The sequence below is a fragment of the Phreatobacter sp. genome (genome assembly GCF_022843985.1).
Taxonomy (GTDB): domain Bacteria; phylum Pseudomonadota; class Alphaproteobacteria; order Rhizobiales; family Phreatobacteraceae; genus Phreatobacter.
On sequence record NZ_JALHMP010000014.1, the window covers coordinates 1 to 55,293 of the forward strand.

Below are 55,293 nucleotides of genomic sequence, written 5' to 3' on the forward strand. Positions count from 1 at the left end.
CCGCGGTCGCCCCGACTGCGCAATCCCGACCAGCTGCGTCGGGGCGTCCGCTGCCGGACTGCAAGGGGGTCAACTTTGGACGCCGAAAAGGGGTCAACTTTGGACGCCGATTGACAGAAGTGACCGCAGACCTCTATGCCTTCCTCACGACCGAGCCCAATACCGAGGTCGGAGCGATCCACCCCAAAGCCATGCCGGTGATCCTCACAACGGCCGAGGAGTGCGAGGTATGGATGAGCGCGCCATGGCCCGAGGCGAGAACTCTGCAGCGTCCACTTGCGAATGGCGCCCTTCATGTTATTGCGCGCGGAGCACGGCAAGATCCGGTGCAGGAATGAGCGATCACTATCGTCGGTTTTTGGGCCCATAACGGACGTTGACTACGTCCGCTTCCGGTCATGCCAATCAGTTCCGCCGGTTGCTCTGCGATCAGCGCGCCGCCGTCATCGACGTTGACGCGGGCCCCGCCGGGCCGTTGGCCCGCTCGGCAGATGGACGCAGCGCCACGACGGTGAAGAGGATCAGCCCGAGAGAGGCCGCGACGAGACTGCCGTCGACCAGCCGGATGAGGATTCTGCGAGTTGTCATGGCGCTGGGTCCGGACTGTGAACGCCCGCCTCGTCCTGTGAAAGAAGGTCTGGTCACCGTCGCTAGCTCCGCACGAGGCCGGCCTGTTGCACGATCTCGGCAAAGGCCCGCACGTCGCGGCGGATGAGCCCCGCAAAATGGTCGGGGCCTTCCGCCAGGATGTCGAAGCCGAGGGCCTCGAGCGGTGCCGCGACGGAGGGGTCGCGAAGGGCCGAGGCAATGGCCGCGTGGAGGCCCTGTACCAGGGGCTTCGGCGTCCCGGCCGGCACGAGGAAGCCCTGCCAGCTCACGACATCCAGGCCGGGTGCGATCGTCTCGGCCAGCGTCGGCACGTCCGGCAGGGCCTTCGAGCGGCGCGCCGACGACACGGCGAGCCCCTTGAGGCCGCCTTCCCGCACCTGCGACGTCACCGCCGGCAGCGTGATGTAGAGCGCGTCGAGGTGCCCGCCTAAGAGATCGCGGCTGGCCGGCGCACCGCCGTTGTAGGGAATGTGGTTGACCGAAAGGCCACCCAGACGGCGATTGACGATCTCGCTCGCCAGATGGCCGATGACGCCGTGACCGGGCAATCCGACCTTGACGGCTCCCGGGCGAGCCCGCGCCGCCGCCACATAGTCCTCGACGCGAAGGATGCCTGAACCCGGGTGCGTCAGCAGCAGCTGCGGTGCAGTGATGGCCAGCGTGACGGGCTCGAAGCTGCTCACAGGATCGAAACCTAGGCGCGGGAACAAGCTCTTGTTGATGGCGAGGCTGTCGCTCGCGACGAGCACGGTCAGGCCGTCGGGTGCCGACCGCGCCACCCGCTCGGAGCCGAGATTGGTCGAGCCGCCGGCGACGTTTTCGACCACGGTGGTCTGGTTGAGGGAGATGCCAACGGCCTTGGCGACGGCGCGGCCGAGAACGTCGACACTGCCGCCGGGGGCGAATGGAACGACGAACCGGATCGTGCCCTTCGGCGTGTCGGCGCGGGCGCCGCGGATCAGGGCGGGAGCGGCGACGGCGGCGATTAGCGCCGCCAGTGCAGCTCTCCGGTCGACGGGAGCGATCTCGGCGGTGACGGGGTCGAAGCGCTCGAGCATAGGCTGCTCCTCAAAGGTCCGCGGCATGGTGACGATTGGTGGTCATTGTCGGCCCGAGGAGCCCTTTAAGACAATGAAATCGCTCGCTGAATTTCGATCCCTGAAGAGTGGCCCGTTCTTCTGCGGGCGCCGCTTTCAGGAGAATTCTCCCAGGGTCGTCGCCAGGACCGTTCGCGCATCCGGTGCCAGCGGCTCCTGCGGGGGAATGGGATCGCCGACATCGTAGCCCCGCAGCGCCAGCCCGGCCTTGATCACCGCCGCGAGGTTGAAGCGGGCGAAGATCTCGTTCAGGCGCCAGAGCCGCCGCTGGAGGTCCATCGCCTCCGGCCAGCGGTTCGCCCGGCAGAGATCGTAGAGACGGACGCTGTCGCGCGGCACGAGACAGGCCGGGCCGGCCATCCACCCAACGCCGCCGATGAGCATGACGGCCGCGGGGATATGGGCTGACGCCGAATGGACGGCGAGCCGGCCCACGCAGCGGTTGAGGATCGAGAGCAGTCGTCCGGTATTGTTTGAAGCGTCCTTGATGCCGACGATGCGCGGGTGGTCGGCGAGGCGGTCGATGACGTCGAGCGACAGGTCCGCGCGCTGGAAGTTCGGATTGGTGTAGAGGACCACCGGCAGGTCGACGGAATCGGCGATCGCCCGGAAATAGGCCTCCACGGCGCGGTCGCCGAGGGGGAAGTAGGCCTCGCAGATGGCGAGGATTCCCTGGACGCCCATCCGTTCGTAGGATTTCGCTTGCGCGACGGCGTCGGCAATGGTCGTCGCGGCAACCCCTGGAACGACGGGGACACGGCCCGCGGCCGCGTCCAGCACCGTCCGGACGATGGTCGCCCGCTGATTGCGATGGAGATAGGCGAACTCTCCCGTCGAGCCGAGCGGCGTCAGGCCATGGACGCCTGCCGCGACCAGATCGTCACAGAGCCGCGCCAGGGCGTCGACCATCACCACGCCGTCTGCGGAAACCGGCGAGACGAGATAGGGAAAGACGCCCGGGAAGATCGGTGAAGGGGTCATCGGCGTCTCGTCTCGGAAGGGGTCGCAGAACGGGACGGTCGTGCCGTCAAAGCCGTTGCCCGCCGCTGGCATCGATCGTCTGGCCGGTGATCCACCCGCCGTCCGGCGAGGCGATGGCGGCGACGACGGCCGCGACGTCCTGGGGCTGACCGACCCGCCCGAGGGCGGTGGCGGCGGCGATGGCGCGCGCGGCCACGGGATCGCGCGCGCGAGGGTTCATGTCCGTCACCGTCGCCCCCGGCGCGACCGCGTTGACGGTGATGGAGCGCCCCCCGACCTCGTTGGCGAGGAGGCGGGTCAACACTTCGAGCCCGGCCTTCGCGGGAGCATAGGCGGCCATGTGCGGCTGCGGCGCGCGTGTCCCCATGGAGGAGATGTTGATGATGCGGCCGCCGTCGCGCAGATGGGGCAATAGGCGCTGGATGAGGAAGAACGGCGCACGGAGATTGACCGTCACCACCCGGTCAAATTCATCGGTCGTCGTCTCGGCGAGGCGGGCGCCCCTGCCGATGCCGGCATTGTTGACGAGGATGTCGAAATGCGGCCCGGAGAAATCCCGCCGCAAGGCGGCAAGCAACCGGTCGGCCAGCACGTGCGCCCCGTCGGGCGCGGAGAGATCGCACTGGATCGCGGCGCCCTGCCCTCCCCGGTCCCGGATGGCGCCGAGGGTCGCCTCTGCCTCAGCCTGCCCATGGTTGAAATGGACGAACACGAAGGCACCGTCAGTGGCCAGTCGCTGCGCGATGGCCTTTCCGATACCGCGGCTCGCTCCGGTCACGAGTGCGATCTTGTCGACGAGAGGACCCATCGTCAGGCAGCCCAACTGCCGCTCGACTCGAGCTCGCGGGCCCGCTCCAGCAGGGCCCGGCGATCAATCTTGTTCGTGCCGGCCCAGGGCAGTTCCGGCAGAAAGGCCACGCGGCGCGGGTGCTGATAGGCCGGTCCGTTGGCGATGGCGAAACGCTTGATCTCGTCGACCCCGACTCCCGCCTGTCCGTCGGCCGGTTCCCGCGCCACAACGAAGGCGACAGGCACCTGGCCGCGCTCCTCGTCGGCGAGCGGCACGACGGCGGCCTGCTGGATCTGAGGATGGCGCTCGAGCAGCTTCTCCACCTCGCCGGGATAGATGTTCTCGCCCGAGCACACGAACATGTCGTCGGCCCGTCCGATGAAGAAATAGAAGCCGTCGGCATCGCGGCGGAACACGTCTCCCGACCGGTACCAGCCATCGTCCAGGACCTCCGCACTCTTGGCGGGAAGGTTGAGATAGCCGGGCGTGACCGCCGGATTCCGCATCAGCAGAACGCCCTCGTTCTCGTCGGGACCGTCGACCAGCTTCACCTCGCCGCCCGGCAGGGGATAGCCGACCGCCAGGGGCGGCTGAGGTCTGCCGTCGGGATGGGGGCCGAAGATGGCCGGTCCAGCTTCGGTGGTTCCGAAGCCATTGGTCACGGGAATGCCGGGGAACACCGCCTTGATGCGGTCGATCAGCCCCTGGGTCAGCGGCGCGGAGCCCATGCGGATGCGGCGCAGGCGCGAGAAGTCGCGTCCCTCGAGCGCCGCCGTCTCCTTCACTACCCGGGCCAGCATGGTCGGGACGGCCATTACGTTGGTGACGTGGTGGCGCTCCAGCGCGTCGATGTAGCCGCGGGCCTCGAAGCCCGGCAGGTACACGACGGAATTGTTGGTTGCGAAGACGCTCTTGCTCTGGAAAAGGCCGTTCATGTGGAACAGGGGCTGGGCAATGATCGATCGCTCCGCTTCAGGCTCGGTGGCGGCGGTGAGGGCCTCCAGCGCCCAGAGCTGGCCTGAATGGGTGAGCGGGACGCCCTTCGGCCGGCCGGTGGAGCCCGACGTGTAGAGGATCTGGCCGATCTCGTCGGCGGCGACACGCACGGTCGCGAAGCGCCCCGGCCGCACCCGCGATGCGAAGCCGCCCGGACCGTCGTCGTCGAAGTCGACGAGTGGGATGGCGGCCGGCACCTGCCCACGCCGAGGCGCATCGGTGAAGGCGAAGGCGATCCGTGAATCGTCGAAGATGTAGTCGATCGTGTCCTGCGCCAGTTTGGTGTTGACGGGGACCGCGACGAAGCCAGCCCTCATGATGCCGAAATAGGTGGCGATGTACTCCGCACGGTTGGTCGAGAGGATCGCGACGGCAGCGCCGCGCGCGAGGCCTGCGTCGGTCAGCAGGCGGGCCACGCCATTCGCGATGGCATCCACTTCGGCATGGGCCAGGATCAGCGGCGCCTCCGGCCGTCGCAGATCGATCACGGCCGTGCGGTCGAGGTCGCGGCTGCGGTCGATGAGATCGCCGAGATTGTTCCAGCGGGACATGGTGGACTCCAGAGATCGTCAGGTCTTCAGGCGGGGGTTGAGGGCGTCGTTCAGCCCGTCGCCGACGAGGTTGAGCGCCAGAACGGTCAGCATGATCGCTACGCCGGGAACGGCGCAGATGTACCAGGAGGTGCGGATCAGGGTCCGGCCGTCCCCGATCAGCCCGCCCCAGCTCGCGACATTCGGGTCGCCGAGCCCGAGGAAGGACACGGCGGATTCGAACAGGATCGCGCTGGCGACGACCAGCGATGACAGGATCACCACCGGCGGCAGGGCGTTCGGCAGAATCTCCCGCACGATGATCTTGAGGTCGGTCGTTCCGATCGCCCGGCAGGCCTGAACGAATTCGCGCTCCCGCAGTGACAGGAACTCTGCCCGTGTCAGCCGGGCGATGGGTGTCCAGGTGACGATACCGACCGCGATGGTGATGTTGAGAATGGTCTGACCGAGGATGGAGACGATGGTCAGAATGAAGATGATGTTCGGAATGGTCTGGAACAGCTCCGCGATCCTCATCAGGACCTCGTCCACCCAGCCGCCAACATAGGCCGCCAGCGCTCCGACGGTCACCCCGATCAGGGTGGCGGTCAGACTGGCGAGAAGGCCGATCATGAAGGTGGTCCTGGCGCCATGGGCGATGATCGCGGCGATGTCACGCCCCAGAGAGTCGGTGCCCAGCGGGTGGCGCCAGGTCAGGAACGGCCAGATTTCGGGGCGGCCGACGATGCGGAGGGGATTGCGTGGGAAGAGGAATGGCGCGGCGATGGCCGCCGCGATCACGATGAGGATCAGCAGCAGGCCGACGAGGGCCGCACGGTTGCGGGCGAAGCGGCGGAGGAACGAAAAGACCATGGTGATCAGCGCGCGCGGATGCGCGGGTCCAGCTTGAAGTAGGCGAGATCGACGGCAACGTTGGAGACGGCGACGACGAGTGAGGAGAGAACCAAGACGCCGAGCACCATCGGGTAGTTGCGGCTCATGACGCTGTCGAGCATGAGGCTGCCGATGCCGGGCCAGGAGAACACGGCCTCCACCACGACGCTGCCCCCGACCACGGTGCCGAGTTGCAGCCCGAGCAGGGTAACGACGGGAAGAAGGGCGTTGCGGAGCACGTGACGCACCACGATCGTGCTCCCCGAGAGCCCTTTCGATCGGGCCGTCCGCACGAAGTCGAGGCTGAACACCTCCAGCATGGAAGCGCGCATGATGCGGGCGTACATGGCGGCGTAAAAAAGCCCGAGCGACAGAGCGGGAAGGACGAGGTGGCGGGCTACGTCGAGCACGTCGCCGACGAGGCTCGGCTCGGTTCCGACCGTGCGCATGCCGCCCACCGGAAGCCAGCCCAGCTTTACCGAAAAGAGGATGGTCAGCATGATGCCGAGCCAGAAGGTTGGCGCGGCAAAGAAGAACACCGCGCCGAGCGAGATCAGGTTGTCCCAGATCGTGTTGACCTTGACGGAGGCGACGACGCCGGCGGTCACGCCGACGACGAGCGCTACGGAAATGCTCGCCACCATCAAGAGGATGGTGGCCGGCAGGTGCGTCATGATCACGTCGAGGACGGGCGCATTCTGACGGTAGGAAAAGCCGAAATCGAGGGTCAGAACCGACCAGATATACTTGCCGAGCTGAACGATCGCCGGCTGGTCCATGCCGTAGAGAACGCGCATCCGCTCGATGAGAACGGGATCGCTAACCTGCTGGTCCGCCGACATGATGTCGAGCAACGTTCCGGGCGCGAACTGGATCAGCGTGAAGTTGAGCACGATAACGCCGAGCAGCAGCGGCAGTACCTGGGCCAGGCGGCGAATGACGATCCGTCCCATCACTGCGGCCTTCAGCGATCCAGCCAGACGCCGGCCCAGCTGTCGCCGAGGAAATCCGCCGTCAGCGAGTGGCCACGAACATCCGCCCGGGCGATCGTCGTGGACTGGATCTCCACGAGGGCGGTCCAGGGCAGCGAGGTGGCGAGGTTAGCCTGGAACTCCCGGGCCAACGCGACGCGCTTGTCCGGGGAAACCTCGGCGGACAGCCGGGCGACGATATCGTCCAGCTTCGGGTCCGAATGCCCGGTCGCGTTACGGAAGGCGCCGCCCTTGATGATGTTGTCGGTGGTGACGAAGCGCGTCCATTCCGGGACGAGCTCGACCGTGCCGGAATTGTTCGACAGGGCGATGTCGTATTCATAATCCGTGTAGATGCGCTTGAATGAGGTCGCCCGGTCGGGAATGGCGAGGTCCACCTCGATGTCGAGATCTTCCAGTGCCTGGCGCACATACTGGCCGAGCTTGACGTTCTCCTCGAACCATCCGGCGGCGACGAGGTTCACCTTGAACCGGCCGCCGCGCTTCTTCGGGAAGCCCGCGGCGTCGAGGAGTTTTCCCGCCTGCGCCAGATCGAAGGGATAAGGCTTCAGCGCCGGGTCGAAGAACACCCGGTTGGTGCTCGGGATCGGTCCCGCAGCGGGCTTTGCCCGACCGAAGAAGATGGTGTCGGCAATGAACTGGCGGTCGATGGCGAGGTTGATCGCCTTGCGCACGTCCGGGCGCTTGACGATGTCACGCCGGCTGTTGAACTCGATCGTCGAGACCCAGGACGAATTGTCGTAGCCGAGAGTCGTCGCGGTGAAGCGCCCCGTGTCTGTGAGGCGCTTGATGTCGGGTGCCGGCGTCGGGTTGAACACGCCGAGGTCGAGCTGGCCCGCCTCGAAGGCTGCCGAGCGAGAGGCCGGGTCGCGCCACCAGCGGATGACCAGGCGGTCGAGATAGGGGCGCGGCGCGTCCCAGTAGTCCTCGTTCCGCAGCAGTTCCACATGGCTGCCGCGGACCCACTCCTTGAACTTGAAAGGTCCGGTTCCGATGGGGGCGTTGTTCGCCGGATTGGTGAGGATGTCGCGGCCCTCGTAGACGTGCTTCGGAATGACGAGGCCCGCCTTGCCGGCGAGCACCGATTTCAGGAAGAATTCGGGGAGCGGCGCATTGAATTTCAGCAGTGCGGTGGTTGCGTCGACCGCCTCCGCCCCGACCAGCGCCTTCAGCGCGATGCCAGCCGAAAGCGGCTTCCAGTACTGCAGGGCATTGAACACGATGTCGTCGGCCGTTAGCGGCTTGCCGTCGTGCCATTTGACGTTCGGCCGCAGCTTCACCCGGTAGCTGCGGAAATCCTCGGACGGGGTCACCTCGAGCGCCAGGACCGGCACGAAGTTGAGATCGTTGTCGAGGGTCAGGAGGCGCTCGTGGATCTTTGTCGAGGTGAAATAGGGGCTCGAGCCGCCGCCGGGCGGAACGAAGAGCGCCTGCGGCTCGAAACCGCCCCAGGTGCCCGTCAGCGTGCCGCCACGCTTGGGTTGGGGAGCGGCGCCCTGGCCGAAGGCGGGCAACCCGACGGCAGCCGCCGTCGCGATTCCGGCGGTGCCGGCGAGAAGTCGTCTGCGGGTGATCGATGACATGAGGGCCCCCTAGGGTGAGGCGCCGGCTGACGGTCCGGCTCAGGTTGAGGACAGGGTGGCGTAGGTGGCGCGCCCGATGGCGAGGAGGGTGCCGCGCTCGTCGAACACGTCGATGTCGGTGACGCCGACGCTGCGGCCGTTGCGACGGACCTTGGCCTTGACGATCAGCGCCGTGTTCACGGCAGGGCGCAGATAGTCGACGCGGAAGTTGATCGTCGGCAGGCCGCGCCCGACGAGCTGGACGAGGGCGAAGTCGCCGACCGTGTCGATAACCGATGCGATGGGTCCGCCGTGCCACTGGCCCGTGCCACCGCCCCGTTCGAGTTCTGCCCGGAACGGGGCCCGGACCGTGATCTCCTCGTTCTTCGCATCCGCCTCCAGCACCTGAAGGCCGAGGAAGGCGATAAAGGGCGAGGCGTCGAACTTGGCCTGAAGGTCGGCGACCGACAGGGGCAGGTTGGGTGCTCCGCTCATGGCGTCACCACGACCTTGCCGAAGACCTCGCGGTCCTCGATGACGCGTAGCGCTTCGCGCGCTTCGGTGAGCGGATAGGTCCGGTCGACGAGAGCCTTGAGCTGACCCGACCCGACGAGATCGAAGAGCGTTCGGATGTCGTCCGGCTCCCAGCCGTTGGAGCCGAGGATCTGCAGCTCGAAGGTCCAGATAAAGCGGATGTCTTCGGTGGGGGCGTAGCCAGCGGTCGCGCCGCAGGTCAGGAGGCGCCCGCCGAGGCGCAGGGCGCGGAGCGACTTCACCCAGGTGTCGCCACCCGTGTAGTTGACGACGACGTCGACGCCGCCGGCCGCGCCACCACGCCGCCTGTGCGGCTTGCCATGGCGCTCCTGGATGACTTTCAGAAAGTCCTCCTGGGTGTAGAGGATGATCTCGTCGGCCCCCAGCTCCTTCAGCCGGCGGCCCTTCTCCTCGCTTCCCGCGGCTGCGATGACATAGGCCCCGGCAAGCTTGGCAAGCTGGACCGCGCAGACGCCGACGCCGCCGCTCGCGCCGAGGATCAGCACTTTCTCCCCGGCGCTGACCTTGCCGATGGTGCGGATCATGCGGAGCGCCGTTCCATAGGCGACCGGCAGTGCCGCGGCCTGCTCGAACGAGATCGCGTCGGGAATGCGGATCAGCTGGTGGGCCTTGGCCCGGCAGTACTCGGCCAGACCGCCGTTGACGGTCTCGCCCATGAGCCCACCCTCGATCCGGTTGATGGGATCGACGAGGACACGGTCGCCCACCGACCACCCGGTGACCTCTTCGCCGATCTCGGCAATCTCGCCCACGACGTCGAGTCCGATGACGACGGGCAGCGGGATCTTGATCCCCGGCATTCCCCGGCGGGTGAAGACGTCGTGATAGTTCAGCGAACTGGCACGGACCCTGAGCACGACGTCGCCCGGACCGGCCGAGGGCGTCGGAAAATCCGTTTCGTAGACGAGCTGGTCGAGTCCACCGTGTTCGCGCAGGACGACAGCATGCATGGGGAAAGAACTCCGTTGGCGCCCCGTTTCCGCGAGGCGCGGCACTTGGCATCGATGACGATGGCGCGCCCCGGACTCCGTATGGGCCAAGGCGCGATGACGGGGCCGAGTGTGTGGACGCGCCCCGTCAGGGTCAACCGAATGTTCGTTTAAAAGAACGATACTCCGGAGACTCACGCTCTCGGATCGGTCGAACATAGAGAAGATTTCGCCATCCGTCCCGCAGATCGGCATGTGGGAGGGTGCAAGGCCACGACCAGGTGGTGATTGAAACGTCAAACAGGACTTTTAAAAGAACGTTCTTCTGCTGCCGCGAGACGTGCGTCACCGGCCCGTGGCAGCCGTCGGGGCGCCGACACGGTGCTCAGATCGATGGTGGTGGGACGATGGGTTGCTAAGCGTCGGCCCGGGTCATCGACGGCGCCGTCGCCGCGGATGCCTCCGTCGGGGCCGGGCCCCCTGGTCCGGCCGCGGCGCCGATGATCAGGATCACCGGTGCCCCCTCGGGAAGACCGTCCATCAGGCCCGCGATGGTGTCGGCCGTTCCGGCGACGTGGATTTCGTCGCCGCGCGTCGCGGAGGCCACGGCGACGGCCGGTGTTCTCCCGGAGAGTCCATGGGCCAAGGCCGCATCGGTGAAGTCGCGCGCCGTGCGGCGCGGCATGTAGACGACGGTCGTCACGGCAGGATCGGCGACCGCGCACCAGCTGATACTGGCCGGCAGCCGCCCGTCACGGCCATGGCCGGTGATGAACTGGAGCCGCTGGGCATGGGCCCGGTCCGTCAGCGACAGGCCGAGCGAGGCTGCGGCGCCTTGAGCGGACGTGATGCCGGGCACGATGGTGACGGGGATACCGGCCTCGCGGCAGGCAGCGAGTTCCTCGCCGGCGCGGCCGAATATGCCGGGATCGCCACTCTTCAGGCGCACCACCATCTTGCCCTCGCGGGCCAGCCCGACGAGCAAGTCGTTGATGTCCTCCTGCAGCACGGACGGCCCATGGCCCACCTTGCCGACGGCGACGCGGCGCGCCTCGCGGCGGGCCAGTTCGAGAATCTCCGGGGCGACGAGGTTATCGTAGAGGATGACGTCGGCCGATTGCAGCGCCCGCAGCGCCTTGAGCGTCAGGAGTTCGGGATCGCCCGGCCCGGCGCCGACCAGCAGCACACGACCAGCGGGCGGTGCGGCTTCCAGCCGGTCGAGGCCGCAGAGGAGCGCGTCGCGGTCGGCATCGGTCGGGGCACGGGCGGGATCGGCCATCGCCCGGTCGGTGAAGAGCTGCCAGAAGGTGCGGCGCACCGCAAAACTCGCCTCGCGGGCCTGGACGGCGGGACGCCAGTCGCGCGCGGCTGCCGCCCAGGCCTTCAGGCCGCTGGGCAGCAGCGACTCGATGCGGGCGCGGATCTCCTGGCCGAAGACGGGCGCGGCGCCGTCGGTAGAGATCGCGACGATCAGCGGCGAGCGGTTCACCAGCGCGCCGAACTGGGCATCGCAATAGGCGGGCCGGTCTATGACGTTGACGACGGCGCCCGCGGCACGGCCGGCGGCGACGAAAGCCTCGGCTTCCTCGTCGCTCTCGGCCTCGGCGACGGCAAGGGCTGCGCCACTGAGGTCACCGAGCGTCCAGGCGCGCTCGTGCAGCGTGATCGCAAGGTCGTCGCGCGCCGCAAGGGCCCGGAAACGGCCGGCGGCGTGGGGCGCGTAGACGTGGAGGTCGGCGCCCGTGGAGGCGAGAAGTTCGGCCTTCCATACGGCTCCCTCGCCGTCGCCCGCGAGCACGACCCGCCGGCCCGCGAGCTTGTGGAAGAGCGGCAGCGTGGCGAGCGCGCCGATGCGCGGCGGTTCGACGGGGCGCGGAACAGCGGGTGTGCTCATGACCGCGTCGCGACGTCGACCTGCGCCGCCTCGGCGCGGGGCGGTGCCGGTTCGCGCCGTACGGGGACGAGGAGCCAGAGCGCAGCGAGTGCCACCAGCAAGACCTTGAAGATCGTGTCGGCGTGGCGCACGGCCCAGGGGCTCCGCTCATCGCTCATATGCCGCCTCCGTTCTCGACCGACGGGTCGCGCCGGCGGCTCCAGCGGCCCCAGAGGCTGCGATGGAGGTGCCGGAGGAGAGGACGGGCCAGAGCATCGGCCGCGGCGGCCGCCGCGGCATAGCCCGGATGGCCGGTCAGCACGCCGACGACGACGCCGAGCAGAAGGGCGCTGCCGAGCCGCCAGGTGGTGGCCGGAACGAGTGTGCGGCGCCAGTCGCCGCCATAGGTGCGGACCATCGCCTGTTCCAGGCTGCGGCCGACCACGTGCAGCCGCGGCCGGCTCGAATCCGTCGTCTCGGCAATGACCGTGCCCATCGCCGCGGTCTCGTGGGTGACCTTGTCGACGAGGATGAAGCCGCCGAGCGCCGGCAGGGTGGCATAAGGGGCCACCGCCAGCGGGCGGTCGAGGCGCAGTCGGAGCACGGCGAGTTCGTTGGTCGCGACGCTGGCACGGTCGCGCTGCGCATAGGTGGCGATGTCGATGCCGTGGACGACCGTCTCGACGGTCGCGTTCGCCGAGGCTGTGCCGAGACGCAGGAGATAGGTCGCTCCGGGGACGAGCGCCGCCTGGCCGGTGACGAGCATCTTGGCCTCGATGCTGGTGCGCACGAGCGGCGAGCCTTCCGCCTTGCCCGGGGCGACGATCACGTCGCCGCGCGACACGTCGATCTCGCGATCGAGCACGAGGCTCACCGCGGTTCCCGCACCGGCGCGCGGCAGGTCGCCGTCGAAGGTCACGATGCGGGTGACGCGGGCCGACCGGCGCGAGGGGAGGATCTCCACCGCGTCACCGGGCGCGACGGTGCCGGCGGCGATGGTGCCGGAGAAACCGCGGAAGGTGGCATCGGGCCGGTTTACCCATTGCACGGGCATGACGAGGCCGCGCGTGGGGCTGACCGTGTCCGCTCCGACGACCTCCAGCCAGCCGAGAAGCGTCGGCCCGTCGTACCAGGGCGTGCGGGCCGAAAGGCTCGCGACATTGTCGCCGTCGCGGGCGGAGAGCGGGATCACCGTGATGCTGTCGAAGGCGAGGCCTGCGATGGCGGTCCGGAATGCGGCCTCGAGAGAGCGGATGCGCAACTCGTCGCAACCGACGAGGTCGATCTTGTTGATGGCGACGACGAGATGACGGACGCCGACGAAGGCGGCGATCAGGGCGTGGCGGCGCGTCTGGGGCAGCACGCCCTTGCCGGCATCGATGAGGATGATGGCGAGGTCGGCCGTCGAGGCACCCGTCGCCATGTTGCGGGTGTACTGCTCGTGGCCGGGCGTGTCCGCGACGATGAAGGCGCGGCGCTGCGTGGCGAAATAGCGATAGGCGACGTCGATGGTGATGCCCTGCTCGCGCTCGGACTGCAGCCCGTCCAGGAGGAGCGAATAGTCGATGCCGCGGTCGGCGCGGCCGATGCGGGCGCTGTCGGCTTCCAGGCTCGCAATGACGTCGTCGGGAATGGCGCCGGCCTCATAGAGCAGGCGGCCGAGCAGCGTCGACTTGCCGTCGTCGACCGAGCCGCAGGTGATGAAGCGCAGCAGCGACCGGCCGGCCAGGGCGGCATCGTTGGCGGCAGCCGGCAGCGGCGCGGCGGTTTCGGCAGCGAGGGCGCCCATCAGAAGTATCCCTCCTGCTTCTTCAGTTCCATCGAGCCGGCGCTGTCGAAGTCGATCAGGCGGCCTTGGCGCTCGGAGCTGCGCGAGGCCCGCATCTCCGCGATGATCTCGGGAACGGTGGTGGCGGTGCTCTCGACGGCGCCGGTTAGCGGGTAGCAGCCGAGGGTGCGGAAGCGCACCATGCGGTGCTGGACGACCTCGCCGGGGAGCAGCGGCATGCGTTCGTCGTCACGCATGATCCAGGTGCCGTCGCGCCAGAGCACCGGACGCTCGGCGGCGAAATAGAGCGGCACGACGGGGATCTGCTCGCGCTCGATATAGGCCCAGACGTCGAGCTCGGTCCAGTTGGAGAGCGGAAAGACGCGGAAGCTCTCACCGGGCTTCTTCAGGGTGTTGAAGAGCTGCCAAGGTTCGGGCCGCTGGCTCTTCGGGTCCCAGCGGTGATCGCGGGTGCGAACGGAGAAGACGCGCTCCTTGGCGCGGCTCTTCTCCTCGTCGCGCCGTGCGCCGCCGAAGGCCGCGTCGTAGCGGCCGGCGTCCAGCGCCTGCTTCAGCGCCACGGTCTTCATCACGTCGGTGTGGATGCGCGAGCCGGACTCGATGGGGTTCACGCCGGCGGCGACGCCCTCCCGGTTGACGTGGACGATGAGGTCGAGGCCGAGCTTATGGGAGAGATCGTCCCGGAAGCGCCCCATCTCCTGGAACTCCCAGAGCGTGTCGACATGGAGAAGCGGGAACGGCAGCCGGCCCGGATGCACCGCCTTGCGGGCGAGATGCAGGAGAACGGAGGAATCCTTGCCGATGGAATAGAGGAGGACCGGACGTTCGCAGGTGGCGAGCGTCTCGCGGATGATGCCGATGGCCTCGGCCTCCAGCCGGTCGAGATGGGAGGGGCTGGTCATGCCGGGACCTCCTCGGCCGCCGGCGCCCTGGACCTGACGAGGCGGCCGTCTGGGCCGACGTGCAGCCCGCATTCGCCGCCGGCCTCCGTCTCCCACCACCAGCGGCCGGCGCGCTCCGGCTCGCCCGGTGCGACGGCGCGGGTGCAGGGCGCGCAGCCGATGGAGAGGAAGCCCTGCGCGTGAAGGGCGTTGCGCGGCACGTCGTGGCGATCGGCGAAAGCCACCGCTTCGGCGCGGCTCCAGCCGGCGAGCGGGCTGACCTTGAGGATGTTGCGGGCCTCGTCCCTCGACCATGGTGAGACGACGGCGCGCGTGCCGGACTGGTCGGCGCGCAGGCCCGTCACCCAGGCGGAGGTCCCTGCGAGCATATGACCGAGGGGTACGACCTTCCGCGTCTCGCAGCAGGCCTTGCGCGCGGCGACGCTCGCATAGAAGCCGTTCACCCCCTGGGCGTCGAGAAGCGTGGCGAGCCCATCGGCATCGGGATGGACCGAGCGGATGCGCAGGCCATAGCGCTCCTCGGTGCGCGCCCAGACCTCGTAGGTCTCGGCAAAGAGGCGGCCGGTATCGATCGTGGCGATGTCGATGGCGAAGCCGGCGGAGGCGATCAGGTGGGTGATCACCTGGTCCTCGAGGCCGAAGCTCGTGGTGAAGACGATGCGGCCGTCGATGGCGACGCGCGCCGCCGCAAGGATGGCAGCAGGGTCCCGCGGATCGACCTCGGGAAAGCGGTCGAGAAGTGCGGCGCTCATGATGCCGCCCCCTGGCCCGCCCGCAAGGCCCGGCGGCGCTCGAGGATGCTGGCACCGGCGCCGTAGCCGGTCTGGTAGGTGGCGCCATAGGAGGCGAGCGCGGAGCGCCACTGTGCCTCCGGCTGGCGGGCGGCGATGGCGTCCGGCACCTCGACCTCATCGAAACCGCAGGCGACGAGATGGGTGAACTGGTCGGCGATGACCGGCCCGACCGCCCTCACCGCCCCCTTGAAGCCGGCCTCGCGCAGCTGGCGGGCGAGGCTGAAGGCACGACCGTCCGCGAAGGCGGGGAAGGCGATGGCCACGAGGTCGATCTGGCCGAGGAAGGGGCTGAGCTCGGGTAGGCGCACGGTGTTCGCCACCTCGACGCCAACGCGCTGGGCGTTGGAGCGGCCGGCGATCACGGCGGGAAGCTCGGCGAGCCCGACGAGCACCGCCTCGCCCGTCGCGGGCTCGCCGGCGGCGACGCGGTGCCAAGGGTCGGCGCGGAAGCCGGCGGCGTCAAGCAGCGGCATTGGCGCTCTCCGCCGGCGTGGCGAGGAAGCCCGCCTTGAAGGGTTCGATGCCGAGGCGGCGCACCGCCTCTGCGAAGGTCTCGCCTTCCCGGCGGTGAGCGAGATAGACGGCGACGAGCCGCTCGATGGCGTCGGGCACTTCCGTCGCGGCGATGCCGGGGCCGAGGAGCTGGCCGATGGCGGCGTTCTCGGTGGCGTCGCCGCCGAGCGTCACCTGGTAGCTCTCCTGGCCGGACTTCTCGAGGCCGAGTATGCCGATATGGCCGACATGATGATGGCCGCAGGCATTGATGCAGCCGGAGATCTTGATGCCGAGCTCGCCGATCTCGCGCTGGCGCTCCGCCGAGGCGAAGCGGCGGGAGATGGCCTGGGCGATGGGGATGGAGCGCGCGGTGGCGAGAGCGCAATAGTCGAGGCCCGGGCAGGCGATGATGTCGGTGATGAGCCCGGCATTGGCCTCGGCGAGGCCTGCGGCGACGAGGCCGGTCCACAGCCCATGGAGCGCATCCTGTCGCACGTGCGGCAGAATGAGGTTCTGGTGGTGGGAGACGCGGATCTCGCCGAAGGAGTGCGCGTCGGCGAGGTCGGCGACAGCCCGCATCTGGTCGCTCGTGGCATCGCCCGGCACGCCGCCGACCGGCTTCAGCGACACGGTGACCGCGGCATAGCCGGGCTCGCGGTGGGGGAAGGTGTTGGTCTCCACCCAGCGGTCGAAGGCCGGGTCGCGGGCGCGGTCCGCGACGAGGCGCTGGCTGGTCTCCGGCAGCGTCACGAAGGCCGGGGGCGCGAAGTAGGCTTCGATCCGCGCGACCTCTTCAGGATCGGCAGCGATGGCCGCCGGGTCGAGCGCGGCGAACTCCGCCTCGACACGGCCCCGGAACTCCTCGATCCCGATCTCATGGACGAGGATCTTGACCCTCGCCTTGTACTTGTTGTCGCGCCGCCCCTCGAGATTGTAGACGCGCATCAGCGACTGCAGATAGGCGAGCAGGTGCGCCTTGGGCAGGAAGTCTCGGACGAGCTTGCCGATCATCGGGGTGCGGCCGAGGCCGCCGCCGACGAAGAGGCGATAGCCAACCTCGCCGCTCACGGGATGGCGGACCACCTGGATGCCGATGTCATGGGCCCGAATGGCGGCACGGTCACGGGGCGCACCGGTCACGGCGATCTTGAACTTGCGCGGCAGGTAGTCGAACTCGGGGTGCATGGTCGACCACTGCCGAATGAGCTCGGCGGTGGGACGGGGATCCTCCACCTCGTCCGCCGCGGCGCCGGCGAAATGGTCGGCGGTGGTGTTGCGGATGCAATTGCCGGAGGTCTGGATGCAATGCATCCCGACATCGGCCAGGAGGTCGAGGATGTCGGGGATGTCGCGCAGCTTCGGCCAGTTGAACTGCAGGTTCTGCCGCGTCGTGAAATGGCCGTAGCCGCGGTCGTAGCGCTCACCGATCAGGGCGAGCTGGCGCAGCTGGACCGAGGACAGCGTTCCGTAGGGAATGGCGATGCGCAGCATGTAGGCATGGAGCTGCAGGTAGACGCCGTTCTTCAGACGCAGCGGCTTGAACTCGTCCTCGGTCAGCGAGCCGTCGATGCGGCGGGCCACCTGGCCGCGGAACTGCGCGACGCGCTCGCGGACGAAGGCCTCGTCGAACTGATCGTAGCGATACATCAGGCCCTCCCGCGCAGATGGGCGAAGGCGGCCTGCTTGCCGAGGTCCTGACGGATGGAGGGACCTGCGATCTTGAAGCGCTCGCGGAAATGGTTGGGGACCGGGAGGCCGTCCTCGCGTAGCGCCACGTCGACGAGATAGGCGTCGACCACGGCGCCGCGTGCGAGGGCCGCCGCGGCGACCTCCTGGAGACGCACCGCCGCCGTCTCGTCGCGCGCCACAAGGGCCTCGGCGGGATCGATGGACCAGCCCCGCTCCGTCCAGAACACCACGTCGCCGTCGAGCAGATCGTTGGCGAGGAGAATGGCTGGCAGGAGAATTTTTTGCTTCGTGGTGGCCATGGGCGGGTCTGCGACGCGTGAGGGACCTCGAACTACGTCAAAATATCGAGGCGAGACAACGGCTTAAAAGACATGCGCGCAAAATAAGAAGGAGCTTCGGCAGAAGGCCTGCCGTGGAGACTCATCTTCCCTTTCGGCACCCGTCGGGAGACGGCCTTCCTCCGCCCTTGCCGGCCCCGCTCGCTCAGTTCCCCGACGGACGGGGCCCGAAAGAGAGAAATTCTCCTCGGTCCGTGGATCGCCGGCCTGGACAGAGGCCGCGCGAGGGGCCCCCCGCACGCCGACGTCGCCATGGGGCGGAGAGGGGTATGCCCCACAACCCTGCCTGGAAGGAATTTTCCTCCGCTGGCAGGATAAAAGCGGAAATGCGGATCTTTTTTCTCTTTTCCGCCCAGATCCAGGTTGATCATCAGAGCGCTTTGTCATGCTCTTGAAGGCAGAAACGTCATTCGGAGGTCCCATGACACGCCACGTCCCCGCCCTTTCGCGACGCTCTCTCCTGGCCTACGGAGCCGGCGCCGCCGGCACGGCCGCCCTCATCGCCGGAGCCCGCCCGGTCCGGGCGCAGGCGCCCGTCACGCTCGTCAACGTCTCCTATGATCCGACGCGCGAGCTGTACCGCGTCATCAATGACGCCTTCGCCCGGCACTGGCGGGAAAAGACCGGCCAGCAAGTGACGATCCGCACCTCCCATGGCGGGTCGGGCCGCCAGGCGCGCTCGGTGATCGACGGTCTGGACGCCGACGTGGTGACACTCGCCCTCGCCGGGGATATCGACGCCATCTCGCAGCATTCGCGGCGGCTGCCGGCCGACTGGCAGTCGCGCCTGCCGAACAACTCCTCGCCCTATACATCGACCATCGTCTTCATCGCCCGCAAGGGCAACCCGAAGGGCGTCAAGGACTGGTCGGACCTCGCGAGGCCGGGCATCGGCGTGGTCACGCCCAACCCGAAGACGTCGGGGGGAGCGCGCTGGAACTACCTCGCGGCCTGGGCCTACGAGCTCGACCGCACCCAGAACAACGAGGAGGCAGCCAAGCGCTTCGTCGAGGCCATCTACCGGAACGTCTCGGTGCTCGACACCGGCGCTCGCGGCTCGCTCACCACCTTCGCCCAGCGGAATGTCGGCGACGTCTTCATCTCCTGGGAGAACGAGGCGCACCTGGCGCTGAAGGAGTTCGGCGAAGACAAGTTCGAGATCGTCTTCCCGTCCCTCTCGATCCTCGCTGAGCCGCCGGTGGCCATCGTCGACCAGGTGGTCGACAGGCGCGGCACCCGGGCCGTCGCCCAGGCCTATCTCGACTTCCTCTACACGCCTGAAGCGCAGAAGATCATCGCGCAGAATTTCTACCGCCCGAACCGGCCAGAACATGCGGACAAGGCCGATCTCGCGCGATTCCCGCAGATCCGGCTGGTGACGATCGACGGCGTGTTCGGCGGCTGGACCAAAGCCCAGACCGTTCATTTCTCCGACGGCGGCGTGTTCGACCAGATCCATCGTCCGGGCGCGGCCAGCCGATGACCGCACTCGCTCTCCCCACGCGGGAGTGGCTGAGACCGAAGCCGAGCGCCCTGCCCGGTTTCGGCCTGACGCTCGGTTTCGCCCTCTCCTATCTCGCCCTCATCGTGCTCATCCCGCTGGCGGTCCTTGTCTGGCGGGCCTCGGGGCTCGGCCTGTCGGGCCTGTGGACCGTGGCGACGACGCCGCGCGTGCGGGCAGCCCTCGAGACCAGCTTCTACCTGTCCTTCGCCGCGGCGCTGGTGAACGCCTTCTTCGGCCTGGTGATCGCCTGGATCCTCACCCGCTATCGCTTTCCCGGGCGGACCGTCCTGGATGCCATGGTGGATCTGCCCTTCGCGCTGCCGACCGCCGTCGCCGGCATCGCGCTGGCGGCGATCTATGCGAGCAACGGCTGGGTGGGCTCCATCGTCGAGGCCGTCACCGGTCTGAAGATCGCCTTCACCCCGCGCGGCATCTTCGTCGCCCTGGTCTTCATCGGCCTGCCCTTCGTCGTCCGGACGGTCCAGCCGGTCCTCATGGACCTCGACCGGGAGGTTGAGGAGGCCTCGGCGACCCTCGGCGCCAGCCGGCTGCAGACGGTGCTGCGCGTCATCCTCCCGGCGCTGGTCCCGGCGGTTCTCACGGGCTTTGCCCTCGCCTTCGCCCGGGCTGTCGGCGAGTACGGGTCCGTCATCTTCATCGCCGGCAACATGCCGTTCATCTCGGAGATCGCTCCGCTGCTCATCATCGTGCAACTGGAGGAGTTCAACTACACCGGCGCCACCGCCATCGCGACGGTGATGCTGTCGATCTCCTTCCTGTCCCTGCTCGCCATCAATCTCATCCAGAGCTGGAGCCGGCGGAGGTTCGGGGATGTCTGAAGTCCGCAACCCGACCGCCGCCTCGGCACTTTCAGAGCCCCGCTGGGTCCGCTTGTCGCTGATCCTGATAGGCCTCGCCTACCTTTCCCTCGTCGTGCTGCTGCCTCTCGCCGCGATCTTCACCGAGGCTCTCCGCAAGGGCGTCGGCGCGCTCCACGAGGTCTTCGCGGACGAGGCCACCTATTCCGCCATCATGCTGACGCTGACGGTGGCCGCCATCACGGTTCCGCTGAACCTGGTCTTCGGCGTGGCCGCGGCCTGGGCCATCGCCAAGTTCGAATTCCCCGGCAAGAGCCTGCTGATCACCTTCATCGACCTGCCCTTCTCGGTCTCGCCGGTGGTCTCCGGGCTGATCTTCGTCCTGCTGTTCGGCGCCCAAGGCCTGTTCGGGCCCTGGCTCGCGGCCAACGACATCAAGATCATCTTCGCTCTGCCGGGGATCGTGCTGGCGACGACCTTCGTGACGCTGCCCTTCATCGCCCGCGAGCTCATTCCGCTGATGCAGGAACAGGGCACGGCCGAGGAAGAGGCGGCCATGACGCTCGGCGCCTCCGGCCTCAGGGCCTTTCTGACCGTGACCCTGCCGAACATCCGCTGGGCGCTGCTCTACGGGGTCCTCCTCTGCAACGCTCGCGCCATGGGCGAATTCGGTGCCGTCGCCGTCGTGTCCGGCCATATCCGTGGTCAGACGAACACCATGCCGCTCCACGTGGAGATCCTCTACAATGAGTACAATTTCGTTGGCGCCTTCGCGGTTGCCGCCCTCCTCGCCCTCCTCGCCCTGGTCACACTCGGTGCCAAATCCCTCCTCGAATGGCGATACGGCGACGCGCTCGCCGGCAAGAGCCGACACTGAGGCCGCCGGGGTGACGGGCATCGCCGTCCGCGGCGTCGCCAAGGATTTCGCCGGGACGCGCGCGCTCGACGGCATCGATCTCGACATCAGGCCGGGCGAGCTTCTCGCGCTGCTGGGGCCATCGGGCTCCGGCAAGACGACGCTGCTGCGCTCCATCGCCGGCCTCGAACCGCTCACGGCGGGCACCATCCATTTCGGCGGCGAGGACGCGACGGGCCTGCGGGTGCAGGATCGCAAGGCCGGCTTCGTCTTCCAGCACTACGCCCTGTTCCGCCACATGACGGTGGCGGAGAACATCGCCTATGGCCTGACGGTACGGCCGCGCGCCGAGCGCCCGGCGCGGCACGAGATTCTCCGCCGTGTCGAGGACCTGCTCGACCTCGTGCAGTTGCCGGGAATCGGCAAACGCTTTCCTGGCCAGCTTTCCGGAGGCCAGCGCCAGCGCGTAGCCCTGGCTCGCGCCCTTGCCGTCGAACCGCGCGTGCTGCTCCTCGACGAGCCGTTCGGCGCGCTCGACGCACAGGTCCGTAAGGATCTCCGGCGCTGGCTGCGCGACATTCACCAGCGCACCGGCCATACGACGGTCTTCGTCACCCACGACCAGGAAGAGGCGGTGGAACTCGCTGATCGCGTCGCCATCCTCAACCGCGGGCGAGTGGAGCAGGTCGGCTCGCCGGACGAGGTCCTCGACCATCCGGCCAATGCCTTCGTCGCCGGCTTCGTCGGCCAGGCCGTGCGGCTCGACGTGACGGTTGCCGAAGGCCGGGTCCGGGCCGACGCGATCGAGCTCGGTGCAGCGCCCGCCGGCATTCCCGACGGCGCGGCATCGCTGTTTCTCCGGACGGGCGATATCGCGGTGGTGCGCAGCGGGGGGACGACCTCCGGAGTGGTGACGGCGATCACCCGCTCGGCGGCGAGCCGCCGGCTGGAGATCCGGCTGTCGGACGATCTGCCCGCCGTGGAGGCGGAGGTCAGCCTCGACCAACAGGTGGCGCGCGGCGAGCGGGTGGCGCTGACGATCCGCGCCGACAGGCTGTTCCCGGCGACGCGCTGAGGCGCAGGGAACGCCCTCCCATACGGGCCATGCGACAGAGACGAACGTCACTCTCGCGGCCTATTTTTTGTTGTTTCATTCCATTTACGTAGATCGTCGCCCGGTGGAAGATAAAAATATTCTCCTCACGATCGCCGGGCCTTTTCACCTCATGGACGCCATCGACCGCAAGATCCTGACCATCCTTCAGGAGGACGTCAGCATCTCCATCGCCGAACTTGCCTCGCGGGTGCACCTGTCGCAGACGCCCTGCTGGAAGCGCATCCAGAAGCTTGAGACCAGCGGCGTCATCCAGAAGCGGGTTGCCCTCGTCGCGCCGGAGAAGATCGGCCTCGGCCTCACCGTCTTCGTTTCGATCGAGACCGCCGACCATTCCCGCGACTGGCTCGCGCAGTTCGCCGATACCGTGTCGGCGATGCCGGAGGTCATGGAATTCTACCGGATGGCCGGCGACGTCGACTACATGCTGCGCGTCGTCGTCGCCGACATGGCCGCCTACGACACCTTCTACAAGCGACTGATCGACAAAGTGCCGCTGAAGAACGTGACCTCTCGCTTCGCCATGGAACGCATCAAAGCGACGACGGCCTATGCCGTGCCCCCCGCGCCGCGACGGGACGGGTTGGCAGCCGGGGCCTGACACGTCCTGAAGGGCCAATCACCCGTGAAGAGCGGCCCGCAAACCCTCGAACGAGACTTCTCCGAGGCGAAGCCACAAGGAGTGGATCCTTCTCCACAGCGGATCGCCGACAGGGTCGATTTTTCTTTCTTTTCCAGCCTCTTGCCAATGTACGCCACCGCCTTTCCTAAGGGAGCGCCATGTGGCGGTTCTCGCCCCATCGCATCCCTCTACCGGCGTGCATGCCGCTCGCTCGCCGCGCTGCCTGACCACTGTCCCTGCGGTGGCCACCACCTCTGTTCGGCCCTGATGGAGTCCCGTCCCCATGACCGTCCCCGTCCCCTTCCTGCTCGGCGCCGCCGCCCTGACGCTCTCGACGGCAATGCAATCTCCGGCCCGCGCGCAATCGGCTCCCGCACCGCAGATCGCCCTGTCCTGCGCCGGTTGCCACGGGGTGGGCGGTGCCGGTGAGGGATCCGTGCCGCGGATCGCCGGCTATGACCGTCAGGCCTTCGTCGACAACTGGTCCGCCTTCCGCGCGAATGCGCGACCAGCGACGATCATGAACCGCATTGCGCGGGGCTACACGGACGCCGAGGTGGCACAGCTCGCCACCTATTTCGCATCCCTGCGCTGAGGAGAACGCGTGATGACCCGACTAACTCGCCGCGCCTTCGGCCTCTCGGCCGCCTCCGCCGGCCTCGCCTTTGCCGCACCCGCAACACTCTCGGCGCAGACGCAAGCGCGGCTGGTGATCATCGGCGGCGGTTTCGGTGGCGCATCGGCCGCACGCTACGCCCGCATCGCATTTCCGAACGTCGCGGTGACGCTCATCGAACCCAAGACCAGCTTCGTTACCTGCCCCTATGGCAACCTGCTGCTGGCCGGCGAGCGCACGCTGCCGCAGATCACGCATTCCTATGACGGTCTGAAGGCGCGCGGCGTCAACGTGGTCCACGACTGGGCGGATGGCATCGACGCGACCGCCAAGACGGTCCGGCTGCGCGGCCGGGCGACGGTCGCCTACGACAAGCTCATCCTGTCGCCGGGCATCGCCATCCGCTGGAACGCGATCGAAGGTTATACCGAGGCCGCCGCCGAGGCTCTCCCCCATGCTTGGATTCCCGGCGCTGGCGAGCAAACGACCCTGCTGCGCCGTCAGCTCGAGGCCCTGCCCGACGGCGGCGTCGTGGGCTTCGCCATTCCGCCGAACCCGTTCCGTTGCCCGCCCGGGCCCTATGAGCGGATCAGCCTGGTGGCGAGCTATCTCAAGCGGCATAAACCGCGCGCGAAGATCCTGGCGCTCGACGCCAAGGACGCCTTCTCCAAACAGGGCCTCTTCCAGGACGCCTGGAACGAGCTCTATCCCGGCCTGATCGAATGGGTACCGCTCAACAAGGACGGCAAGGTCACCCGGGTAGACGCCCAGGCGAAGATTTTCGAGACCGAACTCGGCACGCGCCACCGCGTCGATGTCGGCAACGTCATCCCGCCGCAGTCGGCGGCGAAGATCGCCATCGACGCGGGACTGACGAACGAGACCGGCTGGGTGCCGGTCAACCCGCGGACCTTCGAGGCGACCCGGGCCCGCGACATCCACGTCATCGGCGACGCCAATGTCGGCCAGGTCATGCCCAAGTCGGGCTATATCGCCAATTCGACGTCCAAGGTGGCGGTGGCGGCGGCCGTCGCGGCTCTGGAAGGACGGCCCGCGCCAGAGCCGACCGTCTATTTCAACACCTGCTACAGCCACGTCGGACCGGAATACGGCATCTCTGTCGTTGGTGTGTTCCGCCCGAGCGAGAACGGCTTCGTCGAGACGCCGAACTCGGGAGGCGTCTCGCCGCGTGGTCCTCTCGCCGAGCAGCGCGAGCAGCGCCGGCTCGAGGCGCTCCATGCCGACGCCTGGTACGGCGCCATCACCCGGGACGCCTTCTCGTGACACCGGCGCTCCTCGACCGGCGGAGCCTCTTCGGCGCCGCATTGACGCTGGTCACACTTCCGGCAGGGGCGGCCGAGAGCCTGAAGCCCGAGGTGGACGCCGCCATCCGCGAGCAGATCGGCGGCGTTGCCGCGACGGAGGGCGGCATCGCCCTGCGTGCGCCCGAGACGGCCGAGAACGGCGCCTTCGTACCGGTCACGGTCTCGGTCCATACCGCCATGACCGGCGGCGACCGGTGCCGGGCGATCCACCTCTTCGCGACGAACAATCCGACGCCGGGCATCGCCAGCTACAGCTTCGGTGCTGGCATCGCGCGCGCCGAGGTGAGCGCCCGGGTGAGGCTCGCCGAGGGCCAGACGCTCCTCGCCTATGCAGTGATGGCGGACGGCTCGGTCCGCCGCGCCGCCGCGCGCATCGCCGTCACCACCGGCGGATGCCTGACGTGAGAGATTTGCCATGACCACCCCGCGCATCCGCGTGCCGTCCAGCGTCAAGGCCGGCGAGGCTTTCGAGGTCCGCACCCTCATCGACCACCCGATGGAGACGGGCCTTCGCCAGCAGACCGGGCAGACGGGGCCGCGCCGCATGATCACGCGCTTCGAGGCCCATGCGGACGGCGAGCCCCTCTTCGCGGCCGACTTCCGCAACGGGACCTCGGCAAATCCCTACGTCGCGTTCATCGCCCGCTTCACGAAGACCACGACCGTCACCTTCTTGTGGCAGGAGGAGGACGGCCGCGAGCACCGGGCGAGCCAGAGCATCACTGTCGCCTGAGCCGGAGCCGCGGCGCTCACATCACCCGCCCCGCGACGCGGTGCACAGCGTTGTTGCAATAGCCCCGCGGATTCCAGGGAGCGTGGTCGATGGGCTGGGCGTTGCCCGCCACATCCCGCGCCTGTGCCATCAGCGCCACCGGGCCGGGTGGCAGGCGGAGTGTCGCGGAGAACCGGCGCCAGGCGAAGGCCTCCCCGGCTTCGGCGACCCGGGCCGGCGCCCAGGTGGCGCCGCCGTCGGCTGAGACCCGTACATCAGAGACCGGCGTCGCGCCGCTCCAGGCCCAGCCCTCGACTGTCAGCGCCTCATCCGGTGACGCGCGGAACCCCGAGGCGGGACGGGTAATCACCGATTTCACCGGCATGTCGGTGATCACCGCGAAGGACGCAAGGTCGAACGGTTCCCCCGGGCTCGCCGGCACCACCGGCAGCCTATAGTCGGTGCCGGTCATCTTCTCGCCGTCGTGCTCCCGGTCGCGGATGTCGAGGCGGTCGAGCCATTTCTGCCAGGCCGATCCCGGATAGCCCGGGACGACGACCCTGAGCGGTCCGCCGTGCAGCCGCGGGAGCGGCGCATCGTTCATCTTGAAGGCAACCAGCGTCTCGGGGGCTAACGCCTTGGCGATGGGGATGCCGCGCGACAGCGCCGGACGGTCCGGGATCGTGAGGCTGCGGTCGGGGCTGTGATGACCCGTGTAGACGGCGGAGGGCTTCACGCCGGCGCGCTCCAGCAGGTCCCGCATCCTGACGCCGGTCCAGCGGGCGCATCCCACCGCCCCGTCGCGCCATTGCGCGCCCGAGACGGGCGGCTCGAGAAAGGCGCGGCCGTTGCCGGCGCATTCCAGCACGGCGGTGATCGTCACGACGGGGAAGGACTGCATGAGTTCCGCCACGCTGAGCGACAGCGGCCGCTCGACTTCCCCCGTGACGTCGAGGCGCCACCCCTTGGGGTCGGCTGCGGCAGGCATGTCGCCGTTGTTGCGGACGAAGAAGGCCTCGGCCGGGGTCAGCATCGGATCGAGCGCGTCGGCCGGGGGCTCGCCGTTGACCGCGTCGTCGTCGAGCCAGCGAAGGCGCGTCTTGGCGGCCAGGGCGGTGTCGGTCGACGAATGCGGCATGCAGGAGGGGCCTCGGTCGCGGGATTCGGACCGACCCTAGCGGGCGAGGCGCGGCGCGACCAGCGCGGCGGGGCGACCGGAGGAGTGTCTTTTGTCGCAACCGCCTCTCCGGAGAGGAAGTTTCTCCGTTCCGGCCCTCTCCAGGAACGCCACGACCACGGAGGTACGTTCGCTATGACGAACGAAAGTCGATGGAAGGCCCAAGGAGTTTGTTGCCAAAAGGCTCATATTCTTCATACCGACCAAGCAGACGATCTCATCGCCTCCACCGACCGTTCTTTTTAGAGGATGCTTTCATTGACGCCCGACGCCTGGCAGGGGCATAGTGAGGACATGGTTGGTCGATCCCTCGACCCGTCATCGCGGCATTTGATGGAGCAGCTTGCACCGCGTCACCAAGGGCTAAAGCGCCACGAAGGACATTCGTGGGCTCCCTCTCAAGGAGTTGGTCCGATGAATTCCATCGCTGCTGGAGCCTCCCCTCCGGTGTTTTCCTCCCAAACTGGACACTGCCGCCGGGTGGATGAGCGGGAGAGCTGTTGTCGTCGGTTCTGACGCGACCGCCTCTCGCCCTCGCCATCCCCTCCCAAGGAGACGCTGGCCCGTCCGGCGGCAGATTTTCCATGTCCAGATCATCCTCCTATCCCCCTCTCCGCTCCGACGTCACGCTGATCGAACTCGGAGACGATGCCGTCGGGCTCGCCGTCCGTGAGCGCTCGGGATACCGCTTCTTCGCCGCTGTCCAGACACTCTCCGCCATCGACAGCCGGCTCTTTGCCTCGTTGAAGGCGCTGCGCCAGGCGGCGGCCGAGCGGCACGACGCCAGTCGGCGCGGCCGTCCCGGCGCCCCCCGAAGCCGCGCTCTCGCCGCCTGAGGCCCTTCCCACGACAGATGCGGCCCGCGCCGCTCCAACCTCCAGGATTCTCCATGTCCACCGCATTCCAGTCGACGGCGGTCGCCACCGCCGCAGCGCCGGCGAGGCCGTCGCCATGAACGCCGTCACCCCCTTCGCCGACGCCCTCCCCCTCGCGGGGAATGCGCCGCCTCCGCCGCCGCGTTCAGGCGCCGCGATCCGCTTCGAGGCTCTCTCCAAGCGCTTTGCCGCCAAGGCGGGTGCAGCCGAGGTCACGGCCCTCGATGCGGTGACGCTCGACGTCGCACCCGGCTCCATCACCGGGATCATCGGCCGCTCGGGTGCCGGCAAGTCGACGCTGCTGCGCACGATCAACGGTCTCGACCGGCCGACCGACGGCCGGGTCCTCGTCGACGGCATCGACGTCGGCCTGCTCGATCCGGCGGGCCTTCGAGCTCTCCGGCGGGAGATCGGCATGATCTTCCAGCATTTCGCGCTGCTGTCGTCGCGCACGGTCTTCGGCAACATCGCGCTGCCGCTGGAGCTCGCAGGCACGCCGCGGGCGGAGATCGCCCGCCGGGTTGACGAACTCATCGACCTGGTCGGGCTCGCCGACAAGCGCGGCCGCTATCCCGCAGAACTGTCGGGCGGGCAGAAGCAGCGCGTCGGCATCGCCCGGGCGCTGGCGACGCGGCCCCGCGTGCTGCTCTCCGACGAGGCGACCTCGGCGCTCGATCCGGAGACGACGCAGTCCATTCTCGCGCTGCTCAAGCACATCAACGCGCTCACCGGCGTCACCGTCGTGCTGATCACCCACGAGATGTACGTCATCAAGGAGATCTGCGACAGCGTCGCGGTCATCGAGGCCGGTCGCATCATCGAGACGGGCGATGTTTACGATGTCTTCGCCCGGCCGCGCTCCGAGACGACCCGCAGCTTCGTCGCATCCGTGACCGGCGCAGCCCTTCCCGAAGCCTTCGCCGCGCGGCTGACGCCCCAGCCGAAGGGGGCGCTGCAGACAGTGCTGCGCATCGTCTTCACCGGCGACAACGCGACGGCACCCGTCATCTCGCGGCTGTCCCGCTCCCTCGACGTCGACATCACCGTCATCGCCGGCCAGGTCGACGCCATCGGCGGCCGCCCCTTCGGCAATCTCACCGTGGCCGTGCCGGCTCGCCAGGACGTGGTCCAGGCCGTCGTCGCGCTGGTGAACAGCTACGGCCTTCAAGCGGAGGTCCTCGGCCATGTCGCCTGAGATCATCAGACTGCTCATCGAGGCCCTCGGCCAGACCCTCTACATGGTGGCCGCGGCGGGTCTCATCGGCACGGCGCTGGGCTTGCCCCTCGGCGTGTTCCTCGCGACCTCCGGGCGCGGCGAACTGTTCCAGGCCGTGACGCTCAACCGCGCGCTGGGCCTCGTCGTCAACGCCACACGCTCGACGCCCTTCATCATACTGGTGGTGGCGATCATCCCCTTCACGCGGCTCGTCGCCGGAACCTCCATCGGCACGACGGCGGCCATCGTGCCGCTGACGGTGGCGGCGACGCCCTTCATCGCCCGCATCATCGAGGCGGCGATCCGCGAGGTGGATCCGGGCCTCATCGAAGCTTCGCGGGCGATGGGCGCGACGCCGCTGCAGATCGTCCGCAAGGTGCTACTGCCGGAGACGCTGCCGGCCATCGTCCTCGGCCTGACGCTCACCGCCGTCAGTCTCATCGGCTACTCCGCCATGGTCGGCGCGGTCGGCGGCGGCGGGCTCGGCGACCTCGGCATCCGCTTCGGCTACCAGCGCTTCATGCCCGAGGTCATGGCGGCCGTCGTTATCGTCCTCATCGCCCTCGTCCAGGCCGTGCAGAGCCTCGGCGACCGGATCGCGCGGCGCGTCAACAAGCGCCTGCGCTCAGCCTGACCTCCCTCCTCCCAACCTCCCTGAAAGGACTTGCCATGACCACGTTCATCGACCGCCGCGCGCTCCTCGCCGGAACGGCCGCCGGCCTCATCGCGGCCCCTGCCCTCGTCCGGGCCCAGGCCCGCACGCCGCTGCGCGTCGGCGTCACCGCCGGCCCGCACGCCCAGATCCTCGAGGCGGTGAGGCCGGTTGCGGCCGGCCGCGGCCTCGACCTCCGGATCGTCGAGTTCTCCGACTACATCCTGCCGAACGCGGCGCTGGCCGGCGGCGACCTCGATGTCAACTCCTACCAGCACAAGCCCTTCCTCGATCAGCAGAATGCCGACCGGAAATACGGCCTGGTCGGCGTCGGCTTCACCGTCAACTTCCCGATCGGCGTCTATTCCAAGAAGCACAAGGCCTTCGCCGAGGTGCCGGCCGGCGCGCAGGTGTCGATCCCCAACGATCCGACCAACGGCGCCCGGGCGCTGCTGCTCTTCCAGGACAAGGGCATCATCAGGCTGAAGGACGGCGTCGGCCTCAAGCCCACCGTCGCCGACATCACCCAGAACGAGAAGCGCCTGCGCTTCATCGAGCTGGAGGCGGCGCAGACCGCCCGCTCTCTCGACGATGTCGCTGCCGCCGTCATCAACACCAACTACGCGCTCTCGGTCGGCCTTAATCCGGGCCGCGACGCCATCCTGCGCGAGGATCCGAAGGGCCCCTACGTCAACCTCATCGCGGTGCGCGAGGCGGACAAGGACAAGCCCTGGGTGAAGCCCTTCGTCGAGAGCTACCAGTCGGCGGAAGTGAAGGCCTTCATCGACCGGACCTTCCAGGGTTCGGTCCTGCCGTCCTGGTGATGAAACGGCCTCCGCGACCGACCGGTCGCGGAGGCCGACCACATTGCGAACCGAAGCGGGAAAGGGCTGGTTCGCGGAAGGCGCATCCTCGCATGACAGCTTCCTCGGCAAGCGAGCACACTCGAGCGTCTGCTCTCGGATAGGCTTCGAATGTCCGCAATAGAGGCGCGAAGCTGACACTGCTTCACATTCGCTTTTGGGGCCAAAGCGGCCGTAAGCCATTTTCAGATTTTCAGCGCTAAGCGCATGAAGGTGGCTGCCCCACGTAACATTATGTCCGCTCAGGACACGCCCACGGCAGCCCACACAATGTAATTTATTACATAAGACATGGTCACTCAAATATTTCAATGCCATTTATGTAATATCTTACAAATTGATATCTTTGCGGCAATATGATTATTGGCATGACGCAATAATCGGAAAATTTATCATGCACCGTCGAACCCTCACCAAGCAGATCATGGTTCGTTTGTCGGAAGCCGACTATGCGGCGGTCGTACGACACGCTGAGGAAGGCGGCACGCAACCTGCTGTGCTGGGACGAGACCTCATGATCGCTACGGTGCGCGGCGGAGAGCGCAGCGTTATCAATCAAGCCGACCTGCGGGACTTGCTGGCCGAACTCGGGCGCCAGGGCAACAACATCAATCAGATCGCCCGCCGCGTGAATTCTGGCGAGGCGGTCGGCCTCTCAGCCGAAAAAGTCGAGGCACTCGTGGAAACTCATCGGGAGTTGCTCACCACAGCGTTATCGCTGGCACGGAAATCCAGATGATTAATCGGTCGTCATGGATCCAGCTAGGCGCCATGCCTCAGCATCTCGCGCGTACGGACACGAACAAACGCGTTGAGGTCGTGGCCGCTGCTGGGCGGGCCAGCCTCAATGACATAGACCTCGACCTCCAGATGTTCGACGCAATTTCTCACACCAACCGCCGCGTCAAACGCACATTGATCCACGTCCGCATCGCGCCCGAGAAATCTGTCTCAGAGGCCGACTTGTTGCAGTTGATCAAACTAAACGAACTGATCCACGGCATTCCATCTGATCGGCCGAGGATCGTGGTCAGGCATTCGAAGGGTGAGCGGGCTGACCATTTCCACGTCCTTTGGCCGTCGGTTTGCGCCGATGGAAAATGCGTCAGAAGCCACGACAACTACCTGCGCGATGAGATCATCTCCCGCGAGGCTGAGCTTTCACTCGGTGAGCGCATCATCCCCGGCCCGCGCATGCCGATGGTGATCGCGCACTTCGAGCAGTCAGGCCGCGATCAGCAGGCTGACGCACTCAAGCGTGCTCCCCGACGGGACCGTCGGTCGCGGATGGGTGATAAAGCGTTCAACATGGCTGCGAAAAGCGACGCAGACATCGCCTCCTTCCAGACACGCGTTTTGGATGCATGGCTGGAGCACGGGGCCGCTGGAGACTTCGTACAGGCCCTGCGCCACCAAGGAATGGGACTGGCGCTCGGCGACAAACCAACCTCGCGCGGACCCACAATTCTCGTCGTTGAAGACGCGACAGGCTTCCATGCATCGCTCCGTCGAACAATCAATGCGGCCGCAAAAGCCCGCGGCCTCTCGATTAATCTGACAGCTGACCAGCTTCCCGACTTCATCAATCTCCAGCCGCTCGCGGAGGCGCGGGAGAATGGCTTTCGGGAGGCACTTGAGCGGGCGTTGGAAGCCGGCCGGAGCGAAGCCAAGCTCCTCGCGGCAGAGATAGAAGAGGATGGTGACAGTGCAATGGCCAAGCCGGCCGAGATTTCGCTGCCGCCTAAGCCACCGCTTACGTTCAGGCAGACGCTAAAGGCTCGCCGCGATGAGATCAAAAAGCACTATGAGATCCGTGATGATGTGCGCCGTGCGCGGGTGGATCGCGCTTTCGCGGCGGCTGGAGTTTGCGCCGACAAGAGGACGCGCAGGATTGTCTTCGCAGCAGCAGCAGCCGGTGTGCTCCTGAGCGGCGGAGGGCTCGGTCTCGCTCTGATTGCTGGCGGTGTTGCTCGGGTCCTGCTGCCTACGCGTGAACTCGCCCGAGCCCGCGCAAAGGCTGCAAGCATCGAACGCAGGCGGGATCGGGACGCCCGGTCGGAAGAACTCCATCAGGCCTACGCCCTCGTCCGCGAGCAATTCCGCGGGCAGAAGCGACGGACGGCATCCATTCGGGTATTCTCACCCGCAGACATCGACGATCCGTCTGCTACCGGTCGCGCGCCGAACCTGCGGACGCCGCTAACGAACAACCGGTACAGAGTGCACCCACTTGGGGTCCCGCCTGCGGGCCCACCCGAAGTCGCTGCCCAAACCAAGGCTTCGCCTGCCTTGTCCAAGGCCTCGTCTGTGTCGCCCGATAACGGGCGTCCACAGGGGCCTGGCAAGCCAACTGGGTCGGTGCAGCGTTCCGCCTCGTTACGGCAGTTTCAGGCACCCGCGGTGCCTCCGAGCGGGAAATGGGAAAACCCAAGATCGCGCGACCGCCCCAGAGGCGCTGCCATCGTCAAGACCTCCCCTGGGAAATCGCGAAACGAAGGAATTGATCGATGATCAAGTTCGTATGCACGGCAAGCGTCTATGACGCGCTTAACGGCCAGGTCACACTCCTGCCGGGGATTTCAAGCTTCAGCTACCACCCGTTTGCTGCTCCCATCCATTACCATCGGGTAGAGGCCGATACAGACGCCCCGAACATTCTGGACGTCATTCAGCAGGTCCCGGCGCCCGAAACGAAGGTGCTTTTTCTGGATGCGGGCGGCCGGGACGATGTCCACCTGGTGTCGGGGAAGCATCTGCGACTAGCTAAAGCCCGCAAACTGGCGGGGATCGCCGTGAACGGGATGGTCCGCGGCGATACCCATGAAGGCTTGACAGGCGTGATGGCGCTCTTCGCGATCGGGAGGTTTGTGGTCCCTTGGGAGCCGGCTGATGAGCAGCTCACTTTGACCTTTTTCGATGAGGCCGCTGCACACGGCGCATGGCTCGTCGGGGACGCTGATGCGGTCATGGTCGTTGAGGCCACGCAGGCGAAGTCGATTGACCTGAGGCAGGTGCGGCATCCACGCAGCGGGTGAGTTGATCGAGAAGCGGCCGGCAGGTGCGGCGTTGCGCCATGCGACGCTGCACGAAGTCGAGCTCCCGGCCAAGAAAAACCTCTTCCTGTAGGAGCGTTTGGCGCGCGTATGTCAGCCCAGGCCCGTTGGCTTGGATACCGGCAAAACGTCTGGAAAGTTCGATCCAATGGGGAGAGGGCCGAGCAATCAACCACTGTCGAGCGTCAGGCGGCAAGGTCGCAACGTATCGAACTGTGGCCGCATACCCCGCGACGTCATTTCGAAACAACTCCGCTGCGAGGGAAAGCTGCGCCAGCCGTTCGCGAGGATTGTCAGCGCCTCTGGTCACAGCAACCACGTTGAGCACGCCTTGCAAATCACGCTCGGTCGAAAGCCCGTTGGCATTCACGAGGTCAACTACGACCGCAATTTCGCGACCAAAACCGCCGCCCCGCGCAACGGCATCAATGATTGCCTTTTGCTCCAGCGAGACGAAACTTAAGCCCGCACCCGCCATGACGATCAGCAGCAGCGCAAGCGCCACACCGGCACCGGCGAGGTATCGAGCAGAATAGACCGCAATCCTCCCGAGCTGCCCCATCGCGTGGGTACGCGCAGAAAGATTCCGGTTCCACGGTGGAATGAAGCCTCTTTCACGGACCATCGACGGCCTCATCGATGTAGCCTTCGAGCTTTCTGCGAACCTGCTGCACAGCTTCCTGAAGGGTGGCGAAATGGTTATCCAGCCGCTCCTCGACGAACAGGCTTGTCGCGTCATCGAACACAGCCTTGGCCCGCTCGAGCTCCTCGGGCTTTAAATGCTTAAAGTTACCGTTAGCAACATCGAGCATCGACAAGCCGAATGCCGCCGAGTTGGCAGCCACGCGCGCCGAAAAGTCCTCCAGGACGGCTTCGACGGTGAGCCCCTCCAGCGCCTTTTTCCGTCCATTCGTACCCGTCCACCCTATGCACTCCTTAGGCGAGCGAACGCGCCCCAGATTGATCCATACAATCTGCGGAATATGCTCGAACTCCTTGGCAAATTTCACCGCTTCAGAGGCGCCATGGACGCTGGCGTCGAGAGGGCGGAGGACAATGAGCTGAGCGCTGGCTCGCTTCAGACGGCGATCGAACTCGTCGATGATTTCATGGAAAATTGGTCCGTGCTGGGCGGCCAGATCAATGAACACGCAGCCCGTGGCGCCCTTTTCGAACTGCTTTGCGATCGCAAAGAATTTTCCACGCGTCAGCGGATCCAGAAGATCCCATGGATCCTCCTCGGCAAGCCCAATCTGGGCGAGAGAGGAGTTCACCAGGTCCGTCTCATAGCCGACGCACGGGATACCCTTCATCCTCAGGCTCGACATGCACGCATCGACGGTCTTTGACTTCCCGTCGCCGCCCTTCCAGCCGTGCGTCACAAAAACCGTGCGCAGAAAGAAGTCCTTCAAGTTCTTCATGGTTGTCCTCAAATGTCCAATTCGGCCTTTGTGGGGCCCTCCTGGCGGAAAGTGCTTCGAGACCGGCCCCTCGCACCGATCGGCAAATCGTCGGCGGTAGGATCACTTTTCTCCATCCGCTTGCGCGAATTGATGGGCGCTACCAGCACATCGGAAGGCGGCAGCTCGCGGAGCGGTTGCGCGCCGTCATCCCGGGCTACGGCTGACTGGAGCGCTGAGGCCTGCGATGACGCTGAACAAGGATCGACACGATCAACGGGAACCGGGTTTTGTGTCTTTGCGTCAGAGCGCCCGTCCGCGCTGATCTGCACGAGATCCCCTCGCGCCACTTGCGCCCGAACCGACTTGGCCCCCCATCGCCGTTTTTTGAGCCAACGATGGAAGGCCACGGCCATGGATTTTTCTGACAAGTCAGGGGCGTCGGGCCGCTTGAGAAGATCACGCACTATGGCAATGTCCTTGCGGTCGAGATTGGCATTGATCCAATCGAGCTGGGAATCAAAGAAGGCGGACACTTCGCCCCTGGCTGTTCGAGACAACGCCATCACCGCCTCCGACCTTCGGACAGCATGCTGCTGCGGCGGCGGGCTTCCAGAAGCGCATCAATGTCGATCGGCAGCTTCAGTTTCTCGATGGCCCGCGTCAGCTGGGCCAGGGTCAGCCCACGGAAGTAGGCGTCACGCACCCAGAGACGACCGTTGTCCTTGGGGCAAAATATGGCGTTGACGAAATGCGCGGGCACACCTGCGCGCATAGCTCTTGGCTTCGACATCAACGCACGCCTTTGCTCGAGAAGGCATTGTTTCGAACACCAGCAGCCAGCCCGGGGCTCGGATCGATGGCGCGAAGCAGCCTCTCAATGGCGCACTTCTCAAAGACCAAATCGGGCAATAGACGGGAAAGCATACTTGTTGCGCCTACCACCATGGTTCACCTCCTGCGGGAGGTGTGAACCGCCAACTTATCCGGGTCGGCTCTCTCCTCTGCAGGCGGACTTTGGCGAATAGCCCGAGGAAAAATCTCGGATTGTTTTCTGCACTGGGTGGTTATCGAACATCGTTAGCCGCCCACTCTTGCAACTAGCCCCCAGGGCGTGGAAATCGTGGAGCACCCCGGCTTCCTTTTCGCTGGCGAGAGGCAGCCCACGGATCAAACTTGACCTTGAAAGATGCGGGCAATGACTTCATGAGGGTCTCAGCAGCCTCTCGCGAACCCGAAGGCACCGATATGTTGACGCCCTCCGCGCAAATCCGCGCGATCGAAGCCGTTACGTCCGTTCCGAACCATTCTCCGGAAAACCCTTTGAAGATCTCATCCCAGAGCTCCGAGCCATCGTAAACCGCACCTTCGGTGCGCAACCGCATATGATGAACAAATTCCTCAACCATATGCTCGGTTATTGAAAAATCTGCGAGAAACACACCATAACGAAACTGGAACCAAGAAATCGCTCCGGAGTGAACAATTATTTGTCTTTGCGAATACGAAACATCAATTCCATACAAAAGCGCAATTAGAGTTACTTGCTTTATACTCAGCACACATCGACCACTATTCCACGCCTTCTCCAATGTCTCAGCCGCTTGAGTTAAAAGATGATACTTTCCGTTCGCCGATTCCGCAACCTGATTATCGATATATTCAATAAGATCTGATGCATAACAGGCCCGCGAAAGGATAATATGAAGATCACGACGAAACAATAAACCGCGTATGTTCTCTTCAAATAGATCCTCTGAACGCAAATCATCCGTCATAAGGCCGAATTTCGAAATGAATTCCCTGTACCCATCGCTGATACTGAGACCCTGAAGGTCGTTTTGCACAACCGATGAAAAAACGGGAGTATCCTTCAAAGATTCGTCGGCGGCAGCATACTCCTTCGCTATACGCCTCCGATAAGTGTCAATGGTTGTCGAGCTTTTACCCCGGAAATCTTGAACCGCCTCTCCAGCGGAAACGAGGCCAGTTGGCGAGTCAGTAGAGCAAGAGACACCACTGATGTCGATCTCGGATTCCGCCCCTGGTAATTTTAATAGATCATTGATTTCGTTAGCTACAGCACCAAGGTCAACATCCACCTTGGCAAACCCGCGGCTTTTGGACTTGAGTGCCTCCAAGATAGAAGCGTTGTCGGACGGTCTAAGGCGAGAAATCATGCGCTTCATGATTGCGGCATTCAGAACGTACGCATCGTGCAAGCGTGGGTCCAATTGCGGTCGGAGCGCTAGGTACTCAAAGAAAATTCCAGGCGCAGGGCTACCGATCCCACCTAGTCGCGGCAGAGCGATGACGCGCTTTCGGACGTCCCTGTAGCGCCCGATTGGCACGATGAAATCTTGGCCTCGCCCGTCGTTTACCTTTTCAACCAGAGCGCGCTCCGTGATAACAGCCGTTCTGACCATAGCGTTTTGATCAGATCGAGCCACAAGACGTTTTACCCCGTCCAGTAATATAATGGCGCCGGTGTCAAGCCTTAAAGCTAAGGGTGGCCGCTTAAGCGTCGCCTCCGCAAGTTTTACAGTCGGGAAGGATCGGTTTTTGCATGTCTCAGGCGGGAGAGACCCAAGCAAGTCGCGAACCATGTGATCTTCAAAAACGACCGGAATCCGCTTGTTGTTTATAGAAGCGGCAACAACCCCCACATTGACAGCCCGATCCGTGTCAATCTGCCGAATGACAAATGGGTCGCAAACGAACCTTGGTTCCGTACGATCAATTTTTAATAGCTTTCGTACAGTCCCCGCGAAAGCTGCATTTCGGGCTTTCCAAACCCGAATGGTCTTCTCCGATCTTTTTTTGTCCATTCTCAATTATACCGCATTTTTCGAACTGCTTGGCTAGGTAAACGCGTTTGAACTGAGGATAAGGTGTTCGAAGATCAAGTTCGGAAATCGGACGCGCTCTATCGCATCTTATGGCGGCTCCAGCTTGAAGCCTGCGCCTTATCGGCGGCGGGCTTTACGCATCGGGACACGCCCCCGTTGTTGGCCTGCGGACGCTTTAGCCCGTTGCGTTTTGCCACCGGCGGTGAGCGCACCGAGATGCGCTTTGCAGCACCATTCCACGCGGTATTCAACTGGCCGATGTCGATGGGCAGTTGGAGAAGTTCGATGACATCGCTGCGGATCTGGAGCGGCATGTCCTCCAAATAGTGCTTCTCCTGCATCGTTTCCCGCTGGCCCTCGGTTGTATGTTGACCAAGAAGCTGATTGAGCACCTCGTGGCGGATTTCGCCGCGACCCTCGTTAGCCGCCCCTTGCACCGAAGATCCATCGGTCGCGAAAGCAGCAGCGAGCTGTTCAATGAGCTGCTTAATGAGGGTTGAATCGCCGGTGCTGCGGGATGAACCGCCGCTGGAATGACCGAGCAGTTGAGCGCGCACCATTGGGGAGGCGAGTTGGTTGAACAGTGCCGAGTTGGCGGTCCGGCGCAGCGAATGGGTGTCCATGAGCTTCTCGAACACCTCAAGCTGCTTGGCATACTCCCGAAGCCGGTTGCCAACGTAATGCCCGTAGTCGTCGCCCTTCATCGGCTTCAGCTCGGGAAAAAGGCGCTCCTCTGGAGCCCGGCCTTCGACATGGTCGCGGATAAAGCCCAATTCGATGATGGAGGAGTGGATTGGAACCTGCCGGTAGCTGGCCGAGGGTCGCAAGCTGGCCGCCTTCCCCTTGAGCTTCAGCGAGAGATCGGTGAGATCGAAGTACCAACGCCGCGAGCCATCGGTGGCGGTCCACTGCCGAACATGTTTCACTTGGAGCTGGAACAGCTCGCCTCTCCGCATCATGCAGAGGTAGAGGATCGGAATGGCCCAGTAGAGGGCGTCTCTGACGACAAGCTTGCCGGGCTTGAAACGGCTGCGGGTTCCTGCGCAGCCAAGGTGCACTGGCCCGGTCAGATACTTGGACAAAGCTTCGGAATCCCAAGCCTTCCGGGCTTGGCTTTGCTTCGCACTCGTACCGGCAAACGCCTTGATGTCCGCCTTCCCCAGCGCGAACGGGTTCGCGAGATTCTCGGCGGTTAGCCCGTTACGAGCCCCCCATTTCCAAAGGCCGCGCAGATTGCTGCAATGCTTCTCGATGGTTCTCAGCGCAAGCTTAGGCAAATTACCCGAGATGCCGATTTGAATGATGTCCGGAAGACCACGCGGCTTCCCTTTAGCATCTAGAGCCAAGGTATCATCCGCATATCGGGCGGGGACCAGGCCGGCTATGGCGCAGAACTTTTCGCCATCATCCCGCTGAATGTCGGCCAACGAGACATTTCCAAAGACCAAATGGAGGAATCGCACCGCGCCCGTGATGCTGTCCCTGCCGCCTTGCTTAAGCGTCTCGCCGCGATGCGCGAAATAGAAGGGCAAGACCTCGGCAACCGTGGCGCTTGGTGGCGGCAACGGCTTGAACAGGATAGCCTTATTCGGGTCTGAACCGAGAACGGCGCTGAAATCAGGAGCCTGAACGGGCCGCGTTCGAGACGGGGGAATGACCGGCTCCAGTGCAGCCGCAGCAGGCTCTGCCTTGTCGGCCCTGATGGCGTCGGCAACCCCCACCAGAGCGCCCGGAGAGCGAAGCTGTGGAGGGGCTGACACCTCTTGTGGATTGGCAGCCTCAGACACAATCAGGGGACTGGAGCCCGACGAGGCGGCGGCATTGGCCGTTAAGGGCGTCGACGGCTCATTCGATGAAGCATCTTCGGCGAAAGTGCCTGTTTTCGCCAACGCGACAAAGGCCTGCTGTGGAGCAGGCGCCGGTGCGACAACAGCCGGCTGCGGGGCAGTTGCCGGTGCGATAACGGCTGGCTGCGGGGCGGGCGCCGTTGCGACAACGGGCGGCTGCGGGGAAGGCGCCGGCGCAGCAGACAGAGTTGAAGCAAGAGAAGACGTGGTGTCGCCCGTGACGGGGGCTGCGGGCACTACTGGAGGTTCGGGCGACGGCGGCGTCGCCTCCTGGCGCTGCGGGATCGTGTAGGGCCGGTAGCCGCCATCGATCAGGGCGCGGTTAATCGCGCGGTCGTCCGCGTCGTCGAGACGTGAGGGATCGGCCTTCGCCGCGATTTCCAAAGTGTCCTTGAGGCTCTCGGGCACCATGCCGGCACGCTTGAAGGCCAGTGCGGCATTGGCCTTCACCATGATCCTGTCTAGATGCTTGAACACACTGGGAGTCATGGTGATGCCCGCCATGACACCGACCTCGGCGACGTCCCCCGCCCGGTTGAACAGGATGCCCTCGTCCAGCACCGGCTGCTGAACGGCACCTGGCTTCTGGCCCGTGGCGGCATTCGGCTTGGGCTGTCGACACGTCATCCGGATCATGCGCTCGACCTGCTCGATATCGGCCAGACGGAGACCCGAGGTCAGCATATGGATCTTGTCTTCCGGGGAGACCGAGGCGGTACGACCGCGCTCGCTGATGAGCCGCCAGGCCCAGCCTGCAGCCAATTCGTCTCGCCGCTCCCTGTCGGGGTCGAAGTTTGCCAGCCCCTGGCCACTGGCCATGAACTTATCATACTGGTTTTCGGCGAACAGACAGGCCGCCTCGACGGCAACCCGAGCCTCTTTCAGCGTAAGCATCGACCCAAACCTACCTGCGAACACGTCCTCCGCTGCCGAAGCAACCGCCACTGCTCTGCGCCGAGCGATCGCAGCGTCGCTCGTGCGTAAGCTAATCGTTAATACATCTTGTCCTTCCAGCGAACAACCTTTGGGCACCCGCCTGCGCCAGAAGTACGCACCACCGCGACGGCAGACATGAGGGATCGAGGGCACGCGTGCTCTCCTTATGTGAGAACGCATGTGCGTAGCCATGTGCACCCCGGAGGGGGTGCACACTCAAGTCTCTGCCATCAAAGGGAAATCAGGTGGGATGGTGGGGGAAGCAGGACTCGAACCTGCGAAGGCGTAGCCAGCGGATTTACAGTCCGCCCCCTTTGCCGCTCGGGACATTCCCCCGTCCCAGTCCCGTGCAGCCGTGGCCGCAGGGCGTCGCGCGCTTGATAGGGATGCCCCCCTTCCCTGTCAACCGGCAAAGCTTCGTCGCGGCGCGAAGCCATTGCGAAGGACCGCGCCGCATGGGATGACGGCGCATGACGACATCGCCTCCCAGGGGCCCGAAGAAGCCCTTCCGCCCCTTCTCCAAGCCCGGCAAGCCGTTCAAGGGCCGCGGCGGCCGCGTGCTGCGCGAGCCCGCTCCGGAATTCGCCACGGGCACCGTCCTGCTCTACGGCTGGCACACCGTGTCGGAGGCGCTGCGTAACAAGGACCGCCGGATCAGGCTGCTGCTCGCCACCGAGAACGGCGCCAAGCGGCTCGACGAGGAGGGCATCGTCCACGAGGCGACCATCGTCCCTGTGCGCGACATCGACAGGCGCCTCGCCGCCACGCCGGACGCGGTGCACCAGGGCCTGTTCGCCGAGGCCGATGCGCTCGATCCGCCCCATCTCGAGACGATGCCGGCGGAGGGTGTGCTCCTGCTCCTTGACCAGATCACTGACCCGCACAATGTCGGCGCCATCGTCCGCTCGGCTGCCGCCTTCGGGGTCAAGGCCATCGTCACCACCAACCGCCACTCACCGGAGGCCACCGGTGTGCTCGCCAAGAGCGCCTCGGGTGGGCTCGAACATGTGCCCTTCGTGACGGTGCAGAACCTCTCCCGCGCCATGACCGATCTCCGGAAGCGCGGCTTCCAGGTGATCGGCCTCGACAGCGAGGGCGAGGCGGATCTCGACGCGGTCACGCTGCGCGAGCCCGTGGCCCTGGTGCTCGGCGCCGAGGGCAAGGGCCTCAGGCAGCTGACGCGCGAGACCTGCGACACGCTCGCCCGCATCGACATGCCGGGCGCGATCAAGAGCCTCAACGTCTCGAATGCGGCGGCGCTGGCGCTCTTTGCGGTGACGACGCGCCTCGGCCTCAGGCGCTGATCAGGGGCGCGGCTGGCGCCGGCGCGGCTGCTGCAGCGCCGGACCGTCGAGCGTGATCACCCGGGCCTCGGAGCCGCTGGGATAATAGGGCCGCCGCCGTTCCATGGCAGGGCGCACGGGGGCGCCGGTCACCGCATAGGCCCCCGACCTCTGCCAGCCGGGGCGGACCGGCTGCACGTGCGGCGGATGGGTGTAGATCGGTGGCTGATAGATCGGCAGGTATTGCCGGTAGTCGACAACGGGGGGGCGCTCCCGCCAGACGCCGGCGCGGACCCGGCGCACCGGGCAGCCGGCGCAGTCGTAGAGATGGCGGGTGACGATGTCGCCGCCCCGGCCCCTTTCATCGGTGATGATGATGGTCCGTGTCTGGCCGTGGGCCTGTCCCGGAGCCAAGGCAAGGACCAGCGGCGCGGCAACCAGCGGCAGCACCAGCGCAACACACCGCCAAAGGGATGATCGGAACGACCCAAGCGTCATCGTCGCACACTCCGCCACAAACCTGCCTGTCCACGATAGACGGGGCGGGCGCCGAAGGGAACGGCGGGGCCGATCTCCGCCGCCTCCCGTTGCGCACATGATGAATCGGGCCGGCAGAGCCGGCCAGATCAGTGGCCAAACAGGCCCATGACCACCGCCCCGCCGAGCAGGACGACGGCCAGCAAGGCGGCCACATGGGCGAAGTGATAGAAGGCTTCGGCCCGTGCATGGGCGATGGCGGTCTGGGCGAAGGCGCGATTGGGGCGATGCTGCTCATCGAGAAGCAGCCAGACCTCGGTATCGCGAAACGGTCGCCGGGGCGCGCGCCGCGCCTTGAGTACGAGGATCAGGGCCGCGATGAGAAAGCAGGTCCCGCCCATCCGGAGCGACAAGGAGGGTTGGTACACGAAGCCGATCATCAGCGTGACGATGCCGAGGGCGACAAAGCCGCACCCGCGGGCGGTCGAGATATGGGCGGCCTGACGGACTTCCGGCGACATGGGCGGCACCCTGGCGGCGTGGCGACATGCCGCAGGACGTTAACAGATGCCGCGGCGGACTGGAGTCCGTCCCGGCCGCCTTCACGCGCTGTTGAACGCTTCGCCGCTGGCGGTGGTGGCGCCGACCGTCAGCCTGCCGCGGAGTGATCCATCACAGCGCGTTAAGGGCACGCAACACGGCCGGCACGGAAATGACCGAAAGGACGGAGACCCAGATCCACAGCGACATCGTGTTGGTGGGCCCGCGGTGGATGAAGCGCTCGTAGAGCGCAGCCGGCACACCGGCGATCATGATCGCCATGGTGGAGGTGATCAGGCTGGCGAACAGCATGATGAAGGGGGCCGAGACCGGCAGGAATGTCGACGGGTACCAGAACTGGTGCACCAGGAAGACGAAACCGGTGACGGGCGAGAAGATGCCGTTGAGCATCCCCAGCCCGAGGATACCGAACAGGTAGGGTTCTGCGAGGACCACGTCGGGCTTCGAGTCCCCAGGCGGCGGATTGTTTGTCTGTCGGCTCATCGCGCTCACCCGCCCAACCGCGGGGCAAGGCCCCATCGCGCCATCTCGAAGAACAACAGAACACGAATCGCGAGCAACCAGAGGACCGTGAAGAGAATGACCAGCGGCGCCGGAACCGCCGACGGCGTGATGGCCCTGACGGGCCGTACAGCGAGGTCCGAGGTCCAGACGAAGCCGCGCCAGATGTAATTGTCCCAGGTCGCCGGCACGAACAGTCCGAGCAGGAAACGCCCGAGGCAGGCATACATGATCACGGCCAGCACGTAATTCGGAACGTGATAGTACCAATGCTGAAAGAACGAGGCGGCAGCGTCCAAGCGGAATCTCCGGGGTTTCGACCGAGGGCGCGAGCGCCTCTCAACCAGAATGCCGTGCAGAGGGCAAGGTTTACCACACCGCGAATGGAAACGGGGGCCCGCGGGCCCCCGTCCCTCTTGTCCAGGCGTGCCGATCAGTGGCTGATCGCGCCGGAGCCCTTCTCCTGCATGACCACAGCACCCCGCGGACGACGGATCTCGTCGATGAAGTTCTGCATTTCCTGCGAGGGCTCCTTGGTGAATTTGGACACCACGATGATCACCAGGAAGCCGAGCGGCATTCCGAAGAGACCCGACGAGATGCCGCGAACGCCCCACCAGTTGGCGACAACCTGCGCCGTCCGGTCGAGAACAGCCCAGTTGGCCGGCGTCGCCGCCGCCGCATAGGCCGCCTTGGCCGCCTCATAGGCCTGCAGCTGCGCGGTGGTCGCAATCGAGAGACCCTTCCAGGTCTCATAGAAGGCGGGCGCGAAGTAGCGGGTCGCGACGAGGTAGTAGAGGGTGATGCCGAAGCCGGCGATGAGGCCCCAGATCGCGCCCTGCGTCGTCGCCTTCTTCCACCAGACACCGAGGATCAGTGCGGGGAAGAAGCCTGCGGCCGCCAGCGAGAAGGCCCAGGCGACCATCGCGACGATGTCGGCTGGTCGGAACGAGGCGACATAGGCTGCCGCGATCGCCACCACGATGAGCAGGATGCGGGCGACCACCAGGCGCTTCTCGGTCGAGGCGTTCTGGTCGATCATCTTGTAGTAGACGTCGTGCGACAGGGCGTTCGCCATGGCGAGCAGCAGACCGTCGGCGGTCGAGAGCGCCGCCGCGAGGCCACCGGCCGCCACCAGGCCGGCGATGACATAGGGCAGACCCGCAATCTCGGGCGTCGAGATCACGATGGCGTCCGCCTGGATGCCGAAGTGCCGGAGCTGGATCACCGGGTTGAACGAGGCGACGTCGCCGGTGTGCTGCATCACGCGGGCGCAGGCCGTGCGGACCGCCTCCAGCGTGGTGGCATCGACACCGCAGATCTGGATGAGGCCCACGCGACCGTAGGAACGGATCCAGCTGAGGTTGTCGGCTGTGAACAGCGCCGTCAGGTTCTGGCCGACAACGTTGTTGTACACCTCCATCTTGGCGAAGGCGGCATAGGCCGGCGCCGTGAAATACAGGATGGAGATGAAGAACAGCGACCAGCCGACCGACTTGCGCGCCTCACGCACCGAGGGGGTGGTGAAGAAGCGCATGAGGACGTGCGGCAGGGAGGCCGTGCCCACCATCAGGCAGAGGATCAGACCGAAATAGTTGACATATTCGACCCAGAGCGCAGTCGCCGAAAGCGCCGGATTGCCGAAGCTCGGGTTGATATAGCCCACCGCCGGAACGATCACGTCCCCGGCAGCCCGGAGCTGCGCTTCCTTGGCGGCGATCTGCGAGAGCACGTCACCATAGGTCAGCTGCGGGATCGGGATGCCGTATTTCTGGGCCGACAGCACGACCACCGGCAGCAGATAGGCGATGATCAGCACGATGTACTGGGCGACCTGGGTCCAGGTCACCGCGCGCATGCCGCCGAGCATCGAGCAGACAAGAATCCCGACGAGGCCGACATAGACGGCGACGACGTAATCCATGTTGAGGAGTCGGGCGCCGATCAGGCCGGTGCCGACGATCTGCGCCACCACATAGGTAAAGGAGCAGCTCATCAGCACCATGATGGCGAGGCCGCGCGCGACCTTGCCGCCATAGCGGAACGAGAAGAAGTCCGGGATGGTGTAGGCGCCGAATTTGCGCAGGAACGGCGCGATGAGCGTCGCCACCAGCACGAAACCGCCGGTCCACCCGAGGATGAAGGCGAGGCCGTTATAGCCGAGCAGGTAGAGCGAGCCCGCCATGCCGATGAACGAGGCAGCCGACATCCAGTCGGCGGCCGTGGCCATGCCGTTATACAGGGCCGGGACCTTGCGGCCGGCGACATAATATTCGGACACTTCCGCCGTGCGCGAAATGATGCCGATCGCCGCATAGACGCCGATCGTGATCGCCACGAAGGAATAGCCAATCCATGCCGGTGGCATGCCGAGCTGCTCGAGCAGAGCGAGCACGATCACCGCGCCGAGGAATGACAGCGTGTAGAGCTTGTAGATCTTGCCGAGATTCGAAATGAAATCCCGGCCACCAGTGGCTTCAGTCGTCATCTGTGATCCCCCCGGTTCAGTCTTCGTCGACGCCGAAATCGCGATCGATCTGTTCCTGCTTGTTGCAGAACCAGAAGATCAGGATCAGAAAGGCGATCAGCGAGCCCTGCGCAGCCATGTAATAGCCGAGCGGGAACTTGAGGATCGGGATCGCAATATTGTTCAAGGACGGCGCGAAGAAATGGACGAAGAACGAAAAGAATGCCCAGATGCCGACGGCCGTGAACGTCAAATTGCGTGTTGCATTCCAGTAACCCACATCATCCGGCTTTTGCGCCCTGTCTTCCGGTTTGCTTTGAGACATTGCGTAACCTCCCTTTGCCCCGTGGCGACCTCTTCAGGCTGTTGACGCCCAAATTCCCGCCGACCCGTGATTGAGCGTTGCGCTTCGTTGCTGAGCACCACGCATTTTGATGCCAATTCTCTGGTTGGCCGGCTCGTCCGCATCACCACCCAGCGACGGCAGGGCAACCCGACAAACCAGAATTTTATGCTGCAATGCAATTGCTGCGTTGCAACACAATACTTGGCTTTTACACTTGCAACGCTAAAGAGACACCGCAAGGCTACAATTGTACCATAGTCTAATGGACCTGCGACCAATCGCTGCAATCCCATCATTCCGCTTGAAATAGGCTTGAGAGGGTCGCCCTGCGGCAGCGTGGCTGTCCAAAGCGCCTCGCCACGACCGATTGAGGCCGCAACAGAGCGACCGTCGCCGGCGAAACGAGCACCGTCTCCGATTTGCCGGACAGTCCTTGCCGGTGTTATGTCCACCGACGATGCTGGAGCGACGCATGGGCCTGTTCGACGCCATTCTGGGCCGCAAGAAGGTCATCGCCACCTGGAATCAGGTCGACGACTTCGTGGCCGACCACGCCGCCTTTGTCGTGAACCGGTCGATGTACGAATATAGTCGGGCGCGTTCGGGCGTCCTCGCCGAAAAGCTGTTCCGCGAAAAGTCGTTCCGGGAGGCCATGGACCACGGCCGCTGGAAGGCCTTTCCCCTCGGCGTCGCGAACATCGTCGAACTGGTCGATGGGCGTCTGCGCTCCGCCGCCCAGGGGCGCGAGCCGGTGCTGCTCGAGGCGCTCGTCGCCAGCGGGCAGCGCGTGCTGCGGCGGCATCCCAGTCCCCCGGGGGTCTCAGCGGAGTGGTGGGCAAACGCGGCTCAGGACATGGAGAAGCGCGTCAGGCTGGCGGCGATGGCTGCACCCAAGGCAGCCCAGGACATTCCGAAATCGACCTTCGACGAAATGTTCGCGCTCGTTCCGATCCATCCCGACCTGATGAAGCTCGACCACGAAGTGGTGCTCAACCATGTGCGGGGCATGATGGTCAACATCGCCTCGACACTGGCCGAAGCCATCGATCCGCGGGCGCTCGTCGAGGCCCTGCCGCCGTCGCAAGCCTGACGTCGGACGGCGCCCCGCCCCACCCTCTACTGCCGCTTTCCCGTGCCGTCGTCGGTGGCGGGTCTTCCGGCCACGACCGGAGGGAAGGGCCGCGTCCCCGTCACCCGGCCGGATAGGGCCTTCGGTTGTCGGACAAAAGACGACGGCGCCAGAGTGACCTCTGGCGCCGCCGGATGTCGTCAGGACCCTGCGATTCCTATTTGTTGTCGTAGGTGAAGATGTCGCGATCCTTGGTTTCCGGCAGGAACAGCAGTCCGATGACGAAGGTCATCAGCGCGATCACGATCGGGTACCAGAGGCCGTAATAGATGTCGCCGGTGGCGGCCACCATGGCGAAGGAGGTGGCCGGCAACAGGCCACCGAACCAGCCGTTGCCGATATGGTAGGGCAGCGACATGGCGGTGTAGCGGATGCGTGTCGGGAAGAGCTCGACCAGCGCGGCGGCGATCGGGCCGTAGACCATGGTCACGTAGATGACCAGGATCGTCAGGATGCCGATGATCCACAGGGCAGTGCCATTGAAGAGCGCGGAGAAGAAACCGCCGACCTTGATGATCTCGGCATTGCCGGCGGCCGGATAGCCCGCCGCCTGGGTGGCGGTCGCGAGGTTGCGGGCGAAGGCCGCATCGATCGGGATCGCCGTGCCATTGACCGTCAGCGTCGCCCCCTCGCCAGCCGCGCCGCTCACCGTGTCATATTTGATCGCCTGGTTGGCGAGGGCGACACGGGAGACGTCACAGGGTGCCGTGAAGACTCGCGTTCCCACCGGGTTGAACACATTGCCACAGCCCGCCGGATCCGCGGTCAGCACCACCTTCACCTGTTCGTGGGCGCGGTGAAGGGCCGGGTTGGCGGCCTTCGTCAAGGCCCCGAACAGCGGGAAGAAGGTCGCCGCCGCGATGAGGCAGCCGGCCAGAATGATCGGCTTGCGGCCGATCCGGTCCGACAGGGCGCCGAAGACGATGAAGAAGCCGGTGCCGAGGACGAGCGACCAGGCGATCAGCACGTTGGCGGTGAAGAGGTCGACCTTGAGGATATTCTGCAGGAAGAACAGGGCGTAGAACTGCCCGGTGTACCAGACCACGGCCTGGCCGGCGGTGAGGCCGAACAGGGCGAGCAGACCGATCTTGGCGTTCTTCCACTGGCCGAAGGCCTCGGAGAGCGGCGCCTTCGAGCCGGTGCCCTCTTCCTTCATCTTCTGGAAGGCCGGACTCTCGTTCATCTGCAGGCGGATCCAGACGGAGATGCCGAGCAGGAAGACCGAGAGCAGGAACGGGATACGCCAGCCCCAGGCCGCAAAAGCCGCCTCGCCGAGATACATGCGGATGGTCAGGATGACCACCAGGGAGAGGAGCAGGCCGACGGTCGCCGTCGTCTGGATCCAGGACGTGTAGAAGCCACGCCGGCCGACCGGCGCATGTTCGGCGACATAGACGGCGGCGCCACCATACTCGCCGCCGAGGGCGAGGCCCTGGAGCATGCGCAGCATGATCAGAATCACCGGCGCGGCCCAGCCGATCGTCTCGTAGGAGGGCAGCAGGCCGACCAGGAAGGTCGAGACGCCCATGATCACAATCGTGACCAGAAATGTGTATTTGCGCCCGACTATGTCACCAAGGCGGCCGAACACCAGAGCACCGAAGGGACGAACCAGAAAGCCCGCGGCGAAGGCCAGAAGCGCAAAAATGGCGCGGGTATTGGCGTCGAATGGCGCGAAGAATTGCGCGCCGATCATCACGGCCAGAGAGCCGTAGAGATAGAAATCGTACCACTCGAAAATGGTTCCGAGCGATGAGGCCAGGATGACCTTGCGCTCTTCCTTCGTCATGGGGCGCGGCGTAACAGGCGGCGCGACGGCGGTGGCCATCGTCATGGGCTTTTCCTTCCTGATGGGGCGGGCATTGTTGCGGCGAAACCGCGCCGATGACTTTTTTGATTTGTCGGGTGCGGCAACTCGCCACGGCCACAGGGCTAGATCTGCCTCCCTTGATTGTCGCTTGGACATTGGTCGATGCGACCTTGGTCGATAAGCAATTGAGCCTATGCGACCTGACCATTGCAGGGAGCGGACAGGCAAAATGTGGGATTCTGTGGCCTGTTCGGGGCGCTTTCCGAGCGGCCGGAAGACCGATCGCCCAACGGCTTACAGATTACTACGTAGGCACGGGCAGACCGTCAGGCCGTCCGGAACCACCCGAGCGATCAGGTTGTCACCATGCGGCCGGTGAGCCGATACTGCGTTCGGGAGCCGCCCCCGGGGCGGTTCGGGGGAGGACGCCGCGATGCAGACCCACAGGCTGGAGGACCTCGCCCGGATGGTGCCGGACGGCGCCAGGCTCGCCCTGCCGGTCGATTATGCCGGCGTCGCCATGGCGATGACCCGCCCGCTGATCGCCCGCGGCCTGCGTGACCTCCATGTGGTCTGCCTGCCGACGGGGGGCATGCAGCCGGACATGCTGATCGGCGCGGGCTGCGTCGCCACCATCGAGACCAGCGCCATGACGCTCGGCGAGGCAGGCGGCGCCCCCTGTTTCTCCCGCGCCGTGCGCGAGGGGTCGATCAGGGTCATGGATGCCACCTGCCCAGCGGTTCACGCGGGCTTCCTCGCGGCCCAGAAGGGCGTGCCCTTCGCCACCCTTCGCGGCATGATCGGCACCGATGTCCTCGCCAACCGGCCGGACTGGAAGGTGATCCAGAACCCCTTTTCCGACGATCCCGACCCGATCGTCGCCATTCCGGCGATTCGCCCGGACGTGACGATCTTCCACTGCCCGATGGCCGACCGCGACGGCAATGTCTGGATCGGCCGCCGACGGGAACTGGCCAGCCTCGCCTATGCCTCCGCGTGCACGCTGGTGACCGTCGAGCGCATCGTCGAGACGAGCCTGCTGGCCGACGAGGTCATGGCCGCCGGCGTGTTGCCGGCGCTCTATGTCGAGGCTGTGGCGGTGGCGCCCCGAGGTGCGGCGCCGATCGGCCTGTGGGGCGAATATCCCGCCGACATGGCCGAGATCGGCCGCTATGCCCGGGAGGCGCGCACGCCGGAGGGTTTCCGCGCCTGGCTCGACGGCGCCGACCGGGCGCTGGAGGCCGTGTCGTGAGCGCCCTCCTGCCGCGCGAGCGGCTGATCGTCAGCATCGCGCGGCTTCTGGAGGGTGTGCGCCACGTCGCTGTCGGCGCCTCCTCGCCGATTCCGGCGGCAGGCGCGATGCTGCTCCGGGCGCTGGCCGAGCGTGACGGCAAGCCCCGGGTGCGGATCTCCATCCTCGGGTCGCGCGAGCACAACTTCTTCACCAACGGCTCGGCGGAACTCTTCGACTGTGCCGGCCAGGGCCGGATCGACGCCTTCTTCCTCGGTGGTGGCCAGATCGACGGCGAGGCCAACATCAACCTCGTCGGCACGGGCGACTATCCACAGACGCCGGTGCGCTGGCCGGGGTCCTTCGGGTCGAGCTATCTCTATTTCGTCGTGCCGCGGGTCATCCTCTTTCGCGAGGAGCACACGCCGCGCGTCTTTGTCGAGAAGGTCGATTTCGTCTCGGCGCCCGGGACCAGCCCCGAGGAGGTGTACCGGCCCGGCGGCCCCCATGCCCTGCTGACGAGCCTCGGGGTCTTCTCCTTCGACCGGGCGGCCAGGCGCTTCCGGCTGGAGAGCGTCCATCCCGGCCATACGCTGCCCGAGATCAAGGCGGCCACGGGCTTTGCCTTCGACCACGCGCCGGACGTGCCGGAAACCGCCGATCCCGATGCGGCGACGCTCGCCCTGCTGCGCGGCCGGGTGCTGACCGAGCTCGGCGAGACCTATCCGGAATTCGCCCGGCAGATCGGCGCCGACATCACCGCGGCGGACCTTGCGGCCTGCCAGCCGGCCTGATCCTCAAGCTGGTGCGGCGGCCGCTGCTTCGCTGCGGGCAATCTGACGCGAGCGCCGCAGGTTGATCGTCATGAGGGCAATGAACACGCTGATCGCCACCCAGTTCGCCACCTCGCCGAAGGGCACGATCAGCACGAAGCCGGCGACGCCCATCACCACCCGCTCGACGATCTTCAGCGGCGCCTCTGCAAAGCCCTCGATCGCCGCCGACATGGCATAGATGCCCGGCAGGGCGAAGGCGGCGATATAGAGCTGGACGAAGACGTTGCTCGACAGGAAGGGCTGGTAGGCCATCATCAGCGGCACGAAATAGAGGGCCTTAGACAGCCGCCAGGCCACCATCGCGGTGGGCAAGGGCTTGGCCCCGGCGATGGAGGCGGCCGCATAGGCCGGGATACAGACCGGGGGCGTCACATTGCTGTCCTGGCTGAGCCAGAAGATGATCATGTGCGCCGACAAGAGCGCCAAAGTCGCCGCGCCGGGCGTCAGGAGCGAGTCGAAGATCTGGCTGCGCATCTCGATCGGGATGGCGGCGAGCAGACGCACCGCGTCGGCTTGGGCCATGGCCGTTCCCGCGGGCGGGATGACCAGATCGGGCACCGCCAGCTGGCCGATCATCCGGACCATGTCGGGAATGTTGCCGGCGACCAGCGAGGCGGTCGCCGTCTGGCTCAGGATCATGTCGGTCAGAGCGGGGGCCGAGAGCGTCGCCAGCACGACATAGGAAGCGGTGACCGGCAGGGCCGCGCCCAGGACGAGGGAGGCCAGGGCGATCAGCACCAGGGCGATGGCGAGGTTTCCGGCCGCCCAGCGATCGATCATGATGGAGAAGGTGCTGCCGATCCCGGTGGTGGCCACTGCCGAGATCATGATGCCGATACCGACGAGCAGGACGGCCGTGGGCGCCATGCTCTTGGCACCCAGCGCCAGCGCCTCGATGATGCGACGCGGGCCCATGGGCGTGTCAGAGATCCAGGAAACCACGACGACGGCAACGATGGCAGCACCGGCCGCATAGGCCGGGCCGATGCCGGTGAACAGCAGATAGAGGAGCAGCGTGAAGGGCACGAGAAAGGGCAGGCCGCGGCGGCGGACCGTCTCCCACATCGGAGGGGCTTCCTCGTCGACGAAGCGCAGGTCATGGCGCTTGGCATGGATGCGCACGCCCATGGCGACGCCGAAGAAATAGACGATGGCCGGAATCGCCGACACGGCCGCAATGGTCAGATAGGGGACGGAGGTCATCGAAGCCATGATGAAGGCCCCGGCCCCCATGATCGGCGGCAGGATACCGCCGCCGGTGGAGGCGGCGGTCTCGACGCCGGCGGCGAAATGCGGCTTGAAGCCGGCCTTCTTCATCAGCGGGATGGTGACGACGCCGGTGGAGGTGACATTGGCCACTGCCGAGCCCGAGATCGTGCCGGACAGGGCCGAGGCGATGACGGCGACGAACCCGGGGCCGCCGAGCATGCGGCGGGCGAGCGCCCGGCCGATGTCGAGGACGAAGCGGTCGGCGCCCGATACCTGGAGAAAGGCGCCGAAAATGATGAACATGGCCACCAGATTCCAGGAAATCTGCGCGATGTTCCCGAACATACCGTCGTCAGAATAGAAAACGCGGAACAGCGCGATCTCAAGGCTCAGGCCGGCGAAACGGAAAGCGCCGGGAACCCAGGGCCCCAGGAGGGTCATGTAGAGAAAGGCGATGACGCAGAGAATCGGAACGACCCAGCCGGTGGTGCGGCGGATCAGTTCCAGCGCGATGAGCGGCGCGGCAATGGTGAAGACCCAGTCATACCAGCGGAAGGTGCTGGACCGCGCGTAAAAGCTCTCCTCACCGAGGAACAGGTAGAAGACGCAACCGACGGCCAGAAGGCCGATCATTCCGTCGAGGAGGAGGGCCAGCGCGCCGCGCCTCCCCCCCCCGGCCAGGAGAGGCCAGGCCAAGGCCCCGATCACCGCGAAACCGGCGAAATGGATGGTGCTGGCGCGCAATTCGCTCAGCACACCGAAAGTGTTGAGCCAGATGTGCCAGGCCGCCAGCAGCGCCCCGCCCCAGTAGATGAAATGCGCGACGAGGCTTCCCTCGCCGCGCAGATCGCGGTCGTGCCGCAGATCAGCCTTGTCGCTCACGGATCAGGCCGGACGGATGCGCTCGGGGATCGTGACCCCCTTCTCGCGATAGTAGCGCGCAGCGCCCGGATGGACCGGATTGACGATGCCGGCGAGGGCCGTCTGGATGTTGATCTCCTTGGTCGCCGCGTGAATCCCGTTGAGGAACGGCAGGTTCTCGAAGATCGCCTTGGTGACCTCGTAGACGTCAGCCTCCGGCACCGAATCGTTCACGGCGAGGAAGTTCGGTTGCACGATGGTCTGCAGCGGCTGCGGTTGGTTCGGATAGGAATTGGCCGGAATGGTGAAAGGCACGAAGAGGCCGTTGCCGCCATCAGCCTTCTTGGCCTGTTCGGCATTGAACTGCAGCAGCTTGAAGTCGGTCGCGTTGCGGGCGAAGAGCTGGGTGATCGCTGCCACCGGCACGCCGCCGCCCGGGTTTGAGCCATCGACTTGGCCGTTGAGCATGGCCTCGGTGGAGGGGCCGAAGCCGAGGAACACCAGATCGAAGATGTTGGGATCGATGCCCAAATTGGCGAAGATGAACCGGTTGGAGAACTCCGTTCCCGAATTGCGTGCCGACATGGAGAAGCGCTTGCCGCGCAGGTTGAGGATGTCGTCGATCGTGCCGGTCGGGGCGAGGCTGGCCCGCACGACGAAGTGCTCGACATTGCCCCACAGGGCGCAGATTGACCGCACGTTGGACTGCTTGCCGGCCTGCTGAATCGGCCCCGATCCGTCGCGGGCATAGACGCCGAACAGCCCCTGGAGAATGGCGAACTGGGCCTGATTCTCGCGCATAAGGCGGATGTTCTCGCCCGAGCCGGCGGAGGAAATCGCCGACATGTCAATCTGCTTCGCGTTCTGCAGGCGCAGCTTGGCCAGCGTGGCCAGAGCAACGCCAACGGGATAGTAGGTCCCGCCCAACGTGGCTGTGGCGAGGATGTAGTTGCGCGCCTGGGCGCGGGCGATGGACGGTGCTGCGATCAGCCCCGCGCTACCGATAATGAATTGACGACGATCAGGCATCGAACTCCCCGGGTTTGTGTTTATTGACAGACAAGGTAGGGCGAACTGCACGGAAGGCCAATGCCAAATTTTACGCACCGTTTGGCGTCCGGACAACCGCGCTAGCCGGGGGTGGCTTCGGCCTGCACGTCGCCAGCGGCGATCAGGGCGTCGATCTCGGCCGCCGCCAGACCCGCTTCGCCGAGCAGGTCACGGGTATGCTGGCCGAGCCGCGGCGCCGGGCGATGGGGCACCGGCTGGGTCGCCGACCAGGTGCTCGCCGGCTGGATCTTGCGGATCGCGCCCTCGCTCGGATGGTCGACCACCGGCATGAAGCCGACCGCCTGCAGATGCGGGTCCTGCATGATCGATTCGAAGTCGTGCAGCGGCACGAAAGGAATGTCGGCCTTCTCGAGGAGCGCCATCCACTCGGCGGTGGTGCGCCCGGCAAAGGCGGCGGCGACTTCGGCATAGAGCGCATCGATATGGTCGGTGCGCGTCTTGATGGAGGCCAGGCGCGGGTCGGCATCGTAAGCCGCGGCCCGGCCCGTCGCCGTGTAGAAGCTCTTCCACTGCTTGTCGTTGTAGACCAGGGCGCAAATGTAGCCGTCCCTGGTCCGGTAGGGGCGGCGCTCGGGCGACAGCAGGCGCTGGTAACCGCCCTCCCCCAGCGGCGGCTCGAAGGTGAGGCCGCCGAGATGGTCGGCGAGCGTCAGGCCCACCATGGTCTCGAACATGGGCACGTCGACCCGCTGGCCCTCGCCGGTCTTCTGCCGGTGGTAGAGGGCGGCATTGACGGCACCGACCGCAGCGAGGCCGACGATGCGGTCGGCAATGGCTGAGGGCACGTAGCGGGGCGTGCCGTCGCCGGCGCGGGCGATGAGATAGGGCAGCAGCGCCGCCCCCTGGATCAGGTCGTCATAGGCCGGGCGGGCGGCATAGGGGCCGTCCTGGCCATAGCCGAACATGCCGGCATAGATGATGTCGGGCCTGACGCTGCGGACATCGTCATAGCCGAGCCCGAGGCGGGCCATGGCCTGAGGGCGGATGTTGTAGGCGAGGACGTCGGCGCCCTCACAGAGCTTCAGCAGGGCCTGCCGGCCGCCGGCGGTCTTCAGGTCGATGACGATGGACCGCTTGGAGCCGTTGGCGTTGAGGAAGAGCGCGCCCATGCCGTGATGGCGGGCCGGGCCGATATAGCGGACCGGATCGCCGCCGGGCGCCTCGACCTTGATGACGTCGGCGCCCATCTCGGCGAGGACCTGCGTCGCCGACGGGCCCATCATGACGGTCGTCAGGTCGAGGATGCGGATGCCCGCCAGCG

Annotated in this window: 55 protein-coding genes, 1 tRNA gene and 2 pseudogenes (1 of these 58 only partly in view); 21 read left to right on the forward strand and 37 right to left on the reverse strand. The window is 65.9% G+C overall.

The window, feature by feature from the left end; genetic code table 11:
- Window positions 1–338: pseudogene (locus Q0C57_RS11275) on the forward strand (hypothetical protein); the annotation flags it as partial.
- Between the two features lie 91 nt (window positions 339–429).
- Here the strand turns inward: Q0C57_RS11275 and Q0C57_RS11280 are convergent.
- The 18 genes from Q0C57_RS11280 to Q0C57_RS11365 form a co-directional block, all read right to left on the reverse strand.
- Window positions 430–588 carry a hypothetical protein gene (locus tag Q0C57_RS11280; RefSeq protein ID WP_296576410.1) on the reverse strand — a complete coding sequence of 53 codons (159 nt, stop codon included), beginning with the start codon at window positions 586–588 and terminating at the stop codon, window positions 430–432.
- A 62-nt stretch (window positions 589–650) separates the two neighbouring features.
- A complete protein-coding gene (locus Q0C57_RS11285) occupies window positions 651–1,667 on the reverse strand; it encodes a tripartite tricarboxylate transporter substrate-binding protein (protein ID WP_296576413.1) in 1,017 nt (338 codons plus the stop codon).
- A gap of 135 nt (window positions 1,668–1,802) precedes the next feature.
- Window positions 1,803–2,687, reverse strand: a complete 885-nt coding sequence (locus Q0C57_RS11290) for a dihydrodipicolinate synthase family protein (RefSeq protein WP_296576415.1) — start codon at window positions 2,685–2,687, stop codon at window positions 1,803–1,805.
- Between the two features lie 46 nt (window positions 2,688–2,733).
- Window positions 2,734–3,465, reverse strand: coding sequence for an SDR family oxidoreductase (locus Q0C57_RS11295; RefSeq protein WP_296576419.1), 732 nt, complete (start codon window positions 3,463–3,465; stop codon window positions 2,734–2,736).
- A 32-nt stretch (window positions 3,466–3,497) separates the two neighbouring features.
- Window positions 3,498–5,024: a class I adenylate-forming enzyme family protein gene (locus Q0C57_RS11300; protein WP_296576420.1), complete on the reverse strand. Its 1,527-nt coding sequence runs from the start codon at window positions 5,022–5,024 to the stop codon at window positions 3,498–3,500.
- Between the two features lie 18 nt (window positions 5,025–5,042).
- Window positions 5,043–5,876 (reverse strand): ABC transporter permease, encoded by an 834-nt coding sequence (locus Q0C57_RS11305; protein WP_296576422.1) that lies wholly within the window; start codon window positions 5,874–5,876, stop codon window positions 5,043–5,045.
- A gap of 5 nt (window positions 5,877–5,881) precedes the next feature.
- Window positions 5,882–6,850: an ABC transporter permease gene (locus Q0C57_RS11310; protein ID WP_296576424.1), complete on the reverse strand. Its 969-nt coding sequence runs from the start codon at window positions 6,848–6,850 to the stop codon at window positions 5,882–5,884.
- An 11-nt stretch (window positions 6,851–6,861) separates the two neighbouring features.
- Entirely contained in the window at window positions 6,862–8,472 is a 1,611-nt protein-coding gene (locus Q0C57_RS11315) for an ABC transporter substrate-binding protein (protein WP_296576426.1), read from the reverse strand.
- A gap of 39 nt (window positions 8,473–8,511) precedes the next feature.
- Window positions 8,512–8,946, reverse strand: a complete 435-nt coding sequence (locus Q0C57_RS11320; RefSeq protein ID WP_296576427.1) for a PaaI family thioesterase — start codon at window positions 8,944–8,946, stop codon at window positions 8,512–8,514.
- Window positions 8,943–9,956, reverse strand: coding sequence for a zinc-binding dehydrogenase (locus tag Q0C57_RS11325; RefSeq protein WP_296576430.1), 1,014 nt, complete (start codon window positions 9,954–9,956; stop codon window positions 8,943–8,945). The genes Q0C57_RS11320 and Q0C57_RS11325 overlap by 4 nt, the downstream gene beginning before the upstream one ends.
- Before the next feature lie 394 nt (window positions 9,957–10,350).
- Window positions 10,351–11,829, reverse strand: coding sequence for a siroheme synthase CysG (cysG, locus tag Q0C57_RS11330; protein ID WP_296576432.1), 1,479 nt, complete (start codon window positions 11,827–11,829; stop codon window positions 10,351–10,353).
- Window positions 11,826–11,987, reverse strand: a complete 162-nt coding sequence (locus tag Q0C57_RS11335; RefSeq protein WP_296576434.1) for a hypothetical protein — start codon at window positions 11,985–11,987, stop codon at window positions 11,826–11,828. The genes cysG and Q0C57_RS11335 overlap by 4 nt, the downstream gene beginning before the upstream one ends.
- On the reverse strand, window positions 11,984–13,597 hold the full coding sequence (locus tag Q0C57_RS11340) for a GTP-binding protein (RefSeq protein WP_296576436.1): 1,614 nt from the start codon (window positions 13,595–13,597) through the stop codon (window positions 11,984–11,986). Before Q0C57_RS11340 ends, Q0C57_RS11335 begins: the two co-directional genes overlap by 4 nt.
- Window positions 13,597–14,499, reverse strand: coding sequence for a sulfate adenylyltransferase subunit CysD (gene cysD, locus Q0C57_RS11345; RefSeq protein ID WP_296576438.1), 903 nt, complete (start codon window positions 14,497–14,499; stop codon window positions 13,597–13,599). Before cysD ends, Q0C57_RS11340 begins: the two co-directional genes overlap by 1 nt.
- Entirely contained in the window at window positions 14,496–15,251 is a 756-nt protein-coding gene (locus Q0C57_RS11350) for a phosphoadenylyl-sulfate reductase (protein WP_296576439.1), read from the reverse strand. The genes cysD and Q0C57_RS11350 overlap by 4 nt, the downstream gene beginning before the upstream one ends.
- Window positions 15,248–15,766, reverse strand: a complete 519-nt coding sequence (locus Q0C57_RS11355) for a DUF934 domain-containing protein (RefSeq protein WP_296576441.1) — start codon at window positions 15,764–15,766, stop codon at window positions 15,248–15,250. Before Q0C57_RS11355 ends, Q0C57_RS11350 begins: the two co-directional genes overlap by 4 nt.
- A complete protein-coding gene (locus Q0C57_RS11360) occupies window positions 15,753–17,435 on the reverse strand; it encodes a nitrite/sulfite reductase (RefSeq protein ID WP_296576444.1) in 1,683 nt (560 codons plus the stop codon). The genes Q0C57_RS11355 and Q0C57_RS11360 overlap by 14 nt, the downstream gene beginning before the upstream one ends.
- On the reverse strand, window positions 17,435–17,776 hold the full coding sequence (locus Q0C57_RS11365) for a DUF2849 domain-containing protein (protein WP_296576447.1): 342 nt from the start codon (window positions 17,774–17,776) through the stop codon (window positions 17,435–17,437). The genes Q0C57_RS11360 and Q0C57_RS11365 overlap by 1 nt, the downstream gene beginning before the upstream one ends.
- Window positions 17,777–18,236: 460 nt before the next feature.
- Between Q0C57_RS11365 and Q0C57_RS11370 the strand changes: the two genes are divergently transcribed.
- From Q0C57_RS11370 to Q0C57_RS11410, 9 genes are all read left to right on the forward strand, one after another.
- The gene (locus Q0C57_RS11370; RefSeq protein ID WP_296576451.1) at window positions 18,237–19,298 is read left to right on the forward strand and encodes a sulfate ABC transporter substrate-binding protein; all 1,062 of its coding nucleotides are present in this window, start codon (window positions 18,237–18,239) and stop codon (window positions 19,296–19,298) included.
- Window positions 19,295–20,158: a sulfate ABC transporter permease subunit CysT gene (gene cysT, locus Q0C57_RS11375; protein WP_296576453.1), complete on the forward strand. Its 864-nt coding sequence runs from the start codon at window positions 19,295–19,297 to the stop codon at window positions 20,156–20,158. Before Q0C57_RS11370 ends, cysT begins: the two co-directional genes overlap by 4 nt.
- A complete protein-coding gene (cysW, locus tag Q0C57_RS11380) occupies window positions 20,151–21,014 on the forward strand; it encodes a sulfate ABC transporter permease subunit CysW (RefSeq protein WP_296576454.1) in 864 nt (287 codons plus the stop codon). The genes cysT and cysW overlap by 8 nt, the downstream gene beginning before the upstream one ends.
- A gap of 10 nt (window positions 21,015–21,024) precedes the next feature.
- Entirely contained in the window at window positions 21,025–22,068 is a 1,044-nt protein-coding gene (locus tag Q0C57_RS11385; protein ID WP_296576455.1) for a sulfate/molybdate ABC transporter ATP-binding protein, read from the forward strand.
- 151 nt (window positions 22,069–22,219) lie between these two features.
- Window positions 22,220–22,708, forward strand: coding sequence for an Lrp/AsnC family transcriptional regulator (locus tag Q0C57_RS11390; protein ID WP_296576457.1), 489 nt, complete (start codon window positions 22,220–22,222; stop codon window positions 22,706–22,708).
- A 304-nt stretch (window positions 22,709–23,012) separates the two neighbouring features.
- Window positions 23,013–23,324, forward strand: coding sequence for a c-type cytochrome (locus tag Q0C57_RS11395; RefSeq protein ID WP_296576458.1), 312 nt, complete (start codon window positions 23,013–23,015; stop codon window positions 23,322–23,324).
- Window positions 23,325–23,336: 12 nt separating this feature from the next.
- Window positions 23,337–24,629, forward strand: a complete 1,293-nt coding sequence (locus tag Q0C57_RS11400) for an NAD(P)/FAD-dependent oxidoreductase (RefSeq protein ID WP_296576460.1) — start codon at window positions 23,337–23,339, stop codon at window positions 24,627–24,629.
- Window positions 24,626–25,075, forward strand: coding sequence for a thiosulfate oxidation carrier protein SoxY (locus tag Q0C57_RS11405; RefSeq protein WP_296576461.1), 450 nt, complete (start codon window positions 24,626–24,628; stop codon window positions 25,073–25,075). Before Q0C57_RS11400 ends, Q0C57_RS11405 begins: the two co-directional genes overlap by 4 nt.
- A gap of 10 nt (window positions 25,076–25,085) precedes the next feature.
- Window positions 25,086–25,403 (forward strand): thiosulfate oxidation carrier complex protein SoxZ, encoded by a 318-nt coding sequence (locus tag Q0C57_RS11410; RefSeq protein WP_296576466.1) that lies wholly within the window; start codon window positions 25,086–25,088, stop codon window positions 25,401–25,403.
- A gap of 16 nt (window positions 25,404–25,419) precedes the next feature.
- On the opposite strand, the gene Q0C57_RS11415 is transcribed toward Q0C57_RS11410, so the two are convergent.
- Window positions 25,420–26,520 (reverse strand): sulfite oxidase, encoded by a 1,101-nt coding sequence (locus Q0C57_RS11415; RefSeq protein WP_296576468.1) that lies wholly within the window; start codon window positions 26,518–26,520, stop codon window positions 25,420–25,422.
- Between the two features lie 623 nt (window positions 26,521–27,143).
- On the opposite strand from Q0C57_RS11415, the gene Q0C57_RS11420 reads away from it, so the two are divergent.
- From Q0C57_RS11420 to Q0C57_RS11450, 7 genes are all read left to right on the forward strand, one after another.
- Window positions 27,144–27,395 (forward strand): hypothetical protein, encoded by a 252-nt coding sequence (locus tag Q0C57_RS11420; protein WP_296576469.1) that lies wholly within the window; start codon window positions 27,144–27,146, stop codon window positions 27,393–27,395.
- Window positions 27,396–27,510: 115 nt separating this feature from the next.
- Window positions 27,511–28,629: a methionine ABC transporter ATP-binding protein gene (locus Q0C57_RS11425; protein WP_296576470.1), complete on the forward strand. Its 1,119-nt coding sequence runs from the start codon at window positions 27,511–27,513 to the stop codon at window positions 28,627–28,629.
- Window positions 28,619–29,284: a methionine ABC transporter permease gene (locus tag Q0C57_RS11430; RefSeq protein ID WP_296576472.1), complete on the forward strand. Its 666-nt coding sequence runs from the start codon at window positions 28,619–28,621 to the stop codon at window positions 29,282–29,284. The genes Q0C57_RS11425 and Q0C57_RS11430 overlap by 11 nt, the downstream gene beginning before the upstream one ends.
- A 35-nt stretch (window positions 29,285–29,319) precedes the next feature.
- Complete coding sequence (locus Q0C57_RS11435) at window positions 29,320–30,126, forward strand: MetQ/NlpA family ABC transporter substrate-binding protein (protein ID WP_296576474.1); 807 nt, start codon at window positions 29,320–29,322, stop codon at window positions 30,124–30,126.
- A 433-nt stretch (window positions 30,127–30,559) separates the two neighbouring features.
- The gene (gene mobC / locus Q0C57_RS11440; RefSeq protein ID WP_296576477.1) at window positions 30,560–30,904 is read left to right on the forward strand and encodes a plasmid mobilization relaxosome protein MobC; all 345 of its coding nucleotides are present in this window, start codon (window positions 30,560–30,562) and stop codon (window positions 30,902–30,904) included.
- Window positions 30,905–30,936: 32 nt separating this feature from the next.
- Window positions 30,937–32,676, forward strand: coding sequence for a hypothetical protein (locus Q0C57_RS11445; protein ID WP_296576479.1), 1,740 nt, complete (start codon window positions 30,937–30,939; stop codon window positions 32,674–32,676).
- Complete coding sequence (locus Q0C57_RS11450; protein ID WP_296576481.1) at window positions 32,673–33,200, forward strand: hypothetical protein; 528 nt, start codon at window positions 32,673–32,675, stop codon at window positions 33,198–33,200. The genes Q0C57_RS11445 and Q0C57_RS11450 overlap by 4 nt, the downstream gene beginning before the upstream one ends.
- Here the strand turns inward: Q0C57_RS11450 and Q0C57_RS11455 are convergent.
- The 8 genes and pseudogenes from Q0C57_RS11455 to Q0C57_RS11485 form a co-directional block, all read right to left on the reverse strand.
- On the reverse strand, window positions 33,130–33,843 hold the full coding sequence (locus Q0C57_RS11455; protein WP_296576483.1) for a hypothetical protein: 714 nt from the start codon (window positions 33,841–33,843) through the stop codon (window positions 33,130–33,132). The genes Q0C57_RS11450 and Q0C57_RS11455 overlap by 71 nt on opposite strands.
- A complete protein-coding gene (locus Q0C57_RS11460; RefSeq protein WP_296576484.1) occupies window positions 33,833–34,639 on the reverse strand; it encodes a hypothetical protein in 807 nt (268 codons plus the stop codon). The genes Q0C57_RS11455 and Q0C57_RS11460 overlap by 11 nt, the downstream gene beginning before the upstream one ends.
- A gap of 8 nt (window positions 34,640–34,647) precedes the next feature.
- Window positions 34,648–35,184 carry a hypothetical protein gene (locus tag Q0C57_RS11465; RefSeq protein WP_296576486.1) on the reverse strand — a complete coding sequence of 179 codons (537 nt, stop codon included), beginning with the start codon at window positions 35,182–35,184 and terminating at the stop codon, window positions 34,648–34,650.
- The gene (locus Q0C57_RS11470) at window positions 35,184–35,393 is read right to left on the reverse strand and encodes a hypothetical protein (protein WP_296576488.1); all 210 of its coding nucleotides are present in this window, start codon (window positions 35,391–35,393) and stop codon (window positions 35,184–35,186) included. The genes Q0C57_RS11465 and Q0C57_RS11470 overlap by 1 nt, the downstream gene beginning before the upstream one ends.
- 325 nt (window positions 35,394–35,718) lie before the next feature.
- Window positions 35,719–36,807 (reverse strand): hypothetical protein, encoded by a 1,089-nt coding sequence (locus Q0C57_RS11475; protein ID WP_296576490.1) that lies wholly within the window; start codon window positions 36,805–36,807, stop codon window positions 35,719–35,721.
- Between the two features lie 737 nt (window positions 36,808–37,544).
- Window positions 37,545–40,208 (reverse strand): hypothetical protein, encoded by a 2,664-nt coding sequence (locus tag Q0C57_RS11480; protein ID WP_296576492.1) that lies wholly within the window; start codon window positions 40,206–40,208, stop codon window positions 37,545–37,547.
- A 27-nt stretch (window positions 40,209–40,235) separates the two neighbouring features.
- Window positions 40,236–40,442: pseudogene (locus tag Q0C57_RS21130) on the reverse strand (DUF6538 domain-containing protein); the annotation flags it as partial.
- 59 nt (window positions 40,443–40,501) lie between these two features.
- Window positions 40,502–40,586 (reverse strand) — tRNA-Tyr (locus tag Q0C57_RS11485).
- 134 nt (window positions 40,587–40,720) lie between these two features.
- Here Q0C57_RS11485 and rlmB point away from each other — a divergent pair.
- Window positions 40,721–41,554: a 23S rRNA (guanosine(2251)-2'-O)-methyltransferase RlmB gene (rlmB, locus tag Q0C57_RS11490; RefSeq protein WP_296576493.1), complete on the forward strand. Its 834-nt coding sequence runs from the start codon at window positions 40,721–40,723 to the stop codon at window positions 41,552–41,554.
- Here the strand turns inward: rlmB and Q0C57_RS11495 are convergent, their stop codons facing one another.
- The 6 genes from Q0C57_RS11495 to Q0C57_RS11520 form a co-directional block, all read right to left on the reverse strand.
- Complete coding sequence (locus tag Q0C57_RS11495; RefSeq protein WP_296576495.1) at window positions 41,555–41,983, reverse strand: hypothetical protein; 429 nt, start codon at window positions 41,981–41,983, stop codon at window positions 41,555–41,557.
- Between the two features lie 176 nt (window positions 41,984–42,159).
- Window positions 42,160–42,531: a hypothetical protein gene (locus tag Q0C57_RS11500; protein ID WP_296576497.1), complete on the reverse strand. Its 372-nt coding sequence runs from the start codon at window positions 42,529–42,531 to the stop codon at window positions 42,160–42,162.
- Window positions 42,532–42,682: 151 nt separating this feature from the next.
- Window positions 42,683–43,054, reverse strand: coding sequence for a hypothetical protein (locus tag Q0C57_RS11505; RefSeq protein WP_296576499.1), 372 nt, complete (start codon window positions 43,052–43,054; stop codon window positions 42,683–42,685).
- A 5-nt stretch (window positions 43,055–43,059) separates the two neighbouring features.
- Window positions 43,060–43,371, reverse strand: a complete 312-nt coding sequence (locus Q0C57_RS11510; protein WP_296576501.1) for a hypothetical protein — start codon at window positions 43,369–43,371, stop codon at window positions 43,060–43,062.
- Between the two features lie 134 nt (window positions 43,372–43,505).
- Window positions 43,506–45,560: a sodium:solute symporter family protein gene (locus tag Q0C57_RS11515; RefSeq protein WP_296576503.1), complete on the reverse strand. Its 2,055-nt coding sequence runs from the start codon at window positions 45,558–45,560 to the stop codon at window positions 43,506–43,508.
- A gap of 16 nt (window positions 45,561–45,576) precedes the next feature.
- A complete protein-coding gene (locus Q0C57_RS11520; protein WP_296576505.1) occupies window positions 45,577–45,864 on the reverse strand; it encodes a DUF4212 domain-containing protein in 288 nt (95 codons plus the stop codon).
- Between the two features lie 493 nt (window positions 45,865–46,357).
- On the opposite strand from Q0C57_RS11520, the gene Q0C57_RS11525 reads away from it, so the two are divergent.
- Complete coding sequence (locus Q0C57_RS11525) at window positions 46,358–46,975, forward strand: hypothetical protein (RefSeq protein WP_296576512.1); 618 nt, start codon at window positions 46,358–46,360, stop codon at window positions 46,973–46,975.
- A gap of 196 nt (window positions 46,976–47,171) precedes the next feature.
- Here Q0C57_RS11525 and Q0C57_RS11530 read toward each other — a convergent pair whose 3' ends face one another.
- Entirely contained in the window at window positions 47,172–48,848 is a 1,677-nt protein-coding gene (locus Q0C57_RS11530) for an MFS transporter (protein WP_296576514.1), read from the reverse strand.
- Window positions 48,849–49,257: 409 nt separating this feature from the next.
- On the opposite strand from Q0C57_RS11530, the gene Q0C57_RS11535 reads away from it, so the two are divergent.
- Window positions 49,258–50,076, forward strand: coding sequence for a CoA transferase (locus Q0C57_RS11535; RefSeq protein WP_296576516.1), 819 nt, complete (start codon window positions 49,258–49,260; stop codon window positions 50,074–50,076).
- Entirely contained in the window at window positions 50,073–50,849 is a 777-nt protein-coding gene (locus tag Q0C57_RS11540) for a CoA-transferase (protein WP_296576518.1), read from the forward strand. The genes Q0C57_RS11535 and Q0C57_RS11540 overlap by 4 nt, the downstream gene beginning before the upstream one ends.
- Before the next feature lie 3 nt (window positions 50,850–50,852).
- On the opposite strand, the gene Q0C57_RS11545 is transcribed toward Q0C57_RS11540, so the two are convergent.
- The 3 genes from Q0C57_RS11545 to Q0C57_RS11555 form a co-directional block, all read right to left on the reverse strand.
- The gene (locus Q0C57_RS11545; RefSeq protein WP_296576520.1) at window positions 50,853–52,982 is read right to left on the reverse strand and encodes a TRAP transporter fused permease subunit; all 2,130 of its coding nucleotides are present in this window, start codon (window positions 52,980–52,982) and stop codon (window positions 50,853–50,855) included.
- Window positions 52,983–52,985: 3 nt separating this feature from the next.
- Window positions 52,986–53,990, reverse strand: coding sequence for a TAXI family TRAP transporter solute-binding subunit (locus tag Q0C57_RS11550; protein ID WP_296576522.1), 1,005 nt, complete (start codon window positions 53,988–53,990; stop codon window positions 52,986–52,988).
- A 101-nt stretch (window positions 53,991–54,091) separates the two neighbouring features.
- Window positions 54,092–55,293 carry the 3' portion of a CoA transferase gene (locus Q0C57_RS11555; protein WP_296576631.1) on the reverse strand. It continues 7 nt past the right edge of the window, so the window shows 1,202 of its 1,209 coding nt (coding positions 8–1,209); its start codon lies off the right edge, out of view — the gene reads right to left on this strand; the stop codon is at window positions 54,092–54,094.

What these genes read in the sequence shown, in the direction of transcription:
- Q0C57_RS11280 (WP_296576410.1), bottom strand. Translation starts at nt 588, where the DNA reads ATGACAACTCGCAGAATCCTCATCCGGCTGGTCGACGGCAGTCTCGTC.
- Q0C57_RS11285 (WP_296576413.1), bottom strand. Translation starts at nt 1,667, where the DNA reads ATGCTCGAGCGCTTCGACCCCGTCACCGCCGAGATCGCTCCCGTCGAC.
- Q0C57_RS11290 (WP_296576415.1), bottom strand. Translation starts at nt 2,687, where the DNA reads ATGACCCCTTCACCGATCTTCCCGGGCGTCTTTCCCTATCTCGTCTCG.
- Q0C57_RS11300 (WP_296576420.1), bottom strand. Translation starts at nt 5,024, where the DNA reads ATGTCCCGCTGGAACAATCTCGGCGATCTCATCGACCGCAGCCGCGAC.
- Q0C57_RS11305 (WP_296576422.1), bottom strand. Translation starts at nt 5,876, where the DNA reads ATGGTCTTTTCGTTCCTCCGCCGCTTCGCCCGCAACCGTGCGGCCCTC.
- Q0C57_RS11310 (WP_296576424.1), bottom strand. Translation starts at nt 6,850, where the DNA reads ATGGGACGGATCGTCATTCGCCGCCTGGCCCAGGTACTGCCGCTGCTG.
- Q0C57_RS11315 (WP_296576426.1), bottom strand. Translation starts at nt 8,472, where the DNA reads ATGTCATCGATCACCCGCAGACGACTTCTCGCCGGCACCGCCGGAATC.
- Q0C57_RS11320 (WP_296576427.1), bottom strand. Translation starts at nt 8,946, where the DNA reads ATGAGCGGAGCACCCAACCTGCCCCTGTCGGTCGCCGACCTTCAGGCC.
- Q0C57_RS11325 (WP_296576430.1), bottom strand. Translation starts at nt 9,956, where the DNA reads ATGCATGCTGTCGTCCTGCGCGAACACGGTGGACTCGACCAGCTCGTC.
- cysG (WP_296576432.1), bottom strand. Translation starts at nt 11,829, where the DNA reads ATGAGCACACCCGCTGTTCCGCGCCCCGTCGAACCGCCGCGCATCGGC.
- Q0C57_RS11335 (WP_296576434.1), bottom strand. Translation starts at nt 11,987, where the DNA reads ATGAGCGATGAGCGGAGCCCCTGGGCCGTGCGCCACGCCGACACGATC.
- Q0C57_RS11340 (WP_296576436.1), bottom strand. Translation starts at nt 13,597, where the DNA reads ATGGGCGCCCTCGCTGCCGAAACCGCCGCGCCGCTGCCGGCTGCCGCC.
- cysD (WP_296576438.1), bottom strand. Translation starts at nt 14,499, where the DNA reads ATGACCAGCCCCTCCCATCTCGACCGGCTGGAGGCCGAGGCCATCGGC.
- Q0C57_RS11350 (WP_296576439.1), bottom strand. Translation starts at nt 15,251, where the DNA reads ATGAGCGCCGCACTTCTCGACCGCTTTCCCGAGGTCGATCCGCGGGAC.
- Q0C57_RS11355 (WP_296576441.1), bottom strand. Translation starts at nt 15,766, where the DNA reads ATGCCGCTGCTTGACGCCGCCGGCTTCCGCGCCGACCCTTGGCACCGC.
- Q0C57_RS11360 (WP_296576444.1), bottom strand. Translation starts at nt 17,435, where the DNA reads ATGTATCGCTACGATCAGTTCGACGAGGCCTTCGTCCGCGAGCGCGTC.
- Q0C57_RS11365 (WP_296576447.1), bottom strand. Translation starts at nt 17,776, where the DNA reads ATGGCCACCACGAAGCAAAAAATTCTCCTGCCAGCCATTCTCCTCGCC.
- Q0C57_RS11370 (WP_296576451.1), top strand. Translation starts at nt 18,237, where the DNA reads ATGACACGCCACGTCCCCGCCCTTTCGCGACGCTCTCTCCTGGCCTAC.
- cysT (WP_296576453.1), top strand. Translation starts at nt 19,295, where the DNA reads ATGACCGCACTCGCTCTCCCCACGCGGGAGTGGCTGAGACCGAAGCCG.
- cysW (WP_296576454.1), top strand. Translation starts at nt 20,151, where the DNA reads ATGTCTGAAGTCCGCAACCCGACCGCCGCCTCGGCACTTTCAGAGCCC.
- Q0C57_RS11390 (WP_296576457.1), top strand. Translation starts at nt 22,220, where the DNA reads ATGGACGCCATCGACCGCAAGATCCTGACCATCCTTCAGGAGGACGTC.
- Q0C57_RS11395 (WP_296576458.1), top strand. Translation starts at nt 23,013, where the DNA reads ATGACCGTCCCCGTCCCCTTCCTGCTCGGCGCCGCCGCCCTGACGCTC.
- Q0C57_RS11400 (WP_296576460.1), top strand. Translation starts at nt 23,337, where the DNA reads ATGACCCGACTAACTCGCCGCGCCTTCGGCCTCTCGGCCGCCTCCGCC.
- Q0C57_RS11410 (WP_296576466.1), top strand. Translation starts at nt 25,086, where the DNA reads ATGACCACCCCGCGCATCCGCGTGCCGTCCAGCGTCAAGGCCGGCGAG.
- Q0C57_RS11415 (WP_296576468.1), bottom strand. Translation starts at nt 26,520, where the DNA reads ATGCCGCATTCGTCGACCGACACCGCCCTGGCCGCCAAGACGCGCCTT.
- Q0C57_RS11420 (WP_296576469.1), top strand. Translation starts at nt 27,144, where the DNA reads ATGTCCAGATCATCCTCCTATCCCCCTCTCCGCTCCGACGTCACGCTG.
- Q0C57_RS11425 (WP_296576470.1), top strand. Translation starts at nt 27,511, where the DNA reads ATGAACGCCGTCACCCCCTTCGCCGACGCCCTCCCCCTCGCGGGGAAT.
- Q0C57_RS11430 (WP_296576472.1), top strand. Translation starts at nt 28,619, where the DNA reads ATGTCGCCTGAGATCATCAGACTGCTCATCGAGGCCCTCGGCCAGACC.
- Q0C57_RS11435 (WP_296576474.1), top strand. Translation starts at nt 29,320, where the DNA reads ATGACCACGTTCATCGACCGCCGCGCGCTCCTCGCCGGAACGGCCGCC.
- mobC (WP_296576477.1), top strand. Translation starts at nt 30,560, where the DNA reads ATGCACCGTCGAACCCTCACCAAGCAGATCATGGTTCGTTTGTCGGAA.
- Q0C57_RS11445 (WP_296576479.1), top strand. Translation starts at nt 30,937, where the DNA reads ATGCCTCAGCATCTCGCGCGTACGGACACGAACAAACGCGTTGAGGTC.
- Q0C57_RS11450 (WP_296576481.1), top strand. Translation starts at nt 32,673, where the DNA reads ATGATCAAGTTCGTATGCACGGCAAGCGTCTATGACGCGCTTAACGGC.
- Q0C57_RS11455 (WP_296576483.1), bottom strand. Translation starts at nt 33,843, where the DNA reads ATGGTCCGTGAAAGAGGCTTCATTCCACCGTGGAACCGGAATCTTTCT.
- Q0C57_RS11460 (WP_296576484.1), bottom strand. Translation starts at nt 34,639, where the DNA reads ATGAAGAACTTGAAGGACTTCTTTCTGCGCACGGTTTTTGTGACGCAC.
- Q0C57_RS11465 (WP_296576486.1), bottom strand. Translation starts at nt 35,184, where the DNA reads ATGGCGTTGTCTCGAACAGCCAGGGGCGAAGTGTCCGCCTTCTTTGAT.
- Q0C57_RS11470 (WP_296576488.1), bottom strand. Translation starts at nt 35,393, where the DNA reads ATGCGCGCAGGTGTGCCCGCGCATTTCGTCAACGCCATATTTTGCCCC.
- Q0C57_RS11475 (WP_296576490.1), bottom strand. Translation starts at nt 36,807, where the DNA reads ATGAAGCGCATGATTTCTCGCCTTAGACCGTCCGACAACGCTTCTATC.
- Q0C57_RS11480 (WP_296576492.1), bottom strand. Translation starts at nt 40,208, where the DNA reads ATGCTTACGCTGAAAGAGGCTCGGGTTGCCGTCGAGGCGGCCTGTCTG.
- rlmB (WP_296576493.1), top strand. Translation starts at nt 40,721, where the DNA reads ATGACGACATCGCCTCCCAGGGGCCCGAAGAAGCCCTTCCGCCCCTTC.
- Q0C57_RS11500 (WP_296576497.1), bottom strand. Translation starts at nt 42,531, where the DNA reads ATGTCGCCGGAAGTCCGTCAGGCCGCCCATATCTCGACCGCCCGCGGG.
- Q0C57_RS11505 (WP_296576499.1), bottom strand. Translation starts at nt 43,054, where the DNA reads ATGAGCCGACAGACAAACAATCCGCCGCCTGGGGACTCGAAGCCCGAC.
- Q0C57_RS11515 (WP_296576503.1), bottom strand. Translation starts at nt 45,560, where the DNA reads ATGACGACTGAAGCCACTGGTGGCCGGGATTTCATTTCGAATCTCGGC.
- Q0C57_RS11520 (WP_296576505.1), bottom strand. Translation starts at nt 45,864, where the DNA reads ATGTCTCAAAGCAAACCGGAAGACAGGGCGCAAAAGCCGGATGATGTG.
- Q0C57_RS11525 (WP_296576512.1), top strand. Translation starts at nt 46,358, where the DNA reads ATGGGCCTGTTCGACGCCATTCTGGGCCGCAAGAAGGTCATCGCCACC.
- Q0C57_RS11530 (WP_296576514.1), bottom strand. Translation starts at nt 48,848, where the DNA reads ATGACGATGGCCACCGCCGTCGCGCCGCCTGTTACGCCGCGCCCCATG.
- Q0C57_RS11535 (WP_296576516.1), top strand. Translation starts at nt 49,258, where the DNA reads ATGCAGACCCACAGGCTGGAGGACCTCGCCCGGATGGTGCCGGACGGC.
- Q0C57_RS11550 (WP_296576522.1), bottom strand. Translation starts at nt 53,990, where the DNA reads ATGCCTGATCGTCGTCAATTCATTATCGGTAGCGCGGGGCTGATCGCA.